The 56,449-nt window shown below is 64.2% G+C and carries 55 protein-coding genes (1 of these 55 cut by a window edge); 23 read left to right on the plus strand and 32 right to left on the minus strand.

All coding sequences use genetic code 11. The features are described from left to right. The 8 genes in view from AWB74_RS10110 to AWB74_RS10145 are tightly spaced (at most 2 nt apart) and all read right to left on the minus strand, a layout consistent with a single transcriptional unit that may run on beyond the window. Window positions 1-465: the 5' end (the start) of an HAL/PAL/TAL family ammonia-lyase gene (locus tag AWB74_RS10110; RefSeq protein WP_061146617.1), read on the minus strand. The gene continues 1,116 nt to the left of window position 1, outside the view; 465 of the gene's 1,581 nt are visible here — the first part of the coding sequence; it begins with the start codon at window positions 463-465; its stop codon lies beyond the left edge, outside the window. Beyond that, a complete protein-coding gene (locus tag AWB74_RS10115) occupies window positions 452-2,203 on the minus strand; it encodes a glycosyltransferase family 2 protein (protein WP_061146618.1) in 1,752 nt (583 codons plus the stop codon). The genes AWB74_RS10110 and AWB74_RS10115 overlap by 14 nt, the downstream gene beginning before the upstream one ends. Next, window positions 2,200-3,903, minus strand: coding sequence for an AMP-binding protein (locus tag AWB74_RS10120; protein WP_061146619.1), 1,704 nt, complete (start codon window positions 3,901-3,903; stop codon window positions 2,200-2,202). Before AWB74_RS10120 ends, AWB74_RS10115 begins: the two co-directional genes overlap by 4 nt. Further along, window positions 3,900-4,547 carry a COG4648 family protein gene (locus AWB74_RS10125; protein WP_407642426.1) on the minus strand — a complete coding sequence of 216 codons (648 nt, stop codon included), beginning with the start codon at window positions 4,545-4,547 and terminating at the stop codon, window positions 3,900-3,902. The genes AWB74_RS10120 and AWB74_RS10125 overlap by 4 nt, the downstream gene beginning before the upstream one ends. After that, the gene (locus AWB74_RS10130; RefSeq protein ID WP_200821956.1) at window positions 4,547-4,798 is read right to left on the minus strand and encodes an acyl carrier protein; all 252 of its coding nucleotides are present in this window, start codon (window positions 4,796-4,798) and stop codon (window positions 4,547-4,549) included. Before AWB74_RS10130 ends, AWB74_RS10125 begins: the two co-directional genes overlap by 1 nt. Window positions 4,799-4,800: 2 nt before the next feature. Beyond that, window positions 4,801-5,100 carry a phosphopantetheine-binding protein gene (locus tag AWB74_RS10135; RefSeq protein WP_061146622.1) on the minus strand — a complete coding sequence of 100 codons (300 nt, stop codon included), beginning with the start codon at window positions 5,098-5,100 and terminating at the stop codon, window positions 4,801-4,803. Continuing rightward, on the minus strand, window positions 5,081-5,872 hold the full coding sequence (locus AWB74_RS10140) for a lysophospholipid acyltransferase family protein (protein WP_061146623.1): 792 nt from the start codon (window positions 5,870-5,872) through the stop codon (window positions 5,081-5,083). The genes AWB74_RS10135 and AWB74_RS10140 overlap by 20 nt, the downstream gene beginning before the upstream one ends. Beyond that, window positions 5,859-6,545: a beta-ketoacyl synthase chain length factor gene (locus AWB74_RS10145; protein WP_061146624.1), complete on the minus strand. Its 687-nt coding sequence runs from the start codon at window positions 6,543-6,545 to the stop codon at window positions 5,859-5,861. The genes AWB74_RS10140 and AWB74_RS10145 overlap by 14 nt, the downstream gene beginning before the upstream one ends. A 178-nt stretch (window positions 6,546-6,723) precedes the next feature. Between AWB74_RS10145 and AWB74_RS10150 the strand changes: the two genes are divergently transcribed. Further along, a complete protein-coding gene (locus tag AWB74_RS10150; protein WP_235024531.1) occupies window positions 6,724-7,632 on the plus strand; it encodes a YajG family lipoprotein in 909 nt (302 codons plus the stop codon). 290 nt (window positions 7,633-7,922) lie between these two features. After that, on the plus strand, window positions 7,923-8,966 hold the full coding sequence (locus AWB74_RS10155; protein ID WP_061146626.1) for a sensor domain-containing diguanylate cyclase: 1,044 nt from the start codon (window positions 7,923-7,925) through the stop codon (window positions 8,964-8,966). A 13-nt stretch (window positions 8,967-8,979) separates the two neighbouring features. Here AWB74_RS10155 and AWB74_RS10160 read toward each other — a convergent pair whose 3' ends face one another. From AWB74_RS10160 to AWB74_RS10170, 3 genes are all read right to left on the minus strand, one after another. Then, window positions 8,980-9,690 carry an SDR family NAD(P)-dependent oxidoreductase gene (locus AWB74_RS10160; protein WP_061146627.1) on the minus strand — a complete coding sequence of 237 codons (711 nt, stop codon included), beginning with the start codon at window positions 9,688-9,690 and terminating at the stop codon, window positions 8,980-8,982. Between the two features lie 62 nt (window positions 9,691-9,752). Beyond that, window positions 9,753-10,142: a potassium channel family protein gene (locus AWB74_RS10165; protein ID WP_061146628.1), complete on the minus strand. Its 390-nt coding sequence runs from the start codon at window positions 10,140-10,142 to the stop codon at window positions 9,753-9,755. 55 nt (window positions 10,143-10,197) lie between these two features. Then, a complete protein-coding gene (locus AWB74_RS10170) occupies window positions 10,198-11,745 on the minus strand; it encodes an MFS transporter (RefSeq protein WP_061146692.1) in 1,548 nt (515 codons plus the stop codon). A 103-nt stretch (window positions 11,746-11,848) separates the two neighbouring features. On the opposite strand from AWB74_RS10170, the gene AWB74_RS10175 reads away from it, so the two are divergent. Beyond that, on the plus strand, window positions 11,849-12,724 hold the full coding sequence (locus tag AWB74_RS10175; protein WP_061146629.1) for a LysR family transcriptional regulator: 876 nt from the start codon (window positions 11,849-11,851) through the stop codon (window positions 12,722-12,724). Here the strand turns inward: AWB74_RS10175 and AWB74_RS10180 are convergent. Next, window positions 12,713-13,822 (minus strand): polysaccharide pyruvyl transferase family protein, encoded by a 1,110-nt coding sequence (locus AWB74_RS10180; protein WP_407642427.1) that lies wholly within the window; start codon window positions 13,820-13,822, stop codon window positions 12,713-12,715. The genes AWB74_RS10175 and AWB74_RS10180 overlap by 12 nt on opposite strands. 230 nt (window positions 13,823-14,052) lie before the next feature. Here AWB74_RS10180 and vapB point away from each other — a divergent pair, with 230 nt between their 5' ends. From vapB to AWB74_RS10195, 4 genes are all read left to right on the plus strand, one after another. Further along, entirely contained in the window at window positions 14,053-14,289 is a 237-nt protein-coding gene (gene vapB, locus AWB74_RS10185; RefSeq protein WP_061146630.1) for a type II toxin-antitoxin system VapB family antitoxin, read from the plus strand. Continuing rightward, on the plus strand, window positions 14,289-14,696 hold the full coding sequence (locus AWB74_RS10190) for a type II toxin-antitoxin system VapC family toxin (RefSeq protein ID WP_061146631.1): 408 nt from the start codon (window positions 14,289-14,291) through the stop codon (window positions 14,694-14,696). Before vapB ends, AWB74_RS10190 begins: the two co-directional genes overlap by 1 nt. A 104-nt stretch (window positions 14,697-14,800) precedes the next feature. After that, the gene (locus tag AWB74_RS46895; RefSeq protein WP_200821954.1) at window positions 14,801-14,968 is read left to right on the plus strand and encodes a hypothetical protein; all 168 of its coding nucleotides are present in this window, start codon (window positions 14,801-14,803) and stop codon (window positions 14,966-14,968) included. Between the two features lie 23 nt (window positions 14,969-14,991). Continuing rightward, window positions 14,992-15,393: a hypothetical protein gene (locus AWB74_RS10195; protein ID WP_061146632.1), complete on the plus strand. Its 402-nt coding sequence runs from the start codon at window positions 14,992-14,994 to the stop codon at window positions 15,391-15,393. A gap of 65 nt (window positions 15,394-15,458) precedes the next feature. Here AWB74_RS10195 and AWB74_RS10200 read toward each other — a convergent pair whose 3' ends face one another. Then, entirely contained in the window at window positions 15,459-15,935 is a 477-nt protein-coding gene (locus AWB74_RS10200) for an outer membrane lipoprotein (RefSeq protein ID WP_061146633.1), read from the minus strand. A gap of 180 nt (window positions 15,936-16,115) precedes the next feature. Here AWB74_RS10200 and AWB74_RS10205 point away from each other — a divergent pair, with 180 nt between their 5' ends. The 3 genes from AWB74_RS10205 (at window position 16,116) to AWB74_RS10215 (ending at window position 18,650) form a co-directional block, all read left to right on the plus strand. Then, the gene (locus AWB74_RS10205; RefSeq protein WP_061146634.1) at window positions 16,116-16,880 is read left to right on the plus strand and encodes a hypothetical protein; all 765 of its coding nucleotides are present in this window, start codon (window positions 16,116-16,118) and stop codon (window positions 16,878-16,880) included. Between the two features lie 178 nt (window positions 16,881-17,058). Beyond that, window positions 17,059-18,336 carry a PQQ-dependent sugar dehydrogenase gene (locus tag AWB74_RS10210; protein WP_061146635.1) on the plus strand — a complete coding sequence of 426 codons (1,278 nt, stop codon included), beginning with the start codon at window positions 17,059-17,061 and terminating at the stop codon, window positions 18,334-18,336. Continuing rightward, window positions 18,333-18,650, plus strand: a complete 318-nt coding sequence (locus tag AWB74_RS10215) for a c-type cytochrome (protein ID WP_061146636.1) — start codon at window positions 18,333-18,335, stop codon at window positions 18,648-18,650. The genes AWB74_RS10210 and AWB74_RS10215 overlap by 4 nt, the downstream gene beginning before the upstream one ends. 199 nt (window positions 18,651-18,849) lie before the next feature. Here AWB74_RS10215 and AWB74_RS10220 read toward each other — a convergent pair whose 3' ends face one another. From AWB74_RS10220 to AWB74_RS10235, 4 genes are all read right to left on the minus strand, one after another. Beyond that, window positions 18,850-19,995 (minus strand): PDDEXK nuclease domain-containing protein, encoded by a 1,146-nt coding sequence (locus AWB74_RS10220; protein WP_061146637.1) that lies wholly within the window; start codon window positions 19,993-19,995, stop codon window positions 18,850-18,852. A gap of 306 nt (window positions 19,996-20,301) precedes the next feature. After that, window positions 20,302-20,484, minus strand: a complete 183-nt coding sequence (locus AWB74_RS10225; protein ID WP_061124264.1) for a hypothetical protein — start codon at window positions 20,482-20,484, stop codon at window positions 20,302-20,304. Window positions 20,485-20,608: 124 nt separating this feature from the next. Next, complete coding sequence (locus tag AWB74_RS10230; protein ID WP_061146694.1) at window positions 20,609-21,286, minus strand: glutathione S-transferase family protein; 678 nt, start codon at window positions 21,284-21,286, stop codon at window positions 20,609-20,611. Between the two features lie 17 nt (window positions 21,287-21,303). Then, a complete protein-coding gene (locus AWB74_RS10235; protein WP_061146638.1) occupies window positions 21,304-22,101 on the minus strand; it encodes an enoyl-CoA hydratase/isomerase family protein in 798 nt (265 codons plus the stop codon). 327 nt (window positions 22,102-22,428) lie between these two features. Between AWB74_RS10235 and modA the strand changes: the two genes are divergently transcribed. Genes modA through modC form a run of 3 tightly spaced genes read left to right on the plus strand, consistent with a single transcriptional unit; the run spans window position 22,429 to window position 25,032 of the window. Further along, window positions 22,429-23,208 carry a molybdate ABC transporter substrate-binding protein gene (gene modA, locus AWB74_RS10240; protein ID WP_096032012.1) on the plus strand — a complete coding sequence of 260 codons (780 nt, stop codon included), beginning with the start codon at window positions 22,429-22,431 and terminating at the stop codon, window positions 23,206-23,208. 8 nt (window positions 23,209-23,216) lie between these two features. Then, window positions 23,217-23,897 (plus strand): molybdate ABC transporter permease subunit, encoded by a 681-nt coding sequence (gene modB / locus AWB74_RS10245; RefSeq protein WP_061146639.1) that lies wholly within the window; start codon window positions 23,217-23,219, stop codon window positions 23,895-23,897. Continuing rightward, window positions 23,890-25,032, plus strand: coding sequence for a molybdenum ABC transporter ATP-binding protein (modC, locus tag AWB74_RS10250; RefSeq protein ID WP_061146640.1), 1,143 nt, complete (start codon window positions 23,890-23,892; stop codon window positions 25,030-25,032). The genes modB and modC overlap by 8 nt, the downstream gene beginning before the upstream one ends. Here the strand turns inward: modC and AWB74_RS10255 are convergent. After that, window positions 25,024-25,608: an NUDIX domain-containing protein gene (locus AWB74_RS10255; RefSeq protein WP_061146641.1), complete on the minus strand. Its 585-nt coding sequence runs from the start codon at window positions 25,606-25,608 to the stop codon at window positions 25,024-25,026. The two genes, modC and AWB74_RS10255, sit on opposite strands and share 9 nt — an antisense overlap. Window positions 25,609-25,640: 32 nt before the next feature. On the opposite strand from AWB74_RS10255, the gene AWB74_RS10260 reads away from it, so the two are divergent. The 3 genes from AWB74_RS10260 (at window position 25,641) to AWB74_RS10270 (ending at window position 27,547) form a co-directional block, all read left to right on the plus strand. Then, complete coding sequence (locus tag AWB74_RS10260) at window positions 25,641-26,444, plus strand: DeoR/GlpR family DNA-binding transcription regulator (protein WP_061146642.1); 804 nt, start codon at window positions 25,641-25,643, stop codon at window positions 26,442-26,444. A gap of 172 nt (window positions 26,445-26,616) precedes the next feature. Continuing rightward, a complete protein-coding gene (locus AWB74_RS10265; protein WP_061146696.1) occupies window positions 26,617-26,967 on the plus strand; it encodes a hypothetical protein in 351 nt (116 codons plus the stop codon). A 49-nt stretch (window positions 26,968-27,016) separates the two neighbouring features. Then, complete coding sequence (locus tag AWB74_RS10270) at window positions 27,017-27,547, plus strand: YMGG-like glycine zipper-containing protein (protein ID WP_061146643.1); 531 nt, start codon at window positions 27,017-27,019, stop codon at window positions 27,545-27,547. A gap of 2 nt (window positions 27,548-27,549) precedes the next feature. Here AWB74_RS10270 and AWB74_RS10275 read toward each other — a convergent pair whose 3' ends face one another. From AWB74_RS10275 to AWB74_RS10305, 7 genes are all read right to left on the minus strand, one after another. Next, a complete protein-coding gene (locus tag AWB74_RS10275; RefSeq protein WP_235024532.1) occupies window positions 27,550-28,356 on the minus strand; it encodes a hypothetical protein in 807 nt (268 codons plus the stop codon). Between the two features lie 18 nt (window positions 28,357-28,374). Continuing rightward, window positions 28,375-29,118: a lipoyl protein ligase domain-containing protein gene (locus tag AWB74_RS10280; RefSeq protein ID WP_061146697.1), complete on the minus strand. Its 744-nt coding sequence runs from the start codon at window positions 29,116-29,118 to the stop codon at window positions 28,375-28,377. 107 nt (window positions 29,119-29,225) lie between these two features. Further along, complete coding sequence (locus AWB74_RS10285) at window positions 29,226-30,350, minus strand: acetoin dehydrogenase dihydrolipoyllysine-residue acetyltransferase subunit (protein ID WP_061146645.1); 1,125 nt, start codon at window positions 30,348-30,350, stop codon at window positions 29,226-29,228. Next, complete coding sequence (locus AWB74_RS10290) at window positions 30,350-31,366, minus strand: alpha-ketoacid dehydrogenase subunit beta (protein WP_061146646.1); 1,017 nt, start codon at window positions 31,364-31,366, stop codon at window positions 30,350-30,352. Before AWB74_RS10290 ends, AWB74_RS10285 begins: the two co-directional genes overlap by 1 nt. Before the next feature lie 18 nt (window positions 31,367-31,384). Beyond that, window positions 31,385-32,380: a thiamine pyrophosphate-dependent dehydrogenase E1 component subunit alpha gene (locus tag AWB74_RS10295; RefSeq protein ID WP_061146647.1), complete on the minus strand. Its 996-nt coding sequence runs from the start codon at window positions 32,378-32,380 to the stop codon at window positions 31,385-31,387. Between the two features lie 24 nt (window positions 32,381-32,404). Further along, on the minus strand, window positions 32,405-33,451 hold the full coding sequence (locus AWB74_RS10300) for an ATP-NAD kinase family protein (protein ID WP_061146648.1): 1,047 nt from the start codon (window positions 33,449-33,451) through the stop codon (window positions 32,405-32,407). A 169-nt stretch (window positions 33,452-33,620) separates the two neighbouring features. Continuing rightward, the gene (locus AWB74_RS10305) at window positions 33,621-35,603 is read right to left on the minus strand and encodes a sigma-54-dependent Fis family transcriptional regulator (RefSeq protein WP_061146649.1); all 1,983 of its coding nucleotides are present in this window, start codon (window positions 35,601-35,603) and stop codon (window positions 33,621-33,623) included. 154 nt (window positions 35,604-35,757) lie between these two features. Between AWB74_RS10305 and AWB74_RS10310 the strand changes: the two genes are divergently transcribed. Beyond that, window positions 35,758-35,988: a hypothetical protein gene (locus tag AWB74_RS10310; RefSeq protein ID WP_061146698.1), complete on the plus strand. Its 231-nt coding sequence runs from the start codon at window positions 35,758-35,760 to the stop codon at window positions 35,986-35,988. Between the two features lie 6 nt (window positions 35,989-35,994). Here the strand turns inward: AWB74_RS10310 and AWB74_RS10315 are convergent, their stop codons facing one another. Continuing rightward, complete coding sequence (locus AWB74_RS10315; protein ID WP_061146699.1) at window positions 35,995-36,762, minus strand: SDR family oxidoreductase; 768 nt, start codon at window positions 36,760-36,762, stop codon at window positions 35,995-35,997. Between the two features lie 71 nt (window positions 36,763-36,833). Next, window positions 36,834-37,337 (minus strand): hypothetical protein, encoded by a 504-nt coding sequence (locus tag AWB74_RS10320; protein WP_061146650.1) that lies wholly within the window; start codon window positions 37,335-37,337, stop codon window positions 36,834-36,836. Window positions 37,338-37,716: 379 nt separating this feature from the next. On the opposite strand from AWB74_RS10320, the gene AWB74_RS10325 reads away from it, so the two are divergent. Further along, window positions 37,717-38,421 carry a glutathione S-transferase N-terminal domain-containing protein gene (locus AWB74_RS10325; protein ID WP_061146651.1) on the plus strand — a complete coding sequence of 235 codons (705 nt, stop codon included), beginning with the start codon at window positions 37,717-37,719 and terminating at the stop codon, window positions 38,419-38,421. Between the two features lie 281 nt (window positions 38,422-38,702). After that, window positions 38,703-39,065 carry a hypothetical protein gene (locus AWB74_RS10330; RefSeq protein ID WP_061146652.1) on the plus strand — a complete coding sequence of 121 codons (363 nt, stop codon included), beginning with the start codon at window positions 38,703-38,705 and terminating at the stop codon, window positions 39,063-39,065. A gap of 94 nt (window positions 39,066-39,159) precedes the next feature. Here AWB74_RS10330 and rpoD read toward each other — a convergent pair whose 3' ends face one another. The 5 genes from rpoD to AWB74_RS10355 form a co-directional block, all read right to left on the minus strand. Then, window positions 39,160-41,166 carry an RNA polymerase sigma factor RpoD gene (gene rpoD / locus AWB74_RS10335; RefSeq protein WP_061146653.1) on the minus strand — a complete coding sequence of 669 codons (2,007 nt, stop codon included), beginning with the start codon at window positions 41,164-41,166 and terminating at the stop codon, window positions 39,160-39,162. Between the two features lie 297 nt (window positions 41,167-41,463). Beyond that, window positions 41,464-42,801, minus strand: a complete 1,338-nt coding sequence (locus AWB74_RS10340) for a replication protein O (RefSeq protein WP_235024533.1) — start codon at window positions 42,799-42,801, stop codon at window positions 41,464-41,466. A 318-nt stretch (window positions 42,802-43,119) separates the two neighbouring features. Then, the gene (locus AWB74_RS10345; protein WP_061146656.1) at window positions 43,120-44,091 is read right to left on the minus strand and encodes a ParB/RepB/Spo0J family partition protein; all 972 of its coding nucleotides are present in this window, start codon (window positions 44,089-44,091) and stop codon (window positions 43,120-43,122) included. Next, on the minus strand, window positions 44,092-45,270 hold the full coding sequence (locus AWB74_RS10350; protein WP_061146657.1) for a ParA family protein: 1,179 nt from the start codon (window positions 45,268-45,270) through the stop codon (window positions 44,092-44,094). It abuts the gene before it with no gap. 173 nt (window positions 45,271-45,443) lie between these two features. Next, window positions 45,444-47,405: a phage integrase family protein gene (locus AWB74_RS10355; RefSeq protein WP_061146658.1), complete on the minus strand. Its 1,962-nt coding sequence runs from the start codon at window positions 47,403-47,405 to the stop codon at window positions 45,444-45,446. A gap of 201 nt (window positions 47,406-47,606) precedes the next feature. Here AWB74_RS10355 and AWB74_RS10360 point away from each other — a divergent pair, with 201 nt between their 5' ends. From AWB74_RS10360 to AWB74_RS10375, 4 genes are all read left to right on the plus strand, one after another. After that, entirely contained in the window at window positions 47,607-48,950 is a 1,344-nt protein-coding gene (locus AWB74_RS10360) for an Nramp family divalent metal transporter (RefSeq protein ID WP_061146659.1), read from the plus strand. Between the two features lie 57 nt (window positions 48,951-49,007). After that, window positions 49,008-50,171: a dienelactone hydrolase family protein gene (locus tag AWB74_RS10365; RefSeq protein ID WP_061146660.1), complete on the plus strand. Its 1,164-nt coding sequence runs from the start codon at window positions 49,008-49,010 to the stop codon at window positions 50,169-50,171. Window positions 50,172-50,310: 139 nt separating this feature from the next. Continuing rightward, complete coding sequence (locus AWB74_RS10370) at window positions 50,311-53,925, plus strand: autotransporter family protein (RefSeq protein WP_160110240.1); 3,615 nt, start codon at window positions 50,311-50,313, stop codon at window positions 53,923-53,925. Window positions 53,926-53,972: 47 nt separating this feature from the next. After that, window positions 53,973-56,279, plus strand: coding sequence for a cytochrome P450/oxidoreductase (locus tag AWB74_RS10375; protein ID WP_061146662.1), 2,307 nt, complete (start codon window positions 53,973-53,975; stop codon window positions 56,277-56,279). Window positions 56,280-56,449 lie beyond the last annotated feature (170 nt).

A 56,449-nucleotide genomic window follows, 5' to 3' on the forward strand; every position in this document is an offset into this window, starting at 1 on the left:
GCCGACCGAGCCTTCCGACGGAATGCGCGGCAGCACGCGATGGTTGATCAGGTCCGCGAGCCGTTCGAGCAGCACGAGACGCACGCCGGAAAATCCGTACGCCAGCGAGTTCAGACGCGCGGCGATGACGGCGAGCGTCTGCGCGTCGTCGAGATACGCGCCCATGCCGCAGCCGTGATAGCGCGTGAGTTGCAGCGGCAGCGCTTCGACGAGCGCCATCGGCACGTCGACGACGCACGCGTCGCCGTATCCGGTGTTCACGCCGTACACGGTCTTGCCCGCCGCGAGATGACGGCGCAGGAAATCCGCGCCGCGTCCGATGCGGGCGCGCCAGTCGGCGTCGCGATTCAGCGCGACCGGCGCGCGATTCGTCGCGATCGACACCACTTCTTCGATCGTCACGCGCCGGCCGCCGAATGTCACGGTTCGTGCGCGCGTTGAGTCGATCAGATCATGCTCGGACATCGTTTCCTCCGGACGCCGCGGCTTCCGTCATCGTTTTGCCGGGACGCGCCCAGAAATCGAAAAAATTGAACCATTGATAGGGAGCCTTGCGGCAATAGTGTTCGAGACGCGACGCGTAGCGCTGCGCCCACCCCGCGATGTGCTGCGCGCGTTCGCGGCGCGGCAAGGCGATGCGCTCCGCGAACGGCTCGAAATACAGCCGATGGCGGCCATCGCGTTCCTTGAGGCAGAAGAACAGAAACACGGGACAGCCGAGCGCATGCGCGAGCACATACGGCCCCTGCGCGAACGGCGCGGTCGCGCCGAGGAAGCGCGCGTGCGTCGTGCGGCCCGATTCGCGCGCGGGCACGCGGTCGCCGACGATCACGAGCAGCTCGCCCGCGTCGATGCGCGCCTTCATCATCATCGACGTCTCGGGGCCGAAGTCGCTCACCGGAACGAGGTGCTTCGCGAAGTCGCCATGCGCCGACGACAGCACGCTGTTGAAGCGCTTCGCGTGCTCCGTGTAGACGATGGCCGTCACTTTCGCGTGACCGTTGCGCACCGCAAGCGCGCGCGTCATTTCGAGGTTGCCGAGATGTGCGCCGATGACGAGCGCGCCGCGTCCGCTCGCGACGAGCGCTTCGAACGCGGCGGGATCGTCGAACACGACATCGTTTGCAGCGATGCGGCCCGACCACGCAGCCAGCTTGTCGAGCCCCGACTGCGCGAACGCGAGCATCTGCCGGTACGCGGAACGCCAGCCCGGGCGCGGCGTGCGTTCACCCGCCGCCGCATCCTCCAGATGCGAGAAATATCGATGCGACGCGGCGCGCGCGGCACGACCCGTCAGCAGGAAATAGCCGACGATCGGATGCAGCCACAGTCCCGTGAATCGCATGCCGAACAGACGGCAACTGAGCGCGAGCAGCGCCATGCCGAGCCGGCTGCCGCGCTCCGCGACGCGCCACCAGCCTGCATCTTCGCGCGCGGCGGGAGAGGTTTTTCGCGGCATCGCCTTGTGCGCGAGCAGCATCGGCAGACGCAGCAGCATGCCGCATACGAGGCGCGTGTGGCTCGCGCTGATGCGCACGTTGTCCCACAGCACGTCGAAGTGCGATACGCCGTCCGTCGCGTAGGTAACGCGCGTCGGCACGGTGCGAAACGCGAGCCGCCGCCAGTGCAGACGCACGAGAATTTCGATGTCGAAGTCCATGCGCGTGCCGATTCGCACGCTGTCGATGAGCGCGCAGACCGCATCGAGCGGATACAGGCGAAAGCCGCACATCGAATCGCGGATCGTGAACGACAGCGTTTCGATCCACACCCACACATGCGTCACGTAACGGCCGTAGAGACGCGACTTCGGCACGCTTTCATCGTAGACGGGGCGACCGAGAATCACCGCGCCCGGCTCGGCGCGCGCCGCCGCGAGAAAGCGCGGCACGTCGTTCGCGTCGTGCTGGCCGTCGGCATCGATCTGCAACGCGTGCGTGTAATCCGCGCCGCGCGCCGCGCGCAGTCCCGCCATCACGGCTGCGCCCTTGCCGCCGTTGACGGGCAAGCGCAGCAGCGTCATCTGCTCGCGATACTGCGCGGCGAGCGCCGCGAGGACGGCTTGCGTGGCTTCGTCGCTGCCGTCATCGACGACGAACATCGGCAAGCCGTGCACGGCGAGGCGCGCGAGCGTGCCGCCGATCGCGTCCTTGTGGTTGTAGATCGGAATGACGATGCACGTCCGCAGGTTCGCGCCGCTCATGCGTGCTCCCGATAGACGACCACGCCCGACGCGCACTCGCGCCCGTTCAGGCGATACGCGAACTGCACGCGGCGGCGCGCGGCGTCGTGTGCGAGCCGCAGATCGAGCACGGCGCCGGGCGGCACGGGCGCCATGAACTTGAGACGATCGACCGATGCCATGTCGCGCGTGCCCGCAACATGCTCCGACGCGAGACGGATCGCCCAGTCGACCTGCACGACGCCGGGCAGAATCGGCAGATTCGGGAAATGCCCGTTGAAGTGCGCAAGCGTGGGCGGCACGCGCAACTCGTAACGCAGGCTGTCGCCGTCACGTGCTTCCGAGAGCATTTCGAAACCTTCTGCGCGCGCGCCGAACGCCGCCGCGACTGCAGCGACGGGCAGTTTGCCGCGCGCATCGAACGGCAGCGCAATGCGAAAGCGCCAGCGGCGCGGCAGCAGCACGACATCGAAATACGCGGCGAGATGACGGCGCAGCGCTTTCGCCAGCGCGACGCGGCCTTCGTCGCGCAGCGCCGCGCTGCCGGCATCGCTCAGTGCGACAACGGCGCCCACGCGCTCGCGCGACGCACCCGCGAGCGGCACCACGCACGCCTGCGTCACATACGGATGCAGCGCGAGGCGCGCTTCCATTTCGGGCAGCGACAGGCGCTTGCCGTCGAGCTTGATCACGCGGTCGAGGCGGCCTTGCAGGCGAAAGCGGCCGTCGTCGTCGAAAGCGATGGCGTCGTCGGTGCGATGCCAGTCGTCGTGGCCCAGATGCGGCGAGCGCACTTCGAGCGCGCCGTCATCCGCGCGGCGCACGCCGACGCCAGTCAGCGGCCGCCATGCCGTCGTCGCGCTTTGCCTGCGCCACGCGATGCCGCCGGTTTCCGTGCTGCCGTAGATTTCGACCGGCGCATCGCCGAACACGTTCGCGTAGTCGCGCGCCGCGTCCGCCGCGAGCGGTCCGCCCGATGAAAAGAACACGCGCGGCGCAGGCGTCAAATCGGTGAAACCGGCGAGCGCGGGCCAGCGCGCGAGTTGCGCCGGCGACGACACCATCGCGGTCGCGCCAGACTGCGCGATGCGCGATTGCACCTGCTGCGGATCGGCGCACAGCGCGCGATCGAACGCGCGGCCCGCGGCGAGCGGCCACAGCACGCGGAACAGCAGCCCGTAGATATGGCGATGCGGGACGCTCGCGAGCATCGTCGCGTCGCCGACGAGCGCGCCCCATTCGCGTTCGAGCGTGCGCACTTCGGCGTCGAACTGCGCGAGCGTCTTGTGGATCGGCTTCGGACTGCCGCTGCTGCCCGACGTGTAGAGCGTGAGCGGCGCGTGCGGGTCGATCGGCAGTGGCGGCGCGGTGGCGCGGGCCGTCTCCGTCGCGGACAGCGCGCCGACGTCGTCGTCCGTGAGCATGACGTCGCATGCGTTGGCGAGACCGGCGAGATAGCCGGGCGCGGAACTCGCGGGAATCACCGGCTCCTTGCCGCATGCGAACAGCGCGAAGAGCGCGCAGGCGAAGTCGAACGGATCGTCGATGCACAACGCATAGCGGCGGTCGCTCTGCTCGCGCAGCCACCACACGAGCGCCGCCGTGCGCGCGCGGAACGCCGCGTGCGTGATGACGGCGTGCGCGCTCCCGGCGCTGTCGTCGCGGCAGACGGGCGTCAGCGCGTCGCGCGGCGCGCACAGCAAATCGTGCAGCGCGATCATGCGGCCTCCGCACGCCGCGCACGCGGCAGGATCACGAGATAGCGCCAGACGATCTCGCCCGCGATCAACACGCCGATGAGCCCGTATGAAATCGCGCCGTTATAGAGCGACCAGGCCTCGCGCGACCAGTACAGCGCGGTGTACAGCGAGAACAGGCCGTTCGCGGCAAAGAACGCGCACCAGATCTGCGTGACGCGGCGCGTGTGGCGCACGGCGGGCTCGCTCAGATCGGGTGTGCCGATGCGCGCGAATTTTTCGATCATCGACGGGCCGCGCACGAGTGTCGCGCCGAACGCGATCAGCAAGCCGAAGTTCACGAGCGACGGATAGATGTGCAGCAGGCGTTCGCTGTCGGTCCACACGATCGCGGCGGACGCGGCGCTCAGCATGAACGCCACGGCCCAGTCGACGCGCGAGAGCCTGCGCAGCGACACGCTCACCACGCCCGTGCCGATGCAGCGTTGCAGCCAGATCAGCGCGAACAGCACGCAGCCGGCGTAACGCGGAGCGTTCCAGAACCACGCCCCGAGAATGACCGCGGGATAGGCGAGCTTGAGCGCGGCGTTCAGCGCGAAGCCGGTCCGGCCGCGCGCGTTGGCGGCGGCGGCCCGTGTGTCGGGCGCCTGCGCAATCGGCGCTCGCATCATTCCTGTTCGACGAGCAGCGATCCGACGGCGGCAACCACGTCCGCGACCGTGCGTACCGACTTGAACTCTTCCGGCTTGATACGGCGGCCCGTCATCTCCTGCAGCTTGATGGCGAGATCGACGGCGTCGATGCTGTCCAGATCCAGTTCTTCGTACAGGTGCGCTTCGGGCGTCACACGCTCCGGCTCGATCGCGAAGTTTTCGTGGAAGATGGCGCGGATGCGCTCAAGGATTTCGTTCTCGGTCACGCTCATTCCCCTTCTTTCGTAGTGCCGTCCGCAACGTGTGCAAGCTCGCGCTGGCTCGCGACCAGCGCGACGAGCGTGTTGATCGAACGGAAATGCTGTCGCGTGTGCTCGTCGTTGGACGCGATGTTCAGTTGATAGTGTTCGCGCAGCACGATGCCGATTTCGAGCGCGTCGATCGAATCCAGACCGACGCCGTCGGTGTCGAAGAGCGGCGCGTCGTCGTCGATATCGTCGGGCTGCATGTCTTCGAGATCGAGGGCCTCGATCAGAAGCCGTTTGATTTCAAGCTTTAAGGAATCCATAGTCGATCAGATGCTGGGTAATGTGGGCCTCGATCGCGCTCGTCACGGAGCGGGCGGCGAGCGCGGGCGGCTCGTCGCGGGCGACGAGTTCGTCGGCGCGCAGAGGTTCGAGCACGTTCACTTGCATGTGGAAGGCGCGTTCGGGCACGTCGTGCCAGCGCATGTCCTTGGTGAACGCGGGCGGATCGCAGTCCATCAGCACAGGCAGAATCGGCGCGCCGGATTGCAGCGCCATGTGCGCAAAACCGCGTGAAAACGCATGCAGCCGGTTGCCTGCCGGGCTGCGCGTGCCCTCGGGGAAAATGATCATCGTGTAGCCGCGCGCGAGCTGCCGCGCGCCCGCTTCGACGAGTTCGACGGGGTCCGCGTTGCTGACGTATTCCGCCGCGCGCATCACGCCCCAGAAGAACGGATTGCTCCAGTGCGCGCTCTTCACGACGCAGCATGCGCGCGGCGTGAGCGACAGCAGCACCATCACGTCGAGCCAGGTCGGGTGATTCGCCACGACGATGGCCGCGCGCTGCGTATCGCGATTCAACGCGCGGGCGCCGTGCACGTCGAGCTTCATCACGCCGACGCGCACGAGCACGGCGACGAGCGCGCGAAAGAACGCGTGAATGATGGCAACGATGATGCGCTGCTTCGAATTGCGGTGCGGCCAGACCGAAGCGAGCGGAAACAGGATCAGCGAGAAGCCGAGCCCGCAGACGCCGAACGCGGCGAATGCGAATGCAGTTGCGGCGAGGCGCCAGTAGTGATCAAGCGCCTTCATGCCAGCACCAGCGCCACATGGAAGGTCCGCTCCGCCATTCGCTTGCCGCATGCGTGTCGAGACAATGCTGCACGGCCTGACATTGCGATGCGAACGCCGGGCGCGCCGCAGCGGAATCGGTGACGCGCGCGCATTCCAGCTTCCCGGTTTGCGTGGCAGCGTCGAGCAGGATCGCGAGCGCGCCGCCTTCGACTTCGTCTTCGACCGCGCCGTATGCGGGATCCGCCGATTCGTCGGCATAGACGAGCAGCACCGGCGTCGATGCGTCCGTCGCGTATTGCGCGTGCGCTTCGAGCAGCGCGTAGCCGAGGGTTTCGTTGCCCGCCGAGAGCGCAGTGGCGGCGGTGCGGTCGCCGCGCACGATGCCGAAGACGCCGGTCATCGTGTTGAGGACGGAAAGACTGAAGGAGGTGGGCGAAACGGTTTTGCCTGCATCGATGGTGTGCAGGATATCGGTCGTGCGATTCAGTTCGCCGTGACGCGAAGCGAACACGAGACGCACGGCGGGCACGGAGGCGGCGCAGTCGTGCGCGACCTTCAGCGCGGCTCGCGACAGCGTGCTGAGCCGGCGCCGCGTCATCGGCTCGATGAAGCCGATATCGGGTGCGGCGGACGCGGCCGCGGGCCAGAAAGACCAGCGAGCGACCGGAATGGTCCAGTGCGGATCGGGCATGTCGGTGTTCGCGTTCGAAACTCGTGGTACCCGGGCAGTGACGACCGACGGCCGCACGATGAGATGCGCCGTCCGGTCGGCAGAGCCACCCGGGGCTTATGTGATGCCTGATTCGTTTGCGAGCAAGTTAACGGCGCGACGCGGAAAGAATTTAACGATTCAACGCGTGGAATGCGGGATGCCCGCCGGCCCCTTTTTTATTCGGCCGGATTCTACCGAGCCTTGCGAATGGAAAACATCAAAAATGATGTTTGCTTTCAGTTCGTCTCATCGCCGCGACACCGCGGCTGCATGCGAGTCGTGGCTTCATATAATCCCGCGCGGTCAATTCGGCATCGTGCAACGGGTAACGAGGTGCTCGATCAGATTGGCTGAGCGGCTGTATTGCCAGGCGCTTTGGCTTCAGTCTGGCGATCGGGATAATCAACCAGGAGAAACATTCATGATGTCGGGTCGAATTGCTTTTTATATGTGCGCCGTCGCTGCAGTTACCGGATGCGCGTTAGGCCGCGGAACGGTCGATGTCTCCGCGCCTCAAGGCACGAACCCTACGACGGGCAAGTATGTGCGCTTCGATTCCGTCCAGGATAAGCGCACCTTCACCGTCGCGCCCCGTAGCGCGGACATGGCGTCACTGGACCCCGATGAAGATTCCAGCGATGCGTCGAAGGCTCGCGCGATCGGCCGGAAGAGAAACGGTTACGGCAAGGCCCTCGGCGATGTGGTGCTTCCCGAAGGCAAGACGGTCTCCGGCCTCGTCGAGAGCGCGCTCGCGACTGGCTTTCAGCAAGCCGGTTACGTTGTCGTGACGCAAGGCGACCCCAACTTTGCCGCCGCCACGCCGGTGACCGCGCAGGTGATCGATTTCTGGGCATGGTTTCAGCCCGGATTCTGGTCGGTCACCGCCAACCATAAATCGGAATTGCAATTGTCCGGCAATGTCGGCGCGCTTCAAGGCTCTCAGACCGTCAAGACGCGCGTCAACGAATCGAAACATGCCGTGGATTCCGACGACTGGCGCGAGATCGTCGAAAAAGGCCTGGCGGCCATTACTTTGCAGACGAAGGATCTGGTAAGCGGGAAATAGCGCCGTCGATAGTCATTGCGCGACGCTCGGTTCGAAATGAGCATTCCGAAATAACCGGGCGCGTTTGAAAAAAAAGCCCCGAGCAAGTCGGGGCAAAGGTACGAGACCACCTTGTGTAGCGTTGAAGCTACCCGGCGAGAATAGGCAGATGCGGGGCCGCTTCCCACCAGTAAAGTCCGAAACGCTGCACCGCGCATCGATCATCCTTGACGAATGCCGCCCTTCAGAATGTCCCGTTTGCTGCCGATAACACACGTAACCCGTTATTTAGGCTGACGCCACCCGATACGATGAACCGCGACCCTTCCGAAAGCCCGCTCCAGGCCGCCTTCCTGCGACACGAAGACACGCTCGCGCCGCCGGAGCGCGCGTTCGGCGAGGACGATCACGCCGTCTATCGCACGCTGCTCGAATCGACCAAGGCGATTCCCTGGAAGATCGACTGGGCGACGATGGAATTCGCGTACATCGGACCGCAGATCGAAGCGCTGCTGGGCTGGGCGCCGTCCTCGTGGAAGACGGTGAACGACTGGGCCGAGCGCATGCATCCGGACGATCGCGAAGCGGTGGTCAGCTTCTGCGTCGCGCAATCGAAGGCAGGCACGGATCACGAAGCCGATTACCGCGCGCTCACCCGCGACGGCGGCTATGTGTGGCTGCGCGACGTCGTGCACGTCGAGCGCAACGATCAGGGCGAGGTCGAGGCGCTGATCGGCTTCATGTTCGACATCAGCGAGCGCAAGCGCACCGAGGAAAAGCTCGCGCAGTTGCAGCAGGAACTGGAGCGTCTGTCATTCAGCGACAGCCTCACGGGCGTCGGCAACCGCCGCCGCTTCGACGACGTGATGGCGCGCGAGTGGGACGCCGCGAAGGCGTCGGGCAAACCGCTGTCGCTCGTCATGATCGATATCGACTTCTTCAAGGCCTACAACGATTACTACGGCCACGTTCAGGGCGACGCATGCCTGAAGCGCATCGCGCGCGTGCTTGGCGAGGCGGCTGGCGAGCGGCATTTCCTCGGACGCTTCGGGGGCGAGGAATTCGTGCTGATTCTCGCCGATACCGATGCCGAAGCCGCGATGCGCATCGCGGAGCGTTGCCGCGCGCTGATCGCGCAGGAAGCGATCGCGCACGTGCGCTCGCCGCACGATCAGCAAGTGACCGCGAGCTTCGGCGTAGGGACCGTCGTGCCCGGCGAGCGCATGGACGTGACGGCGTTCATCAATCTCACCGACGCGCAGCTTTATCAGGCGAAGGACAACGGCCGCAATCGCATCGCGGCCGTGGATCGCGCGGGGAGGCACGGAGAGGCATTCAAAGCCCAGACCCGCTGATCGCGCCAAGAACTCAGACGCGGCCCGTCACCGGAATCGCCGCGCCCGTGATGCATTGCGCATCTGGCGAAAGCAGAAACGCGACCACCGCGCCGAGTTCCTCCGCTTTCACCCAGCGGGAGAAATCGGCGTCGGGCATGTCGCGGCGATTGGGCGCCGTATCGATGATCGACGGCAATACCGCGTTGACCGTCACGCCCTTGTCCTTCAGTTCTTCTGCGAGCGCTTCGGTGAAGCGCAACAGCGCGGCCTTCGATGCCGCGTAGGCGCCCATGCCCATGCCCGCTTTCATCGCGGCCAGCGCGCCGATATTGACGATGCGCCCGCCTTCGTGCGCGCTCAGCGCCGCGAGCGCCGCCTTCGACGCGTTGAGCGCGGTTTTCACGTTCACATCGAAGAGGGATTGCCAGGTGTCGGCGCTGCCGTCCGCGATCGTCTGCCAGCTGAACGCGCCCGCGACGTTCACGAGCGCGTGCAGGCCGCCCAACTCTCCGACGATATTGTCGATCGCCGTTTGCGCCGATTTCGCGTCCGTCAGATCGATGCCGGTCACGACGCACGCATCGGCGAGCGGCGCGGGCAACGCGTCCGACTTTCCGCCGTGGCCGCCGTGGCCAATGAGCGCGATGCGCGCGCCGCGCCCGGCGAGCACGCGCGCCGTCGCGAGTCCCAGACTGCCAAAGCCGCCCGTGATGGCGACGATCCTTCCTTCCAGAGTGTTCATCGCGTTCTCCGCCAGATCGAAGGTCGAGAGGACGGCGGCCTGTCGGCGCGACGCCCGGAACGCTATTGTCCGCCCGAATCGTTGTATCCGGACGCCCGTTGTACGGCCAGCACCGCCGCCGACGTGATCAGCCCCGTCAGCAGGACGCCGAGGAACGCGACGGAAACCGCGGCCGCGCGGCCGATCGGCGTGGTCGGCACGATGTCGCCATAACCGATGGTCAGCCCGGTCACGCCGCACATGTACAGCGTCTCGCCGAACGTGACCGGCGCGTGCGTAACGGTGTCGACGGGACCGCCGAAGTAGTACATCGTCACCGCGATCGCCATGAACATCGCAATGTTGATGAGAAAGAGCGGCGACAGATGCCACACCACTCTGATCATTTCGATGATGGTCCGGCCCGGGCTGACTTTCGGACGCGTGCGACGCTTGCTGGCAGTGCTTTGCATGGTTGGCGATCTTTCGACGGCGAAAAATTCATCAGCCCGCCATCGTAGCCTCGCACTATCGGACGATGTCGCCCGACCTGCCGGATACACCTATTTTTACGTTCTCGCTCGCCGACGCCATCCGGGCTAGCAGCCACACCGCTGCGGCGACGGTCAGCGCGCACACGCCCGCGACGGCGAGCGACGCCGCGAAACCGCTCGCGAAACTTTCCCGCGCGATACGCAGGATCGCTTCGCTGCCCGCGCCCGCATGCGCGAGATCGCCGGCGAGCAGGCGCGAGAGGAATGTCGCGTCGAGAATGGCGTTCGGATCGGCGAGGCTGCTTGCGTGCAGGTCGAGCGCGGCGTGCGTGCGGCTCGCGAGCACCGCGCCCAGCACGCCGACCGATGTGACGATCGCGGTGAAGCGCGTCGTCGTGCTGATGCCGGACGCCATGCCGGTGCGGTTGGCCGGCACGCACGCCATGATCGCCTTCTGGGTGTCGCCGTTGAGCACGCCCGCACCGAGGCCCGTGACGATCATGCCGACGGCGACCAGCGCATAGTTCGACATCCCCGCGAAGAACGCCGTCAGCAGATTGCCCGCGCCGATGATCGCAAGGCCGAGCGTCAGCAGCGCCATCGGCGGCACGCGCCTGCCGAGCGACGCGCCGATGTGCGGACCCACGACCATCGCGATCGCGAACGGCAGCATGCCGATGCCCGCGCGGACCGCCGGCAATCCAAATGCGTTTTGCAGATACAGCGGCAGGAAGGTCATCATCACTTGCGCGCAGGCGGCGTAGCCGAACATCGCGAGCACGGCGGCGACGAAGCGCGGCTGGCGGAACAGCGCGAGATCGATCATCGCGTGCGCGCGCTTTTTCTGGAGGCGCACGAACAGCGCGAAGAGCACGGCACACGCAGCGAGACGCGCTTCGGTGCGCCAGTCCGCCCAGCCGTCCGCCTGGGCATCGATGAGCGCCCAGATGCCGAGCGCGAGCGCGGCGGCGAACAGCGCGCTGCCGGCGAGATCGAGCGCGCCCGCGTGAGGATTGCGCGATTCGCGCATGCCGCGCCACGCGCATAGCGCGAGCAGCGCGCAGATCGGCAGATTCATCAGGAAGATCCAGCGCCAGCCGGCCCATTGCGTGATGACGCCGCCGACGAGCGGCGCCACCGTCGTCGAGACGCCCATGCACGTGCCCCACACGGCCCACGCGCGGGCGCGCGCCGCGCCTTCGTGAAAGGTATTCGCGATGATCGCGAGCGCCGATGTCAGCAGCATCGCCGCGCCGACGCCCTTGGCCGCGCGCGCGACGTTCAGCGCCAGCGCCGACGGCGCGAGCCCGCAGCCGAGCGACGCGAGACAGAACGCGGCGAGCCCGGCGATCAGCATCTTCTTGCGGCCGATGCGGTCGGCGAGCGCGCCCGCGGGCAACAGACACGCGGCGAATGCGACCATGTACGCGCTCACGACCCATTCGACATCGGCGAAACCGGCGTGGAATTCCCGCGCGATCGACGGCAGCGCCACCGCGACGACGTTCGTGTCGAGCGTGATCAGCGCGCAGGTCGCGGAGGCGGTGAGAAGCACGAAGCGGTCGGAAGCGGTCGATGACATGACGATTTCGAGATAAGCGAGCGATCGGTCGATGCTAGTGGCAGCGCTCTTTCCTGTCATTGACATAGAATCGTCAATTAATTATCGAAATCGTGAATACAAAATGCCCGTCGAATTGCGTCATGTGCGCTGCTTTTTGAGCGTCGCGCGGCATCTGCATTTCGCGCGCGCCGCGGAAGAGCTCGGCATCGCACCGCCCGCGCTCACGAAACAGATCCAGGAAGCCGAGCGGCTGCTCGGCGTGCGGCTCTTTCATCGCACGAAGCGATCGGTTGCGTTGACGGCCGCGGGCGAAGCCTATCTGGGCGAAGCCGTCAGCGCGCTCGATCATCTCGCGCGCGGCGCCGAACGCGCGGCGCTGGCGGAGCGCGGGGAACTGGGGCGCATCGTCATCGGGTATGTCGGGTCGGCGGTGTATTCGGGCGTGTTGCAGGCGACCGTGCGCGGCTTTCGGGCGCGCTATCCGCAGGTCGAAATCGGCATCGAGGAAATCGTGATGCGCGACGCCGGCGCGTTGCTCATCGAAGGGCGCATCGATATCGCTTACGTGCGGCCGCCGGTGCCTCAACCGGAAGGCGTCGAGACGCGCACCGTGCATCGCGATGCGTTTATCGTCGCGTTGCCCGCCGATTCGCCCCTGGCGGCGTCGGAGGCAATCGCGCCGGCGCAGTTGCGCGATCAGTCGTTCGTCGTGCCCGAGCAGGAATCCGGCACGCTCGAAGTGGCGCGGCGCGGGCGCTTTACGGCGAACATCGTCGCGCGGCCGGGCACGCTCGCGGCCGTGCTCGCGCATGTGTCGCTCGGCGGCGATGTCGCCATCGTGCCGCGTTCGCTTGCGCGCTGCGTGACGGTGCCGGACGTGGAATATCGCGAGATCGCGGGCAAGGCGGTGCCTTCGGAAGTGGCGATGGCGTATCGACGTTTCGAGCGCGCGCCGGCGGTGCGGGCCTATCTCGACTTCGCGGCTTCACAGGCCTAGCGCGTCGAATCCTGCCCGGTGCGCGTTCGCGAGCATCGAGGCGTGATGACGGAGCGCTTCGCGATCGAGCGTCATCGCGTCGAGCATGGCCGCGTGCAATTCGTCGACGGGCACGACGCCCGGCGCATTCTCGATTTCCCACGTCGATGCATACGCGCGCTGCTTGCGCGCATCGCCGTGCTCGAGATTCACTCGCGGCAAACCATACGCCATCGCGACGATCCGGCCGTGCAGGCTGCTGCCCGCAAAACCCTCGCTGCCGGCAATGAGCGCGCAGATATCCCAGACGTTGAGCGAATCGAAAATGTTCACGGCGGGATGGCGCATGCGCGCCGCCATGCGCTCGTACACCGCGATGTCGTCGTGCCACGGCGCCGCGCCCGCGCGAAAGAGCGCAACGCCGAGGCCGGTCGATTCGCCGAGCAGATCCAGTTGATGCGCGATGCGTGCGAGCGTGGCGTCGTCGCCGAAATCCGCGCTGAACTGGACGGCCAGATAGCCGCGAGGGACTGCGGGGCGCGCGGCCTGGATGCGGTCATCGAAGAGTTCCGAGACCAGTGCCGCGGGGTCGGGGACCAGCCGTGCGTCGATGCCCGCGCTTCGCAACGTGGCTTGCGTCACGGTGTCCCGAACGCCGATATGGTCGGCGGTTCGGAGCTTCGTCAGCACTTCGCCGCGCAGCGCGGCGTCGCGGGCATCGAGCGTCGCGCCGCCGATCGCATCGAAGCAGATCGACGCCGCTCGTGGAAACGTCTCGCGGCCGATCACGTAGGGCGCGTGCGCGTCGGTTCCGAGTTGCGCATGCGCCCACGCGCGACGGTCGTTCGCGCTCGATCCGTATCGGGCGATGCAGGACTGCGCGTCGTCGGGCCTCGTCAGCATCACGGCGGCTTCCCATGCGTCGCACGTCAGCAACTCGCCGCCCGCGTGAATCAGCGTGACGGGTTCGTCGCGCCAACGCTGCGCGAGTCGCGGGAGCGCGGCGACATCGTGGCCGCCGAACGCGCGCAAATCGCGCTGCGCGCATCCGGCAAACACCGCTTCGATGTCCGCAGAGTGCTGCACAAGCAAACGCGCGACGACATGCGCGAGGAGCATATCGCCGAAATTGTGTCGATCGAATGCGCCGATGATGATGACCGGGCGCTTCGACACCGCTTGCGGATTAGCCAAACGGCCACCTGTTCAAAAGAGCGCTCGACGGGCAGCATGGACCCATCGACCGTAAGGAACCCTGAGGTTCCGAAATCCTGGAGGAAAATATGTTCATGCACGCTGCCGGCGGAGTTCTGTTAAAGTACACACGTGAGTACACACAGGAAATCGTCATGCCTATCACTCGAATTTTTCGGAACGGCAACTCGCAAGCCATCCGCATTCCTGCCGAACTCGCCTATCCGGAAAACGAAACGGAGGTCGAGATCGAGCGCATCGGCGATGAACTGCGTATTCATCCCGTGCGTCGTTCGCTGGCGGGCGCGCTCGACCGCTTCAAGCGCTTCGATTCCGATTTCATGGCGTCGGGACGCAACGAGCCGGAACAAGACGATCGGGAGTTCTTCTGATGCCGCGTTATCTGCTCGACACCAACATGTGCATCTATCTGATGAAGCACCAGCCCGAGCAAGTCGCCCGGCGCTTTGAACAATGCTACGTCGGCGACGTGGTCATGTCCGCGATCACGTACGCCGAATTGCAGTTCGGCGTCGCGATGAGCGCACGGCCCGAGCGCGAGCGCGCCAATCTGGCGTCGCTCGTCGAGCTGATCGAAGTCGCGCCGTTCGGCGCAGAAGCGGCGGCGACCTACGGGCCGATCCGCCATGCCTCGCGCGAGCGCAACAAGGGCGCGCTCGACAAGCTGATCGCGGCTCATGCGGTCGCGCTCGGCGTGCCGGTCGTAACGAATAACGTCAGGGACTTCGAAAATTACCCCGGCGTCACCGTCGAGAACTGGCTCGACGACGGCGCGTGACGAAGTGGTCCGGCGTGCGGCAGCGCTCGCGGGAGCGGTTCCTCACGATCGCCTAACTCTCGCCGATCACACTTCCCTCACACGCTGCAACGCGGGAGGGAAAGATGAAGATCGAACCGACGCAGATCGCCGCGGCATCGCTGATTGCCGAAGACACGAAGCGCGACGCATCGCCCGTTGAGGCGGCCGTCGGCGCATCGTCTTCTTTCGAGCCGATGCCCTACGAGGACCTTCTGCCCTACCTGCTTCTGCCGATGGCCGGCGCGTACTGAAGCACGATCCGCTGGAGCAGCCGATGTTCATACGAGACGGCGTCACCTACGAGTTTCATCACATGGGCATCCCGACGCACGAGCCGCGCGCGGGCGAGCGATATAGCGCGCACTTCCGCATGCACACAAGCGATGCCGATTGCGAACTCATGCGTGTGCAATATCACCGCTTCGAGGAGGGTAGCTCGTTGCCCGAATTGATGCGCACGGTGCCGCATGCCGCGTTCAAGGTGAGCGATCTGGCGAAGGCCGTGCAAGGGCGAATGGTTCTGCTCGGCCCGTATGAACCGATCGATGGGTTTCGCGTCGCGGTGATTCAGGACGGCGAAGCGCCCGTTGAGCTGATCGAAACGACGCTCACCGACGAGGAAATCTGGGGGCGGGCGAAGAGCGGCATGCAGTCGTCAATTTATCGTGGGGAGTAGTGCGTCGCCGCCTCTGGCGCTCGCATGAACGCAGCGCGCCGCAGGGCGTCGCCGCCCCGCGACGCTCACGTCGTCACGCGCGTGATTCCGCCGCTCGACAAGAGACGCACACGCTCTCCGGCGTAGAACATCTGGCCTTCGGCGGCCTGGGTGATCGCGCGCAGATCGCCATTGTCCAGACGCACGGTAATCTCCAGGCCCTTCTGCATTTCCATCCGGTCCTGCACCTGATCGCCCGCGACCGCGCCCGCGATGCCGCCGATCACGCCGGAGAGCAACGAGCCATGCCCGCGGCCGATCGCGCTGCCTGCAACCGCGCCGAGCAGGCCGCCGCCGATCGCCCCGAGCGGGCTCGGCCGGCCATCGTCGCCATCGATGGTGACCGGTCGCACGCTCTCGACGGTCGCCATCCGGACCGTTTGTTCGCGCTGGGTCTGCATGCTGTCGTACACGTCGGCGGAACTGCCCATCGATGCGCAGCCGCTCATGCCCACCGTGCAGGCAACGGCCAACGCACATACCGCGATAGTCGACTTGTTCATTTTCTTCTCCTCTGATCGGACGATGTCTTGTTGGAATCGGCGCATGTCGCACGTATCGCTGCGCCATGAAAAGCATCGTAAAGAGGCTGAATGAGCGCCGAATGAGGCGTTGCGGCGCGCTTGACCTGCCTGATTGAAGCGCTTATACAGAACGCTCACCGCTCACGACCGGAGTGCTGAATGACAAGAAACGCGATTCCTTTCATGGTTTGCGCCGTCGCGCTTGCGGCGTGTTCGACGGACAGCACCAACACCGCCATTGCGCCGCCTCCCGGTTCGATCACCGCGGCGCTTCCCTCCGGCGGCGTCTACAAGGGCGCGCTCAAAGGCAGCACCGCCGACGCCACGCTCCTCATGCTCTTCAACGGCGCCGCGTATCTGTTCTACGGTGGCGCTGGCGGCGCGGGTCTCGCGGGCGTCGCGATCGCGGCCAACGGCGCGCAGGCGAGCGACGGGCGTTTCACCAGCGATTCGGCGCTCGACTATCGCGTGGGGAAAGCGAGCGCGTCGCCGGCCGTGTTCAGCGTCGACTTCTCGCACGCGCCCGCCGTCGATGCGACCGTCGCAATCAGGGACGGCAGCGCGGGCCTCGCGTTTTCCGGCAGCGCCGCGCCGATGCTCGATATCGCGCCGAGCAAAGCCAACGCGGGCGGACTCTACAGCGGACGCGGCATGTCGCTCGCCGGGACGACGCAGACGCGCATCACCGTCGCCGCCGACGGCTATCTGGCCGGCACGACGACATCCGGCTGCATCTTCAGGGGAACGGTGGCGCCGCATGAAGGGGCGAACGCCTACGACGTCTCGGTCACGTTCGGCCCCGCGCCTTGCCCCGTGCCGGATGCGACCGTGACCGGTAACGCAGTGCTCGACGGCGCGCGTCTTCTGGTCGCATTGCCGAGCCCGGATCGCGCAAACGTCTTTCTCTTCGACGGCCGGAAATAGGCGCCGCCGCAAAATTAACCACCCGCTGCTTAATTAAGCGATTTCTATCCTAAGATAGTTTCACTGCAGGCAGCGTCGTGGCGTTCGCGTCCGGTTGCTTCTCGGGCTGTCCGCTCCGGCGAGAGTAGTCGTGTGTTTGGTCAGTGCAACTGTCGATAACAACAGGAGACAAACCCAGATGAACGCAACGCTCAAGCTTTTGCCATTGGCCGCGGGCGCCCTGTTCGCCTGCCTGCCGTTCGCGAACATCGCGAACGCCGCGCAGGACAATGTCAACGCGCTTTCGAATTTCCGTCAGACCGGCAACGCCGCGCCGCCGGAAAAGATCCCGCAAACCGGATCGACCGCCGACGCGCTGCGCAAAAACCTCGAGCAGATCAAGCTGCCGCCGGGCTTCAAGATCGACCTGTACGCCGTGGTGCCCGAGGCGCGGCACATGGCAATCGAGCCGTCGACGGGCGTCGTGTTCGTCGGCACGCGTAAGAATCGCGTGTGGCAGGTGACGGATCGCACGAAGCAGCGCGTTGCGAGCGATGTCGTGCAGTTCGCGTCCTCCGTGACGTTCAAGGTGCCCAACGGCGTGTGCTTCTCGCCGGACGGCGTCCTTTACGTCGTCGAGCAGAACCGGGTGCTCGGCTTTCCCGCCGCGCAGTTTTTCGGTGAAGGCGGCCCGGACGTGGCCGCTGCGGTCGTCGTGCCGCAGGGCAAGCTGATTCCCGCGCAATTCGAAAGCTTCAACCACGGCGCGCGCGCATGCCGCATCGGACCGGACAAGAAGCTGTATATCGCGCTCGGCCAGCCGTGGAACGTGCCGCCTAAAGACAAGCTCGCCGAGCTCGACAAGCACGGGCTCGCGGGCATCATCCGCATGGATCAGGACGGCAAGAATCGCGAAGTCTATGCGCACGGTGTGCGCAATTCGGTCGGCCTCGATTTCAATCCGAAGGACAAGACGCTGTGGTTTACGGATAACCAGGTCGACGGCATGGGCGACGACACCCCGCCCGGCGAGCTGGATCATGCGACCAAGGCGGGCGAGAACTTCGGCTTCCCGTGGTACGGCGGCGGCAAGGTGCGCACCGTCGAGTACAAGGACCAGAATCCGCCGGCGGGCGTCGTGTTTCCGCAGGTCGAGTTCGCCGCACACGCCGCGGACCTCGGCATGTCGTTCTACAACGGCAAGATGTTCCCGCAGAAGTATCAGGGCGGCATCTTCGATGCGGAGCACGGTTCATGGAACCGGACCAAGCCCATCGGCGCGCGCATCATGTTCGTCCCGATCAAGGACGACGGCACCGCGGGCGAGCCGGAAGTCTTCGCGCAAGGCTGGCTCACGGACAGCGGCGAGTACATGGGCCGTCCGGTCGACGTGCAGGTGCTGCAGGACGGCTCGCTCCTCGTCTCCGACGACTACGCGGGCGCGATCTATCGCATCTCGTATACGGGCGCCAAATGAAATACGCGATGACGGCGGCGCTCATGGCGGGCGCGCTGGCGATGACCGCGCAAACGTCGTTCGCCGCCGGCGACCTCAAGGCCGGTCGCGTGAAGGCGGCGCAATGCGCGGCGTGCCACGGCATCGACGGCATGTCGAAACTGCCGGAAGCGCCCAATCTCGCCGGCCAGACGGAGGAATATCTCGTGAAGGCGCTCAACGATTTCCGCACCGGCGCGCGCAAGAACGAAATGATGACGATGATGGCGAAAACCTTGTCGGACGCGGATGTCGCCAATCTGGCGGCGTATTACCACAGCCTCGGCAAGCAGTGACATCGCCGGAAGTGTTGCAAATTTGCTGCGGACGAAACCCGATTGCGATTTTTTTTGATTCAGGTATTGACGTGGAGGCTTAAGGGTTTATACTTACACCTGTCTCCTCCATGTCTCAACCGATGTGGATTCAAGCCCGCTTCATCGAAGCGGGCTTTTTTTTCGCCCGCGTTTTCCCGTTCGCGGCGCCCCTCGGGCACTAGACGGCGTTACCGCGCCGCGCGTCGAGTGCCTTTCGCGAGCGCTCCAGCTCTTCGGCGATCAGCCGTTCATCGGGCAGGACCGTCTGATATTCGGCCGCCAGGATCTTGTTCGGCAGGTTGTCGAGCGCGTAGCGCGCCTCGGCGCTGCCCTTTCCCGCACAGAGAATCAGTCCGACCGGCGGGTTTTCGCCCGGCTTCATCCAGTGCTCGCGCGCGTAATTCAGATAGAGATGCATCTGACCGGCGTCCGCGTAGCTGAATCGCCCGACCTTCAGATCGACGACGACGAGGCACTTCAGACGCCGATGGAAGAACAGCAGATCGACGCGAAACCACGTGTCGTCGATGCGCAGCCGTCGCTGTCGTCCGATGAACGCGAAATCGTCGCCGAGTTCGAGCAGGAAATCCGCGAGCCGCTGGATCAGCGCGTTCTCCAGATCCGACTCGGAATATTCGTCCTTGATGTCGAGAAATTCGAGGACGAAGGGGTCTTTGATCGCTTCCTCGGGCGTGATCGCGTCGCCGGGAGCGTGCTCGGCGGCTTTTTGCAGTAGCGCCGCCTTGTTGCGCGACAACGCGAGCCGCTCGTAGAGCTGGCTGTTCACCTGCCGGTCGAGCTGGCGCACCGACCAGCCTTCGCGCAGCGTTTCGCTTTCGTAGAAAGCGCGCGCCGCGTCATTCTTGACGGAAAGCAGGCGCACATAGGCCGACCACGGCAGCGTGAAACGCGTGGCGAGCGCCGCGAGGCGCGCGTCGGCGGGAACGGAAAGCGAGGATTCTCCAGACGCCGTCTGGAGCATTTGCGAAACCGCCGACGATTCTCCAGACACTGTCTGGAAAATCCGCTCCGGCGGCCATTGCTGGTAGAACGCGCGCATGTTGGCGAGATTCGCACGGCCGAATCCTCTGCCGAAACGCTGCGTCAGATCGGCGGCCAGTCGCGCGATAAGCGCCTCGCCATATGCCGCCCGATCCGCCCCGCCCTGCTCCGAATCGACGATCCGCCGCCCGATTTCCCAGTACGACGCCGTCATGATCGCGTTGACGCTGCGTGCCGCAGCGCTTCGCGCACGCTCGAGCACCTCGACGATGCCCGAGCGGAATTCGTCATAGTCGTGGGTGGCTATCGCGTGCTTCGTCATCCGTCGATCGTCTCCGTGCGGTGCGGGCCGCAGGCCGCGTCAGCGCTCGAATATAGCGGAATTCGCTTCCCGTCGAGGCGTGGCATCCGCACGGAATGTCGATCTTGTGATTTGTGTTGGTCTCCCGACGCGCCCCTCGCGACTGGCTAGGGGTTTCGTTCCCAGGCTCTCCGGCCTCGATGTTCGATGTTTTCCACAGAAAACGTGCACAAGCCTGTGGATATCGTCCCGGCTATTGCCGCAACGTATTGATTCGACACTGCTTACATCCGACGCCCAGCGATGCGCCCCGTGCGCGCCGCCGATTCAGTCGCCTTTCGGCAGGCAGGACGCGAGCATCGCGTCGACGCGATTCATTTCGATGCTGAAAAGCGACTGCGGCGCGGTGGCGTTCAGCTCGTCGGCGGCGGAGCTCGGCAACGCCATCGCGATGGTGGCCGTCGCGAACAGCGCGACGATCATCGACAGGAACCAGGAAAAGACGACCATCGCCAACCTCGTCAAGTAGATCTCTCGGAATCGGCGCGCATGAACGTCAGCGCGTGATGTGAAGAGTAGAACTGTGCGGCGCCGCGCACAGCCCTACTGACGGGGGGACTTGAAGGAGGGAGTATTACGGACGCAGCTTCGGTGCGGGCACGGTCGACACATCCTGGGCGAGCGCCGCCGCTTCCTGCGCGCGCATCGCACGGATAAAGCCGTCGCGCTCGCGCAAGCGGCTCCAGTAATCCGCGATCGATGGCGCAAAGCGCTCGCTCAGCCCGATGAGCTCCGCGAGCATCAACGCATAGCCGACGGAAATATCCGCCGCCGTGAAGCGCCCCGCGCATAGATACGGCTGCGCGTCCAGCAGCGGCGCGAGCGTGCGCAGGCGCGCGTGGAACCATCGCGCGTAATCCTCGACGATCTGCGGCTGCCGGCGCTCCGGCGGCTCTAGATGCGTGTAGCGCAGCACGAGTGTTTGCGGGAACGTGAGCGTCGCTTCGCCGAAATGCAGGAAGTTGAGATAGCTGCCGAAATCGGGCTCTTGCGGGGCGACGTCGAGCACGCCTGGCGAATAGCGCGCCGCCAGATACTGGCAGATCGCCGCCGATTCGGTAATGAAGAGTGCGCCGTTCGCATCGTCGGTCAGGGCCGGAATCGTGCCGAGCGGATTCACTTCCCTGAACGCGTGAGCGAGCACGCGCGGCGGAAACGGCAGCATCTTGAGTTCATACGGCACGCCGATCTCTTCCAGCGCCCACAGCGGCCGAAACGAACGCGCGCTCACACAGTGATGCAGCGTAATCACGTCGACTCCTGCGCGCGTCAAACGAGCCAGGACGGCTTGCGCTTCTCGAGGAAACTGCGCACGCCATCGCGCCCTTCGTCGGATGCGCGGATGCGCGCAATGCGCTCGGCCGTCTCCGCGATTAATGCTTCGTCGATGTCCTTGCCTGCGAAATCCGCGACGAGTTGCTTGCACTCGCGCACGCCGTTCGGACTGTTCGCGACGACGCTGGCGGCAATCGCGTCGACGCGCGCATCGAGCTGATCGGCAGCGACGGCTTCATGCACGAAGTTCAGACGCAGCGCTTCGGCGGCGTCGAAACGCTCGGCCGTGACGAAATAGCGATGCGCCGCGCGCGCGCCCATCGCGCGGATCACGTAGGGCGCGATCGTCGCGGGCATGAGACCGAGTTTGGCTTCGGACAGGCAGAAGTGCGCGGTGTCCGCCGCGACCGCGATGTCGCACACGGCGACCAGGCCCATGCCGCCCGCGTAGGCATCGCCTTGCACGCGCGCGATCACGGGCTTTTTGCACGCGTAGATGGTGTTGAGCATCGTGGCGAGGCCGAGCGCATCGGCGCGGTTCTCCGCTTCCGAATAACCCGCCATGCGCTTCATCCAGTTAAGATCCGCGCCCGCGCAGAACGCCGAACCATTCGCGGCAAGGACGATGACGCGCACGTTGGTGTCGTCATCGAGCGCGCGGAAGGCGGCGGTGAGCTCGACGATGGTCGCATCGTCGAAGGCGTTGCGCACGTCGGGCCGATCGAGCGTCACGCGCGCGACGTGTCCTTCGATGCCGAGCTTCAGGCGTTGCAGATTCGCTGCGTCGGTCATGTTTCCGTCTCCCTGATATCCGCGAATTGAGCGTTGCTCAACTTATATCGACTGGCAATTTGCACCTGTCGATCAGTTTCTTCGAAAAAGCCGCAAGCGGTCAACTCGTTTTTTGAGTGTGACTCACAAACATGCCGCGAGACAATCGTCCGACGAGACCCGCACCAACATGCCCTGAGACGCGCATGCGCAACCGCAATATAGTCGTATATATTACGGTGCTCGCCGAACTGCGCGACCACCGCGCGACCACACGCTCGCGGCCTCCAACGTGCCGCCCGAAGTCGATCCATAACCAGAATGTCAACTCGATTCAAGGAGCTTTACGTGAAGACTCGTATTTTGCGCGCTTTGCTTTCCGTGTTCGTTCCGCTTGCCGCAGGCATCACTGCAAGCCTCGCCGCTTCGTCGGCGCTTGCGGGTGAAGTGCAGGTCGCGGTTGCGGCCAACTTCACGGCGCCCGTGCAGGCAATCGCTGCCGATTTCGAGAAGGACACGGGCAACAAGGTCGTCGCATCCTTCGGCGCCACGGGTCAGTTCTACGCGCAGATCAAGAACGGCGCACCGTTCGAAATCTTCCTCGCCGCCGACGACAGCACGCCCGCCAAGCTCGAAACCGAAGGTGCGACCGTGCCCGGCAGCCGCTTCACCTACGCGACGGGCGCGCTCGCGCTGTGGTCGGCAAAAGACGGCTACGTCGACGATAAAGGCGAGGTGCTGAAGAAGAACGCGTTCAATCACATCGCGATCGCGAATCCGAAGGCCGCGCCCTACGGACTCGCGGGATATCAGACGCTCGACAAACTCGGCCTGACCGCCGAACTCAAGCCGAAGGTCGTCGAAGGCCAGAACATTTCGCAGACGCAGCAGTTCGTCGCGACGGGCAACGCGGAACTCGGCTTCGTCGCGCTGTCGCAGATTTACAAGAATGGCAAGATCACGAGCGGATCGGCGTGGATCGTGCCCGCCGACCTGCACGAGCCGATCAAGCAGGACGCCGTCATCCTGAGCAAGGGCAAGGACAATCCGGTGGCGAAGCAGTTCATCGAATACCTGAAAGGCCCGAAAGCTGCTGCAGTCATCAAGTCCTACGGTTATCAGCTTTAATCACTACGATGCCGCTCGATAGCGCCGATCTCCAGGCCATCACGCTGACGCTCGAACTCGCGTCGCTGACGACGGCGCTCTTGCTCGTCGTCGGCACGCCGATCGCGTGGTGGCTCACGCATACGCGCTCTAAGGCGAAGGGCATCGTCGGCGCCGTGGTGGCGCTGCCGCTCGTGCTGCCGCCGACGGTCATCGGCTTCTATCTGCTCGTGCTGATGGGGCCGAACGGCTCTGTCGGCAAGATCACGCAGGCGCTCGGCATCGGTCTGCTGCCGTTCACGTTCGCGGGGCTCGTCGTCGGCTCGGTGATTTATTCGCTGCCGTTCGTCGTCCAGCCGTTGCAGAACGCGTTCGAAGCGATCGGCCGGCGCCCGCTCGAGGCCGCCGCGACACTGCGCGCGGGACCGTGGGACACGTTCTTCACGATCGCGCTGCCGCTCGCGCGGCCGGGCATCGTCACCGCGACCATTCTCGGCTTCGCGCATACCGTCGGCGAATTCGGCGTCGTGCTGATGATCGGCGGCAATATTCCGGGACGCACGCGCGTCGTGTCCGTGCAGATTTTCGATCACGTCGAAGCGCTCGAATACGCTCAGGCGCACTGGCTCGCGGGCGGCATGGTGGTATTCTCGTTCATCGTTCTTCTGCTGCTCTATTCCAGCCGGCGCTCCGTTGCGGCTCATGTCTGAACTCACTTCATCCCTGACGCTCGACCGCGCGCGTAGCACTTCCACCGAGGCCATCGAAGCGCGCTTTCTCGTCGAGCACGGCGGTTTCACGCTCGATCTCGATCTCACGCTACCGGGGCGCGGCGTCACTGCGATCTTCGGCCATTCCGGCTCCGGCAAGACCACGCTGCTGCGCTGTCTCGCAGGACTCGCGCGGCCGCGCGTCGGACGCCTCGTCGTCAACGGCGAAATCTGGCTCGATACCGAACGCAACATTTTCCTGCCGACGCACAAGCGCCCGCTCGGCTATGTCTTTCAGGAAGCGAGCCTCTTTCCGCACCTGAGCGTGAAGAAGAATTTGCGCTTCGGGCTCGAACGCGTGCGGGCGGCGGAGCGGCGCGTGGATCTGGCGCAGGCGGCGGAACTACTTGGCATTGGGCATTTGCTGGAGCGCGCGCCCGCCGGTTTGTCGGGCGGCGAGCGGCAGCGTGTGGGCATCGCGCGGGCGCTGTTGACGAGCCCGCGTCTGCTGTTGCTCGACGAGCCGCTCGCATCGCTCGATCAGAAGCGCAAGCTCGAAATCCTGCCGTATCTCGAACGCCTGCACGACGAGCTCGATATCCCGGTGCTCTACGTGAGCCACGCGCCGGAAGAAGTCGCGCGCCTCGCGGATCATCTCGTGCTGCTCGAAGGCGGCCGCGCACTCGCGAGCGGCCCGATCGCCGATACGCTCGCGCGCCTCGACTTGCCGCTCGCGCTCGCCGACGACGCATCGGTCGTGCTGGAAGGCATCGTCGATGGATACGACAGCCGTTACGGCCTGCTCACGCTCGCGTTGCCGGGCTCGAGCGCGAAGCTGACGGTCGTGCATGCGTCGTCCCCCGCGGGCCGTGCGATGCGCGTGACGGTAAAGGCGCGCGACGTGAGTCTCATCACTGGCGCGCACGAGCAGGACCGCAGCAGCGTGCTGAACGTGCTGCCCGCGACGGTCATCGGCATTGCCGACGACGCCAATCCGTCGCAGGCCGTGGTGCGGCTCGATGTCGACGGCTCGCCGCTGCTCGCCCGCGTGACGCGCTATTCGCTCGACCGGCTCGGGATCGTCGAAGGCATGCGCGTGTGGGCGCAGGTGAAGGCGGTGTCGCTACTAGCTTGAACGCGCCTTGAGCGCGGCGTATTGCAACAGCATGATCGTCTTGCCGTCCATGATCTCGCCGCGCTCGATCATCTCCAGCGCCGTTTGCAGCGGCACTTCGATCGTCTCGATTTCCTCGCCCTCTTCCAGCACGCCGCCGCCGTCCGACACGCGCATGGAGCTGTCGTAGTCGCCAAGATAGAAGTAGAGCTTCTCCGTCACCGATCCGGGGCTCATGAATGCCTCGAAGATCTTTTCGACGTGATGCACGCGATAACCTGTTTCCTCTTCCACTTCGGCGCGGATGCGTTCTTCCGGCGATGCGTCGTCGAGCAGGCCGCCGGGCGTCTCGACGAGCATGCCGTGATGCCCGTTGACGAACGCGGGCATGCGGAACTGGCGCGTCAGCAGGACGTTGCCGGTCTTGCGGTCGTGCAGCAGGATGGTCGCACCGTTGCCGCGGTCGTACGTCTCGCGGCTCTGACGCTGCCAGGTTCCGTCGCGGCGCAGGAAATCGAAGGTGACTTTTCTGAGGACGTACCAGTCGTCCGACAGCACTTCGGTTTTGAGGATGCGCACGCGCTCTTTCGTTTCCATCGGATTCCCCTGTTCGACAATCGATCGCACTCATGGTAGCGTGCAGTTTCGTGCAACATCAAGCATATTCGTGCAAAACAATGTTGACCAGCCAACGCAAGAAAGCCATCCTCGACACGCTCAAGCGGGACGGGCAAGTGCTCGCCAGCGATCTTTCCGCGCAATTCGGCGTCTCCGAAGACACCGTAAGGCGCGATCTGCGCGAACTCGCCGCCGATGGGCTCCTGCAGCGCGTACATGGCGGCGCGCTGCCGGCATCGCCCGCGGTCGCGCCGTTCGCGCGGCGCGAGGAAATGGAGTCGGATGCGAAGCGGCGCATCGCGCGGAAAGCGGCGCAGATGATCGCGCCGGGGCAGGTCGTCATCGTCGATGGCGGCACGACGTCCGCGCTGCTCGTGCGGCATCTGCCGGAGACGCTTTCCGCGACCATCGTCACGCATAGTCCGAGCGTCGCGGTGGCGCTGGCGCAGCATGCGTCGGTGGAAGTCGTGCTGATCGGCGGCAAGCTCTACAAGCACTCGATCGTCACCGTGGGCGCGGCGGCCGTCGAAGCCATGTCGCATATTCACGCCGATATCTATTTCATGGGCGTCACCGGCGTGCATCCGGGCGCCGGGCTCACCACCGGCGATTTCGAGGAAGCGCATGTCAAGCGGGCGCTCGCGGCGCGCGCGGCGGAAACGGTCGTGCTCGCGTCGGCGACGAAGCTCAATGCGGCGTCAGCGTTCCGGATCGGCGGGATCGAACTGGCGCAGACGATCATCGTCGAAGAAGCGACTGACGCGAAGCTCATCGAGCCGATCGAACGCGCCGGTATCACCGTGCTGCGCGCGTGAAATTGCGGCAATTTATTACCGGGTAACGCGCCGAAAAATACGCGCGAGCCCGCGTAATTGAATTTCTCCGGCAAGTGGCATAGCGTTCAAAGATGTGCCGCGAGCGGTCAACTGCGAAGTCCGCATTTCCGTTATTGACCTCGACTCAGCGAACATTTTTCTGGAGAACGTCGTGAATCGCCTGAAGGCTTTTATCGCGCTGTCGCTCGTGGCGAGCGCGGGCTTCGCCGCCAATGCGCATGCGTGGGCGCGCGTCGGTGTATGGGTCGGCGGACCCGTGTATTACCCGTATCCGGTCGCACCCGCGCCGTACTACTACTATCCGCCGCCGCCCGTCGTGGTCGCGCCCCAGGCGCCGGTGCAATACGTCGAGCAAGGTCAGCCCGCCGCCGATCCGGGCGCGCCCATGCAGCAGCCCGGCATGTGGTACTACTGCGACTCCGCCAAGGCCTACTACCCCTATGTGAAGGCATGCGCCGGCGCGTGGCGTCCGGTTCCGGCGACACCGCCGCCATCGAACTGATGCTTTCCGGCATTCCGAACATCGACCACGAAGCTATTCGCAAGATTCCATGAACACCTCAAGGCTTGCCCTGCTGCTTGCGGCAATCGGCGCAACCGGCCTTTCGGCCTGCACCGTGATGCCCACTGGCCCCAGCGTGATGGCGCTGCCCGGCAGCACCAAAACGTTCGACCAGTTCCGCGCCGACGACAATTCCTGCCGTCAGTTCGCCCTCCAGCAAGTCGGCGGCGTCGACGCGAATCAGGCGGCGACCAACAGCGCCGTCGGCAGTGCGGTCGTCGGAACGGCGATCGGGGCTGCCGCGGGCGCGGCGTTCGGCGGCGGGCCGGGCGCGGCCGTCGGTGCGGGCGCGGGCTTGCTGACCGGAAGCGCGATCGGCGTCGGAACATCGCAGGCATCGGGTTACAACGTGCAGCAGCGCTACGACTACGCGTATCTGCAATGCATGTACGCCGCGGGCGACAAAGTGCCGGTGCGCAGCAGCGTCCGGAGCGTCCAGCCCACCGGCTCGTCCTACACCACGCCGCCGCCTCCACCGCCGCCTCCGGGCTGGCAGCCGCCGCCTCCGCCCAATAGTTGACCCTAGCGCCGCACGAGCGGCGCGTCGCGCACGAACGACGGTGCGACGAGCAAGCCCGTCACCCAGCCGATATAAAACCGCAAGTCGCTCCAGAATTCCGAGCGCTCGTAGACGCGAAACGACTGCACGTGCGCGAGCCACAGCACGAGTTGCAGCGCGCCCGTCAGCACGAGCCACGCGAGCGCGATCACGCCGGTCGCGCGTGCGCAGCGGCGGAATGTCGACGCATCCCACTGTTCCCGCACGATCACGCATCCCGCGATCAGCACGCAGATCGACGGGATCGCGCTCGTCACGAGCACGTGCACCGGCCAGCCAAAGACGACGCCCGCCAGCAAGCCGGCGATCACGGCGAGCGCCGCGACGGGCCACGCGATCCAGGCCGGCCCGCGCGCGGCGATCCACGCAATCGTGATGAAAAATGGCGTGATCGCCCATTGCAGCGCCGTCGCGACGGCTTTCACCAGATTTTCGCTCGCCTGCTCGTTGGAATGGCTCGCCGCGACATACACGGTGATCGCCTCGTGCACACAGACCGCGACGACCGCGAAGCTCAACGCCTCGCACGCTGCGAAGGCGGGCGATTTCTGGGCGTGCTCGGGCGCGTCGCCGAGACCGCGCAGGCGTTCCAGAACCGGTTCGACGAAAAACGCCAGAATCGCGCCGATAAAAAGCGCGGCGGCGGCGTCCGTCAGCGAAAAATGGCCGAAAAGTGAAAACAGGCCTTGCCACAAGAACTCGGGCGCGGCCGCGCAGACGGCGACCCACATCGCGAAGAAGAACCCGTTCGAAGCACTTCTGAGCGGCATGGCCACCTCGATGCGTTTTTATTGCTCAGGCAGCGACGCTTCCTTCACGCGTTCGATCAGCGCCGCGCGCACGCGATCGCGCACGTCGGCGGGCATCGAAAAACATTCGTAGGCGAGCGCCTGTGCGACGGTCACGACGCGCATTTCCTCATAGCGCCGGCCGCTCTCGATCATCGCTTCGAACGCGTTGGCGCGCTCGTTGATTTCGATGGGATCGGCGTCGACGAGCAGCACGGCGTGCGCGAGCACCGCGTAGAGCGGCGCGTCGCGGTCGCCGTGAGGCACCCGCCGCCAGTATTGCGCCGTGCCCGCGATCTTGCGCGCATCGTCGCCGGGGCCCCACGCGAGATTGAAACGGCCATCACAGAACGAACCTTCGACAGCCTGCCAGTGCGTCAGCACGCCGAGCGAGTTGAGGGCGTCCGCGAGAATCCTGCACAGATGCACGTAGATGGATTCCGACAGCGTGCCCATCGGCGCGCGCACCGGATACGCGAGGCTCAGATTCAGAATGCCCGGCCCTTGCGGCACGAGGCCGCCGCCCGACAGACGCAGCCACACCGGACAGCCGCGCCGCGCGAAAGCCTCGCGTGCATCGGCGAGCGCCGCGTAACGCTGATAGCTGCGCGGCACGACCAGCGACAAGGGCGCTTCCCAGATATGCGCGACGGCGTCGCCAGCGGCGGCGCGTGCGAGCAGCGTTTCCTCCGCCTGCATCGGATCGGCGGGAAGGGCAGCGGGATCGATCAGGTCGAAAGGCATGGAATCGAAAGGAAAGACGCGCCGACGCCGGCGCGATCCCGACATGTTAGTCAAGAAAGCGCCGGCGCGCCGCGTCGGTGTCCCGCACCGGCGGGCACGTCAGGTGGTCAGGCGCTCTTTCCCACGTGCTCCTTCAACAGCGCGTTCACCTCGTTCGCCTTCTCCATCTGGCTCATGTGTCCGGCATCGTCGAACACGCGCACGGTCGCGCCTTCCGGCGCATGCTTCGCGTGCGCGGCGGGAATGATCTGGTCCTTCCCGCCCCAGATCACAAGCACCGGCTTGCCCGTCGCGGCGAGTCTGCCGCCTGGATGCGCGCTTTGCTTTCCGCCCGCGAACAATCCGCCGTTGAGCGAGGTCAGCGCGTCGCTCACGCCGTCGAGCCGCTTGTACTTCAGCAGATCGTCGAGCATCTGGCGGCTCACGAGTTCGGGATTCGCGAACAGCAGTTCGACCACCGGCTTCAGCTCGCGGCGCGACTCCGCCGTGACGAAGCCTTCGGTGTACGCGTTGTTCACTTCATCGCCGAAACCGGCGGGCGATATGAGCGCCAGCGACTGCACGCGCTCCGGCTGATCGACGGCCATCTGCGCCGCGATGCCGCCGCCCATCGAATGGCCGACGAGATGCGCTTTTTGCAGGCCGACCGCATCCATGAATTTCGCGACGAACGAAGCCAACGCTTCAAGCGAAGTCCCAGGCACTTTCGGCGTCGATTGCCCGTGGCCCGGCAGATCGAGCGCGAACACGCGATGCTTTTCGGCAAGTGGATCGAGATTGAAGAGCCAGTTGTCGAGATCGCCGCCGAAGCCGTGAAGGAACAGCACCGCGGGGCGGCTGGCATCGTCGCCGCCGCGCGATGCGTAGCGCACGCGCAAGCCATCGACATCGACGAAGTGATACGCCGCCGCTTCCTCGCCTTCGTCTTCATCTTCCGCGGGCGTCACGTACGACGACACATACGCGTCGATATCCGCGTCGCTCACGTCGGCAGGCGCGAGCACGCCGAGCAGCGCTTTCACCGGCAGCACATCGCCTGCCGCCGCCACACGGCGCCGCAACAATCCCGCGTCGGGCGCTTCGACCGCGTTGGCGATCTTGTCGGTTTCGACATCGAGAATCGGCATGCCGACGGTAATCTCCGTTCCCTCCTTCACGAGCCATTCGTTGACCGTGCCTTCCTTCATCGACAAGCCCCACTTGGGCATCACGATCGGTGTGATTGCGGCCATCAGTGCTTTCCTCCCTTCATGGTTTTTCGTGCGGCGTCGGCGATGTGCGCGGCGCTCGGAATGTACAAGTCTTCGAGCGTCGGCGAGAACGGCACCGGCGTATGCGGCGCGCACACCATCTCGATGCCCGCCTTCAACGCGCCGAACGCGTGCATCGCGACCTGCGCGGAAATATCGGTGGCGATGTTGCAGCGCGGATTCGCTTCATCGACGACGACGAGCCGTCCCGTGTTCTCGACCGTCTCAAGCACCGTATCGAGATCGAGCGGCGACAGCGTACGCAGATCGACCACTTCCGCTTCGATGCCTTCTTTCGCGAGCATCGATGCCGCTTCGAGCGCGCGATGCACCATCAGGCCATACGTGACGATGGACACGTCCTTGCCGTCGCGCACGATGTTCGCCTCGCCGAACGGAATCGCGTACGAGTTTTCGGGCACTTCGCCTTCGAAGCCGTAGAGGTTTTTGTGCTCGCAGAAGATGACGGGGTCGTTGTCGCGGATCGCCTGAATCAGCAATCCCTTCGTGTCGTAAGGCGTACTCGGGCACACGACTTTCAGACCAGGAATGTGCGTGAAGAGCGATGTCAGCATCTGGCTGTGCTGAGCCGCCGCGCGAAAGCCCGCGCCGACCATCGCGCGAATCACGACGGGCGTTTCCGCCTTGCCGCCGAACATGTAGCGGAATTTCGCCGCCTGATTGAAGATCTGGTCGAAGCACACGCCCATGAAGTCGATGAACATCAGCTCCGCGACGGGCCGCATGCCGCACGCCGCAGCGCCGATCGCAGCGCCTACATACGCGCTTTCCGACAATGGCGTGTCCAAAAGACGATCGCCGTGCTTCGCATACAGACCTTTCGTCACGCCGAGCACGCCGCCCCACGCGTCTTTCTCGCCGTCCGCGCCTGCGCCGCCGACGATATCCTCACCCAGCACGATCACGCTCGGATCGCGCTGCATTTCCTGATCGAGCGCTTCGTTGATCGCCATCTTCATGCTTAGTTTGCGGGCCATGATTGTCGTCTCCAGAATTTAGTATTTGACGTAGACATCGGTGAGCAGATCGGCGGCGCTCGGCAACGGGGCGTCCTTCGCTTCCTGCACCGCGCGGTCGATCAGCGCGGCGACCTCCTTGTCGATGGCGTCGAGTTCCGCGGGCGCGATCACGTCGGCCTGCGTCACGGCGTTCGCGAACTTCTTGAGGCAATCCTTGTTCGAGCGGATATCGTCGAGCTCGCCCGGCGCGCGATAGGTCTGCGCGTCGCCTTCGAAATGGCCGTAGAAGCGGATCATCTTGCATTCGAGCAGCGCCGGGCCGCCGCCTTCGCGCGCGCGCCGGATGACTTCGCCCGCCGCTTCGTACACCGCGAAGAAATCGGTGCCGTCGACGGTCACGCCCGGAATGCCGAAGCCCGCCGCGCGATCCACGTAGCTGTCGACGGCGGTGCCGTAATCGCGTCCCGTCGATTCCGCGTAGCCGTTGTTCTCGATCACGAAGATCACCGGCAGATTCCACACGGCGGCGAGATTCAGGCTTTCGAGAAACGTGCCCTGATTCGACGCGCCATCGCCCGCGAACGTGATGCCGACTTCGCCCTTGCCGCGGAACTTCGCCGCGAGCGCAGCGCCGCAGATCAACGGCGCGCCCGCGCCGAGAATGCCGTTCGCGCCCATCATGCCTTTCGAAAGATCGGCGATATGCATCGAGCCGCCCTTGCCGTTGCACGAGCCGCCTTTCTTGCCGTAGATCTCCTTCATCATCTCGACCGGATCGACGCCCTTCGCTATGCAGTGCCCATGTCCGCGATGCGTGCTCGCGATGCGGTCGCCGTCGTTCAGATGGCTCATGATGCCGACGCCCGCCGCTTCCTCGCCCGCGTAGAGATGCACGAAGCCGGGAATGTCGCCGCGTCCGAAATCGACGTGCAGGCGTTCCTCGAAATCGCGGATCGTCCGCATCTTGCGATAGACGGTCAGCAGTTCGTCCTTGGAGAGCGGCAAGCCGCCCGCATGTTGCGTAGCTGTCATCTCTGTCTCCTTCGTTGAGGTGGTCTAGCGGGGATTGCTCTTGAGCTGACGCATCAGCCCGGACGACGCCGCGTAGCGCATGCAGGCGGCGACATCGATGCTGCGAAAGGCGTTTTCATGCAACGTGACGGTCACTTCGTCGTCGGGGCCGAAGGCGAGCTCGCGTTCGCCGTCGAGCGCGACGATGCCCGTGCGCTGCTTCACGCGATGCGGCACGCCATCGGCGAGACGTGTCCAGTTCGCGATCGGCACCGGTTCGACAAGACCCGGCGCGATCGGCGCGTGCAGATCGAATTCGCCCTTGCCGGGCGCGGCCAGTTCAATCGCAAGGCCGCCGGCATCGTGACGTCCGAGCGGTTCGAGCAGACCGGCGATCGCAGACATGCCGATCGCCTGCGGATCGGCGTAAGAAACGTAGACGGCAGCGAGCGTATCGATCTTCCACAGCGCCCGCGCGCCGATGAAATGCTCGTGCGAGATGACGGCATCGACGAGCGCGATATCGCGGCGCACGACGCCCTTGCGATCTCGTATCTCGATGTCGAGCCGCTTGTTCGACGCAAGCGCTTCCCGCGACGGCACGCGGCCGGTCGCATAGAGTCCCGTCGCGAGTCCCGCGATCGTCGGCTCGCGCATTTCCGGATACGCGTTGTTCGTGCCGGTGGAGATGCCGGCGATCGGCAGTTGCCCGCATTCGCGCACGACCGCGCGATGCGTGCCGTCGCCGCCAAGCACGATGAGCGCATCGGCGCCGGCGTCGAGCATCATGCGCGCAGCGCGGAACGTGTCATCGACGCGCGCCGTAACGGGCATATCGAGAAACTCGACGGCGGCGAGCGCGGCGTCCGGGCCTTGCTTGCGCGCGAGATGGCGCTGAAGCATGACTTTGAGGCCTTCGCGATCCGGCATCATCAAAACGCGATCGACGCCGCACGACGCCAGCGACGAAAGCAGCCGCAACACGATATTCACGCGGTCCGCGAGCTGCAGGCTGTTCGCGTTCGCGATGACGCGCCGGATGTCGCGCGCCGAAACAGGATTGGCGATGATGCCGACCAGCGGCTGTGGCATTCCTTGTCTCCGTCGTTCTTTTGTGCGGCGGATAAAGGCAAGGCCCATGCCAATCGAAAAAGCGCGGGATTTCCCGTAGAAAACGGGGGTTTCGATGCGATGTAACGTGCGCCGCCGTGACAGGTGTCACAGCGGCAGGTGTATCGACGAGTACAGGCGTATCGCGTGTTCAGTGACCGTTCGTGTCGCGCTGATTCGGGGACTTGATGCCGTAGCGCGCCATGCGCCGATACAGCGTCATGCGGCTCACGCCGATCTGCCGCGCGACCGCGCTCAGGTTCCAGCTCGCGGCACGCAGGTATTGCATGAGCAGCATGCCTTCGGGCGGCAGGCGATGCGGATCGAAGTCTTCGATGATTCGCGGCGGCGGCAGCGTTTCCGCGACGCCGAATCCTTCAGGCAGATCATCGACGTCGATCAGGCCGTTCGCGCACACCGCGCGCGCATAACGCAGCGCGTTCGAAAGCTCGCGCAGATTGCCCGGCCAGTCATGCCGATGCAGCCGCTCGCGCGCCGCGGGCGACAGCGTGACTCTGTCGTCGCCGAGAAACCTGGCGATCAGCCAGTCGAGATCGGTCCGTTCGCGCAGCGGCGGCAGCGTGAAGCGCGCGCCGTTCAGACGGTAGTAGAGGTCTTCGCGGAAACGTCCGTCCCGCATGAGCGTGTCGAGCGAATGATGGGTCGCGGAAATCACGCGCACATCGACTGAAACAGGCCGCGATGCGCCGATCGCGAGCACTTCGCCTTCCGCGAGCACGCGCAGCAGACGCGATTGCAGCTCGCGCGGCATGTCGCCGATTTCATCGAGAAAGAGCGTGCCGCCGTCCGCTTCCTGAATCAGCCCGCGCTTGGCCCGCGCGCCCGCGCCCGAAAAGCTGTTCGGCAGATGCCCGAACAACTCGCTTTCGATGAGCGTCTCCGGAATCGCCGCGCAATTCACCGCGACGAATGGCCCCGCGCGCCGCGCGCTCGCGCGATGCAGCGCCTTCGCGAAAAACTCCTTGCCGCTGCCGGTTTCGCCGTTGACGAGCAGATTGATCGGCGAATCGACGAGCTTCGCCGCGCGCTCCAGCTGACGCGTGAGCGCAGCATCGCCGCCGGAAAGCGCGGCAAGCGGCGCGGGAATCTCGATGTCACGCTGCTTCGCCGTCGCCGAAGAAGGCGTGAAGCACGGCGCGGGCGGCATCACGCTCAGATACAGCAGCGCGCCGGACTTCGCGAGCGGCACCGCGCGCAACTCGCTCGGCCGCGAATACACGAAGCGGCCCAGTTCTTCGACGCGCGCATCGAACAGCGTGTCGAAGCGTGCGCCGATCAGCGACGCCGCCGCATCGGCCGACACCGCGCCCGGCGCGATCGGCCGGCCGATTTCCGCCGCGAGCATCGCGTGCGCGCGCCGATTGTGGCCGACGATGCGCCCGCTCGCATCGAGCGCGATCAGAAATTCGGGATTGACATCGACGAATTCCGGCGATGCGTTCAGCTTCAGAATCCAGTCCTGCCGATGTGTACGCAGGAAGTTCGCGTTCTCGATATGCCCGGCGTAGATACGCACGAGCTGCAGCGCGAGATTCTGGCTGTCGCGCGCTTGCGGCGACGTGAGCGCGGAGATATCGAGAATGGCGGACAGCGCGCCGCGCGAATCGTAGAGCGGCGCGGCGGTGCAGGTGAGCGGAATGTGGGTCGCGTCGAAATGGTCGATCTGATGCACCGTCAGCGCCTGGCCCGTCGTCAGTGCCGTGCCGACCGCGCAGGTGCCCGCGCCCGCTTCGCTCCATTGCGCGCCGAGATAGAGCCCGGCGCGGCGCAACGCGGAATCCGTATTTGCGTCGCCGATGTAATCGACGGTCACGCCGAGCGCGTCCGTCAGCAGGACGACGTAACCCATGCCCGCGACTTGCTCGTACAGCGTTTCGAGCCCGTGACGCGCGATGCGCGCGAAATCGTCGATGCGTTGCTGATGCTCGCGCAGCCGCGTCTGCGGCAGGATGCGCGCTTCCTGCATGCGCGACGGATCGAGCCCGTACTGATGCACGCAACGCCGCCACGAAGACTCGATGATGCCATCGTGCGTGCGCGGCGAACCGAGCGCGTCCGCCCGCGTGGTCGCCGCGACGACTGCCTCGATGTGCTCGCGTTGCCGCATGTCCATGCGTGCTCTCCTTGTCTTTCGCGACGCGCCCTTCTTTCACGCGCGCTGTCTTAGGCCATATGATGCGCGAATCGGACGAACGCGTCATGCGGTGGCATCGCTGCGCCGCAGCAAGAACGCGTCGCCGAATTCAATCAAGAAATGGAGACGACCGATGACGAAAATCGCTTACGAAGATTTCGAGCGACAGATCGTGCAGCATCACATCATCAAGGGCAACGTGTACGAGAACGGCGCGGCGCTCGTCGAGCGCGCGAACAGGTGGATTGCGGAGAATGGGGTCGATGTGCTGAACGTCGAAAGCCTCTCGACGTTCGGCGCCGGCGACGATACCAGCGTCAGCCATTGGTATTCGGGCATTCGCGTCTGGTATCGGACCGAATAAAAGCGCTTAGCCGCGGCCGACGAACGGCATCTTCGTCGCCATCACGGTGTGGAACAGCACGTTTGCGTCGAGCGGCAGATTCGCCATGTACAGCACTGACTGACCGACGATTTTCACGTCCATCATCGGTTCGATGGCGATCTCGCCGTTCGCCTGCGGCACGCCCTTCGACATGCGCTCGGAAAGCTCGGTGAATGCATTGCCGATATCGATCTGACCGACCGCGATGTCGTACTTGCGGCCATCGAGCGATGCCGATTTCGTCAGCCCGCCGACCGCGTGCTTCGTCGACGTGTAAGCCGCCGAGTTCGGACGCGGCGCGCTCGCGGAGATCGAGCCGTTGTTGATGATGCGCCCGCCCATCGGCGTTTGCGCCTTCATCGTGCGGAACGCCTGTTGCAGGCAATAGAACATGCCGTTGAGATTGATGTCGACGACATTGCGCCATTGCTCCGGCGTCCAGTCCTCGAACGGCCCCGGCGGGTTCGACACGCCCGCGTTGTTGAACAGCAGATCGACGCGGCCGAAGCGCTCGACCGCTGCGTTGAAGAGCTTTTCGACCGATTGCGGATCGGAGACATCGGTCGGAACGGCGAGCGAGCGATTCTGCGCGTTCGATTCACCGATGACCGCTTCGAGCGGCGCGGGACGCCGACCCGCCAGCACGACCGACCAGCCGTCGCCGAGCAGGGCCAGCGCCGCCGCACGGCCGATTCCGCTGCCCGCTCCGGTGACGATGGCGATTCGTTGAGACTGGTTGGCTGCGTCGGACATATCGGTGTTCTCCTGTTGTGTGGAGCGCGACACTCGCGCGCTCATATCGGGAGAGCATTATCGACGACAATTCAGCGGCTGCGCGATGCTTCCGTCGTGACCGGTCCCGCGGTCGTCGTGTTGTGCGCGCCGCTGCCATCGCAGAAAACGGCGGTCATCACCATCGGTATGACCTGCTTCACGACCGCCGTGCTGCCGGACTCTCGCACCTTCGCCTCCACCGTCTCCGACGCACCGAGCACCACCACGCCATATGCCGAATCGTTGATCGGCTGGCCGCTGCCGCGCTTGAACATGTCGTCGCCCTGCTCGTAGCCCAGCACGGCGAAGACGCGAAAGCCGTACGCCGTAAGCTCGCTGCCGTGCGTGGGCTTGAAAGCGTTGACGGAGTTGGCCTCGACGCGCATCGGCTGCGCATTGATGGACTTATTGGCGACGAGCGGCGCAATGAATCGGTGCGCACTGGATTTGCAGTCGAGCTGACTTTCGAGCGGGGTCGCTCCGCACAGGCTGGGCAGCAGTCCCCCGACCACGGCAGCGAATGCGGTAAGCGTTGCGAGAGGAACGGTTTTCATGGCAGCGTTAAACCAACGGTTCGTAAGACCGACAGAGATGCTCGGGCATCATCGTCGATGCAATAAGCGAGCCAGCGAACCGGCCCGCACGTCGCGCAGGCGCTGCATTATTCCCGCAAGGGCTTGGTTTCTTTGGTGTTGGTTAGCTTCTTGACCTTTGGCGCTTCGCGCAATCCTCGTACGTTTCCGGCGATTACTACAAGCTCTTTGTAGTCGAGGCAATGACAGGTTCTGCGCTTCGACACGCGGCGTCTGTACGAGATCCCGCAATCTTTTCCTTTCGATGAGTCGTGCGGATGACACCGCGCGCCGTGGTGTCTTCAGGGCACGAATCCGGTGAAATCGTTATATTCGCCGATTCGACCCTCGAGGACCTTACATGCCTGTTCTCTCTGATTTCCCGATCACCAAAAAATGGCCCGCTCAGCATCCCGAGCGGATCCAGCTCTACTCGCTGCCGACGCCCAATGGCGTGAAAGTATCGATCACGCTCGAGGAAACCGGCTTGCCGTACGAGCCGCATCTCGTTCGCTTCGATGCGAACGATCAGATGTCGGACGAATTTCTGTCGCTCAATCCGAACAACAAGATTCCCGCAATCATCGATCCGAACGGACCCAATGGCGAGCCGCTGCCGCTGTTCGAATCCGGCGCGATTCTCGTCTACCTCGCGGCGAAGAGCGGCCAGCTCATGCCCGACGATGTCGCGAAGCGCTATGAAACGCTGCAATGGCTGATGTTCCAGATGGGCGGCATCGGCCCGATGTTCGGGCAAGTCGGCTTCTTCCACAAGTTTGCCGGAAAGGAGTACGAGGACAAGCGGCCTCGCGCGCGTTACGTCGCGGAATCGAAGCGGCTGCTTGCCGTGCTCGACAAGCGCCTCGACGGCCGCGACTGGATCATGGGCGACGAGTACAGCATCGCCGATATTTCGGTGTTTCCGTGGGTGCGCAATCTCGTCGGCTTTTATGAAGCGCGGGAGCTGGTGGATTTTCACGAGTTTCCAAATGTGGAGCGCGCGCTTGGAGCGTTTCTCGCGCGGCCGGCAGTGCAGCGCGGGCTGGATATTCCGAAGCGCGGGTGATTTTCGCGTTCAACCGTCGGCAGACGCTTGATGCGTCTGCCGACGAAGATTTTCGCCCACCCGACACGAATCGCAGAACCGGTTCAGAATGAAAGACGAAGCAGCGCGCGAATTTCGCACGCCGGGTGAAATGCGTTATGCATCAATGCGTTGACGCGATGATGCTCAGGATATCCACATGCTTGTCCAAGAAATCTGTGGACAAGCGCACGTCCATTTCAGCCGGTCCGAATTCGCCCGTCGCTCGCGTTCTTCGATGCGTGTTCGACCGTGGTGACGCCATGAATGCCCTTCCCCGCTTTTTTCCCGCCCGTGAACTGTCCTTTCACCTCGCCCGGCCGCGACGGTTCCCCGCCGTCGCCGCGATCGGGCTGGTCTGCGCGGCGGTGCATGCGCAAACCCAATGCCCCGGCTATGTCGAAACAGATGCCGGGAGTGCATTCGACATTGCGTCGATCATCAAAGATACGGGTTCGCCGCAATCGGCGCTGGACAAGGTCCGCAGCGCGGTAGCGCGCGTCAATGCGGGCGGCGGATGCTCGATTTTCCGCGATCGTCTCGCCTGCGAAGAAACGCTCACGCTCGCGAACAAGGCGATCGTCGCGCTGAAGGCATGCGCATCGTCGGGCGCGAGACACGGCTAACGCTTCTTGCGGACGTAAAAAAGCGCGTGCAGCCTGATTCGGCGGCACGCGCTTTTCGAATTCGCCCGAATGTGGATCCGGGCGACTGGCAGGATCAGCGATCCAGGAACGGACGCAGCTTGTCGGCGCGGCTCGGATGCATGAGCTTGCGCATCGCCTTGCTTTCGATCTGACGAATACGCTCACGCGTCACGTCGAACTGCTTGCCCAATTCTTCGAGCGTGTAATCCGAAGCCGTGTCGATACCAAAGCGCATGCGCAGCACCTTCGCCTCGCGCGGCGACAGCGCGTTCAACGCGTCGTCGATCGCGGCGCGCATGTTCGCATGCACCGCCGCGTCCGCGGGCGATGCGGCGCCCTGGTCTTCGATCATGTCGCCGAGCGTCGCATCGGCATCTTCACCGACCGGCGTTTCGAGCGACACGGGCTGCTTCGCGATCTTGAGAATGCCGCGGATCTTCTCCTCAGGCATTTCCATGCGCTCGGCGAGCACCGACGGATGCGCTTCCTGACCGGTCTGCTGCAGGATCTCGCGCGAAATACGGTTCAGCTTGTTGATCGTTTCGATCATGTGAACCGGCACGCGGATCGTGCGCGCCTGATCGGCGAGCGAACGCGTCACGGCCTGACGCACCCACCAGGTCGCGTACGTCGAAAACTTCCAGCCACGGCGATATTCGAACTTGTCCACCGCCTTCATCAGACCGATGTTGCCTTCCTGAATCAGATCCAGGAATTGCATGCCGCGATTGACGTACTTCTTCGCAATCGAGATCACGAGACGCAGGTTCGCTTCGATCATCTCGCGCTTGGCCTGACGCATCTTCAACTCGGCAGCCGTCATCTGACGGTTGATCTGCTTGAGTTGCTTGAGGGGCATCTGAACCACGCCTTCGATGTCGATGAGCTTTTGCTGCTCGGCCTGAATCGCCGGCAGGCTGCGCTCGAGCGACGCGCCGTATTGCTTCGCACTGGCGGCCGCGCGCGTCGTCCATTCGAGGTCGGTTTCGTGACCCACGAAGGATTCGACGAACTTCTCACGCGGCATGCCGCAACGATCCACTGCGATCTGCAAGACGCGACGCTCGAAATCGCGCACTTGCGCGACTTGCTGTTGCACGTCGACGCACAGGCGGTCGATGGTCTTCGCCGTGAAACGGATCGAACCGAGCTCGCGCTGGATTTCGGTGCGTGCCTTTTCGACGGCCTTCGTCGCGACCACGCCCGATCCCTTAGGATTGCTTGCGTGTTCCGCGAGTTCGCGCACACGCGCGAAGATTTCGAGGCAATCCGCCTTGAGCTGCTTCAGGCGCGCTTCGTTCGAAGCAGCCGAATCGGCGCCGTCGAGATCTTCGTCGCCATCATCGTCGCTGTCGGATTCATCGGTGTCCGTATCGACATCGGTCGAATCGTTTGTTTCGGGGGCCGAAATATCGGCGGCCTCTTCCGTGTCGTCTTCTTTCAGACCGTCGACCAGTTCGTCGATCTTGATCTCGCCCGATTCGACTTGCGCCGCGTCCGCGAGAATGGTCGCAACGGTCGACGGGCATGCCGCGATCGCCTGGATCATCTCGTGCAGACCATCTTCGATGCGCTTCGCAATCGCGATTTCGCCGGCACGCGTGAGCAGTTCGGTCGCGCCCATCTCGCGCATATACATGCGCACCGGATCGGTCGTGCGGCCGAATTCGGAATCGACGGTCGACAGCGCGTTTTCCGCTTCTTCGTCCGATTGCTCGTCGGTGACCACGCTCGGGGCGCTATCGCTCAGAAGCAGCGTTTCGGCATCCGGCGCCTGCTCGTAGACCGCGACGCCCATGTCGTTGAACGTGGCGACGACCGTTTCCATCGCCGCGGTTTCGGCGAAGTTGTCCGGCAGGTGGTCGTTGATCTCGGCGTGCGTCAGATACCCGCGTTCCTTGCCCAACTGGATGAGCGCGCGCATCTGGCGCTGACGCTCTTCATTCTGCTCTGCGGTCATTGCGACGTCGGGCTGCATCGTGCCGGCCTGGCCCTTCCCTTTGTTCGCCCGCCGTCCCGGTGACTTGCGCGCCGGCGCGACGATATCCAGCTCCGAATCTTCCCGATCAAAACTTGCCATACTTTCTCCTCGACAGGTTTGCTCGGCGACGACAGATCCCCGGAAGCGAGCGTGACGGCTCGCAATGATTTCGATGACAGCTTCGACCACGGACGGCTTGCTGAAAATCGCATCGAGCAAAGCACACAGACCGCGTTTAGAGGCGGTTTGCGTTTTCCAATCGCCCATTAAGGCGCAACCTTAGAGTATACCAGCGTTTGCTGCGACGCAGCAGGTTTTTCAAAAGTTTTCGTGACGTGGCTACTCGCGACCATTTATCCGACATACGCCTCACGTTTTGTCTGAGGATTCCAGAGTTCACGACATCACTTGCGAAGAACCGGACGTCGTATGTGACGCAGCCTTTATAAGCGAGCTCAAACGGAACGCACCTGACGGATCCAGACTTGATCGCATCTCGACATCCCTTGACTTCATAGTTGGGACGATTCCAGCCCGCTTCAAGCGAAGAATGTGCTTTAGATCGTTCAGGTGCGCTTCGACACTGTCCCTCGCGGCGGGGGCGCCTTCTGCAACAGCGGACGATTTCAGGGTACGCGTCTGTCTGCTTGGATTGTCAGGCATGAACGCATCGCTGGCACTTTCCGCATCGGCCGGCAGAATGCGCCCGGCATCGAGTGCTGCGGCAAAGTCCTGTGCCCACGTGCCGGCGTGAACACGGGGCTGGGGCTCGTCGCGGTGACGGATCGTGATGGACCGCAGGTCATCGGAGATGCGATATCGACGAAGTCCGTCGTGACTGACGAAGAGTTGGCCAGCGTGTTTGGCGATGGCGTTATCGGTACGTTGCGACCGGACTCGTTTCTCTTTCTCTTCGGCGCGCGCGTCACGTTGACTTTGAAGACGGTAGGCGAAATCAACGGGAGCGCGTAAAAGCGTGCGGAGATAGCTGATCGGATGCTTGGCGCGGCTTAAAGCATTCCAAGTGGCTTCGACCACGTCGGAAAGCAGTTTGCCGTGGAGCTTGGCTTCGCGCATCAGCTTGAAAATCAGAAATTCACGAAAGCCCAGCGGCAACAGGCGCTGGAGATCGGCGGGGAGGCGTCCTGGTTGTCTCTTTTGAGTAGTTGGGATTAGATCCTTATATATAGCGCCGTCTGCCACAGTGACAGACGGACACGGGTAAAAAATAGCGGCTTCGGTTTTCAGCGCGTCTTCCCGATGCGCTGGGGACGGCTTCTCGATCCCCTTCTCGGGCTCGACCAAGCCCAGCAGGATGGCTGCCTTGGGCGTGAGGTGGAGATAAGCGCGACCGAACAAGCCTGCTTGACCATATCTGGTCTGGGGCGGGCGAGTGATGAATCCAGCAACTTCGAGATCGTCCAGGCCGCGATAGAACGTTCGCATGGATTGCTGAGCACGTCCGGTAAGCAATTCTCGACGCGCGAAGATCGCGGCGTAGGGACGAGCTGCATCGACAGTGCGCGCCAAAGCAGCGAGCAGGGCTCGCGCCCGTGCAGGCAGGGCGGCTGTGTGGGTCGCGCGATGGGCTGCGCGGAAGATCACCCAAGGCAGGTTCGATCGGTCGCAGGCATATTCGTCGAGAGCCTGTTGATCTTCTACCGCCGGCGAAGATTTGGATGTTTGAGGGCGAGGAACAGCCTCGCCAGCAACGGAATGTTGCGCGATACGCATGTCAAGTACGTCCATTTCGAAAAATGGAAGACAAACGCTTGACTGCCGATCGCGTTCCGCTAAACTTCGAGGTGTGTACTCGTGACCCGATTGGCGTCGGGAAGCGGAACGGGCAATATGCAGTTAAGCCCGATATTCAAAAGCCTTCGGTTGGCGCCGAAGGCTTTTGTCTTTTTAAAGCTTGCTCGTTACATGGCAACCTCGTTCGTGCATTTACAGTAAGTCATTGATTTATAACGAAGTTCTACTAGGTTCGACGCTCTTTGACTGCTGTTGATTCGTTAAGCGGTTGATTTAGAACGAAAATCTACTAGAGTCTCAGTCTTGGTCCGACTCACTCAACGTCTTGTTGATGAAGTCGGCAATGCGTTGCCCCCACTGCTCTGCATCTGTCGCGTCTTTTTCGAAGAAGCGGACGCCTACTACGCCATTGCGGGTGGATATCTCGCAGACCTTCCTTCTTCCCGATCTTACGACTGTTGCGCTGGGCGCTGTCGACTTCGGCTTCTCAGCGGCCAATGCAACCGCCCTGTCTTGCGTAAAGTTCTCGTCGTCAATCAACTTGCGAACAGCTTCAATCACCTTGTCCGATTTGCCGGCCTCGGTAAGTGCAGCCAGCTTCTGCGCTGCGTTGCTTCCGAGCCGCTCGGGCTTTTCGGCCAGCGCAATTTTGGCCGCCTCCGGCAACGCATCGAACGAGAAGATTCGTGTGACGTGACTTTTGCTCAAGCCGGCACTCTCGGATATCTGGCTCCGAGATAGGCCGCTCAACTCCTGCAGCCGCTTGAAGTTCCAATACTTCTCGAAGTCGGTCAGCGATGGTGACAGCAGATTCGAAAAGAATGCCGCGAACTCGATTTCACCTTCTTCGATCGACGCGACGTTCGCGCGAATCGTGGTGCGTCCGAGTTCGCGATAGGCTGCCACGCGATTGTGCCCAGCGATGATCTCGTAGCGGGCCTCTGGCAGCACGCGCACCAGAATCGGCGTAGCGAGCGCATGCTGCGCGAGATTGCTTTTCAGCTCTTGAAACTGTTCTGCGGTCAGCTTCCGACGCCGTCCGCTCACTTCGACCAGCGCGTCGAGCGAGACTTCAAGTGCCGCTCGCTCCTCGAGTTGAGATTCGAGTTCCTTGATTCGAGCCTGAGCCGTGTTGATGCGATGTTGCGCATCCATCAGCCGCCCCGGCGACGTGCGCGGTTCGTTGTTCACCGGACGCGCTTGCGCTGGCTCGGTTGGCTTGCTGCCGATGTTCGCTGTCTTGGCGAGTAGTCTGTCCCCGATGCCCATTTACGCCTCCGTCTGATTCCACGCGCGAGCGAACTGCGCGTCGAGATGTTCGGCGAGCCGGTCGAGCGGCTCTTTGAATCGGTTGTATGCCGCCGTGCTACCGTCCGGTTTCGACAAGTCGTAGACCGTCGACAACTGTGCCGACGCGCCCTTCGGCACGGTGGACTCCGGAATCTCGAAAGGCAGCACACGGTCGCCGTAGGCTTTCTGGAGCCAACCGCGCACCACGCGCGAAACGTCGTCCGACTTGGCTTTCGTCATGATGACGTTCACGAAATCGAAGCGCTTTTGCTCGAGCACGCCCGGCAGCTTCTTCGCGATATCGGCGAAAAGATGCCAGAACTGCGTCGAGCTTGCGAAGTCGAGGGCTTCAGGCGGGCAGGGCAGCAAAATCGCATCCGACGCGAGTAGCGCGTTGATGGTCAGATAGCTGAGCGCCGGAGGCGTGTCGATGACGATTGCATCGTATTCGTCGGTGAGCGGCATCAGCCCCTTGCGAACGATCTCCCAGAATTCGAACGTGCTGTCGTTCAAAACCTTCGCGGGAATCTCGAATTCGGCGTCGAAAAGGGACGACGACGCGGGGATAAGATCGAGGTTGTGCCAGTACGTTTCCTGCACCGCGTAGTGCAGTGTGGTCTGGTCGCCATAGATCAACGGAAGAAGCGTCTGATCGTCTGAGATTTCCGCGTCCGGCGCCCACCCGCATAGCTGGGTGGTCGTGCCTTGCGGGTCGCAGTCGATGACCAGCACCTTGCGGCCGAGCAGCGTCAACGCCTGCGCGGCGGAGACGGCCGTGGTCGTCTTGGCTACGCCGCCCTTGAAGTTCGCGATGGTCACGATTCGCCCGCGCTTGCCCTCGGGCCGGCGAGGGCGCTCTTTCGTCGCCCGGATCCAGGTCAACGCTTCTTCGAGCGCAAACTCCTTGCTGCGGCCCGCGCCCTTCGACGTTCCCGCGGGCAAATCGCCCTTGGTCGTCAGGTACTGGAACCGCTGCTTGTCGATTCCGCAGAGCGACGCAACCTGCGCGCTCGTGAATGTCGGCGCGCTTTTGCGCGGATACGGCTCCAACATCGCATCGCGGATCTGATTGAGAATATCAGTGGCTTGCGCGGCCACTCCCAAGAGCGTTTCGATCGAAACGGATTGATCGACTTCGGGAAGCCGAGCGCTTAGCATGGAATTCGCAGTCACTGGCGGGCCTGGGTAAGCAATAAATTATTCGGTTTGTGGAAAACAAGCTGCAAACCGAAGAATAAACGGCGAACCGGTAAACCTCAAGTAAACTCTGAAGTACTTGAGCGCCCCCACCGGGCATTTTTACAACGCTTTCTGCTCGTGTAAACGCGAAATTAAGAGGATTCTGCGATTTTTGAGGCCGTCGAGGCGCTTCGGAGGAACCGTTCGACGCCGAGAAAACGCCCGGCATCTTCAGTTTTGAGATAAAGCGAGGTAGTCGAGACATCGGCATGACCGAGGCCTATGCTGACTTCGCGCAGTTCCGCGCCGTGGCCGAGAGCGTGCGTAGAGTGGGTGTGTCGAAGCCAGTGCGTGCTGGCGCGCTTCAAATGCTGCCCGGCTCCCGGTGCCTGCGAGTCCATCAACGCCGCGGCGTTCGAAAAAATACTCTTAAATATCTTCCCGATCCCATCAGGCGTTACTGGCTGGCCGCCGCGCGCCTGAGCCAGAATCGGAGTGCCTTCGGCACAGTCCAACGGACTCGGAAGGCCGCGTAACGCGAGATTCTCGCAAAGCGCCTCCACGACCGCGGGTGGCAACAGCACCGTGCGCGACGATCGCCGGCCCTGGTCCACGGCGAGACGCCAGACCGCGCCGTTCACGCCGGACAGCCGTCCGACGCTCAGCGCGCAAGTCGTCGCGGCGGCGAGTTCGGCGCGGCGCAGGCCCGTGGCGTAAGCCAACACGAGCGCCAATCTGTCGCGGTGCTCGGCAAACGAATACTCCGTTCGCTCCACCGACCGCAGCACGCATGTCCACTGGTCCAGGTCGAGCGTGCGGTTGACCGAATCGAAGACTGGCGGCGCTGCGACGCGCGCAAGCCCCGCGAACGGATTGACCGTCAGATAACGCTCGCCGACCAGCCATTCGCACATCGCGCTCAAGATCGAACGTGCGGTTTCACGGCTTCGATCTGAAAGCGGGCCCGCAAACGGCCGCCAGCTCGCGAAGCACCGCTCGCCGCGCTGAGTCGCGACCCAGCGCGCTCCCGGTGTCGGATTCGGAAGAAACGAGAGGATGTACTCGGCGCAATCGCCTGCATCGAGCGATGAGAGCGGCTTGCTCTTCTCCACCAATGACCAGAGCAACAGGCGCTCTGCCTCCCGCCGATACGCACGCCGCGTATGCGCACTGCTCGAACGTGCGTCGAGCCAGGCCGAAATCGCGCGGATGTCGGTGTCGAAGCGGGACACCGCGCTCATGCGATTCGACCCTTTAGAGCCGTCGAGTGCAGCGGAAATGTGCAACGCTTCGAGCGGCGCAATCGCGACCGTATTGCGCTCTTCGATCTCCGATGGCTGCGCTGCCGCGATGTCGGCGGTTCGCCACTGCCGTCTCGGCCTTAGTGCGAGCGGGGACAGCGGATGCCGAAGCGCCTGACCGTGCAGGTGCAGCCAGTCGACGATGCGTTGCGCGCCTTTCGGCCCGAGGCGGGGAACCGCCGTGTACCAGCGATGCCGCCGCCGTTCGATCAGTTCGATGACATCGGCCAGCGTCGTCAGTCCAGCCGATGTCAATCGTGCCGTGACGGCAGGCTCGAACCAGCCGTCGATAGGATGATCCGGACTCGGATCCTGAGCGAGCGACGCCTCCATGCGCGCGAGCGCTTCGGCCTGCCGGCGGCGCAGTCGCGCATTGCGCGTGGCGCGCCGATCGAGGGCGGGCGAGCTTTGTGGCGGATAGGCTTCCTCGTACAGCGCGAGCAATTCCGATTCGCCGTAAACACCGTCCGGATCGACGTTTTCACGAAAGTCGTCCAGCGTCGGCACTGCGGCGGCGGGCGGTGGCTCGAAAAGCGGAATGCTTCCGGGGCGCAGCCGCAGCAAATGCGCGGCCTCGATATCGCGCGCGCGCCGGGCCAGGACCGAGAGCGTATCGCGCAGGGCGTCGATCAGCCGTCGCGTGGTGCGTACGTCGGTACTGGCGTCGCCATACGATGCGTGCAGTTGCGCTTCCGACACGCCGTCGAGATAGCCCCGATACAACGCGAAATGCTGACGCGTGAGTCGACTTGGCGCGCGCAGAGGCGCGCTAGTCAGAGTCGAGTCTGTCGAACGACGTGCGGGCGCTTCCATTTATCCTTTCTTATCAACGATTTGCGGCAAGGTTATCAACCACCTTCGAATTTGACAACAAAAATCGCTGCATCTGATAAGTCGAATTATCAGCATGCAGATTCATTGTCGGCGCGCGATTGGCTCGTACGCTTGAATGTTCATCCGGCCCGGCGCATATTTCCAGCACCACAGACGGTACTCCGCAGGAGAAACGAGCCGATGCTTGATCCTGTACGCCCCGCTTCGAAACCGCCCGAGCAGGACGACGCGTTCCGCCCGAGTTTGCCGGAGGTGTACGCGTCGGTGCACGTGCCGTCCGGCGGCCGATGGATTCGGCGCTTCCTCGCGTTCGCCGGTCCCGGCTACATGATTTCCGTCGGCTACATGGACCCTGGCAACTGGGCGACCGATCTCGCCGGCGGCTCGCGCTTCGGCTATACGCTGCTCACGGTCATCCTGCTTTCCAACCTGATGGCGATTCTGCTGCAGGCGCTCGCGGTGCGGCTGGGCGTCGCGACCGGCCGCGATCTCGCGCAGGCATGCCGCGATCACTATTCGAAACCCGTGAACTTCGCGCTCTGGCTCGCGTGCGAGACGGCGATCGTCGCATGCGATCTGGCCGAGGTCATCGGCACCGCCATCGCGCTGAATCTGCTGTTCGGCATTCCGCTGATCGCCGGCGCGCTGCTGACCGCGCTCGACGCTTTTCTCTTGCTGCTGCTGATGAACAAAGGCTTTCGGTTGCTCGAAGCGTTCGTCATCGCGTTGCTCATCGTGATCGCGGGCTGCTTCACGTTGCAGATCGCTGCCGCCTCGCCGCCGTTCGCGGACGTGCTGCGCGGCTTCGTCCCCTCGCCGCGCATCGTCGCCGACCGCGAAATGCTCTATGTGGCGATCGGCATTCTCGGTGCGACGGTCATGCCGCACAACCTTTATCTGCATTCGTCGGTCGTGCAGACGCGCGCCTACGGAAAATCGGTCGCGGCCCGGCGCGACGCAATCCGCTGGGCGACCATCGACAGCACCATCGCGCTGACGCTCGCGCTGTTCATCAACGCGGCCATCCTGATCGTCGCTGCTGCCGTGTTTCACGCGAGCGGGCACGACGACGTCGCGGAAATCGGCGATGCTTTCCGATTGCTTTCACCGTTGCTGGGCCTGAGCATCGCATCGACGCTCCTCGCGGTTGCCTTGCTCGCGTCCGGTCTGAACTCGACCGTCACCGCGACGCTCGCCGGCCAGATCGTGATGGAAGGATTCCTGCGCCTGCGTATTCCGAACTGGGCGCGGCGGCTGATCACGCGCGCGATCGCGATCGTGCCGGTGATCATCGTGACGGCGATCTACGGCGAGAAGGGCACGGGCCAACTGCTCGTGCTGAGCCAGGTGATTCTGTCGATGCAACTGCCGTTCGCCGTCATTCCGCTGGTGCGCTTCGTATCGGACCGCCGCACGATGGGCGTCTTCGCGATCTCGCGCTGGACGACCGCGCTGGCGTGGCTGGTCGCGGGCGTGATCGTCGTGCTGAACGTGAAGCTGCTCGCCGACACGCTGCTGTCCTGAACGCACGGCGTGCGCCGCCGAAAAAATTCGCTCTATATATATGAGGAGACGCAGACAATGAGCGGCACGTTCATCGACATCACGCTTCGCGACCGCACGGCGATTCCCGCCTACGTGACGCAGCCCGCGAAAGGCTCGGGCCCGGGCATCGTTTTGCTGCACGATACGGCGGGCCTCGACGACTTCGTCCGGCGCACCGCCGATCTGTACGCCGAAGAAGGCTATGTCGTGCTCGCGCCGCAACTTCCGTCGCGCGATCCGAAGCCCGGCGGCGTCGCGGCGGAAAATTTCGCGGCGCTCGTCGATGGCCTGCGCGCGTTGCCGCAACAGGCGGGGAAAATCGGCGTGGTCGGTTTCGGGCGCGGCGGGCAGCTCGCGACGCGCATCGCCGCGCAGGCGGACGTCGATTGCGCCGCCTGCTATTGCCCCGACGACTTCGCCGCCTTGCTCGCCGACATTCCGACGATCCGCTGCCCGATGGTCTTCCACTTCGCCGAACACGGCTCGCACGATCCGCGCGACGTCGAGTCCGCGCTCGCGAACAAGCCGCACATCGAGCGCTACGTTTATCCGGGCACATCGAACGGCTTCATCGTTTCGGAAAGCGAACATTTCGACAAGCCAGCCGCGCTGATGGCTTATTCGCGCACGCTGTCGATGCTGCGCAAAGTGCTCGGGCCGCTCTTCGATCTCGATTCGTTGTGGGAACAGCACTGTTATTTCGAATTCGGCACGCGCGATGTCGACGCCGTCATGCCGACGATGGTCGATCAGCCCTACGTCAATCACGTGCCGACGATGACCGGCGGTGTCGGTCACGATCAGCTCAAGCGTTTCTATCGATATCACTTCATCCATTCGAATCCCGCCGACACGAAGCTGATCCCGGTATCGCGCACGATCGGCGCGGATCGCGTTGTCGACGAGTTCGTATTCTGTGCGACGCATGACCGCGAGATCGACTGGCTGCTGCCGGGACTCGCGCCGACCGGCCGATACTTCGAAGTGCCGATGCTCGCCGTGATTCGCTTTCGCGGCGACAAGCTCTATAACGAGCACATCTACTGGGACCAGGCTTCGGTGCTCGTGCAGATCGGCGCGCTGAATCCCGAAGGTCTGCCCGTGGCGGGAAGGCAGACTGCGCGCAAGCTGATCGACGAAACATTGCAGAGCAACGAGCTCATGCCCGGCTGGGCATCGAGCGAAGGCAAGCCGATCTGACGCACGAGCGGGCTTTCTTTGCAAAGCGCGATGCGTGCACTAATCTGAGCACAACATCGCGGACGAGCCGGGCACGTGAGCCGTAACGATATACGGGGCTGCTGATCAAATCGAAACCGTCCGCATGGCCGGAGAAGTCATGCGCCGCTCGTTCCTTCCAGTCCGATCGACGCCGCTCGCTCATGCTGTTTCGCTCGCGTTCGGCGTCTCCTGTCTCTTCCGCGCATCGCCCACGTTCGGCGGGTGCGACAACACCGCGCCGCAGTCCGGTGCGACGGTCACGTGCGACACACGCTTGCCCAATCCGTCGAGGGCGCCGATCGTCGCGGTGCAGGGCAGCGTCAATGTGACGATCAACATTTTGCCCGGCGCCGAGCTCGACATCGCCAATAACAATGGACTTGCCGTGCGCAACACGAGCACCGCCACGAATAGCGGAACGCTGCGCGTGACCGGCGACAACATCGACGGGATGACCTCGCAGGGCACCATCGCGGGACACAACACGCTGGTGAACCGCGGCGTCGTGTCCACAACGGGTGCCGGCTCCGAAGCGATGTTCAACAGCGCGGCCGCCGTCATCATGCACAACGAGGCAGGCGGTACGCTCACGACGAGCGGTGCGAACGCCACCGCGATGATCGACTTCGCCAGTCCGGGCGGCGGTACGCTCATCAATGACGGGACCATTGTCGCGAGTGGCTCAGGTTCTGGCGGAATGGCCGCGCGCGCCAAGGGCGACACGCTCATCAATAGCGGCTCTATTTCGACGGCCGGCGCATCGGCGAACGGCATGGTCGCCAATGGCGGCGCGAACGGTCCGGGCAACAACGTCATCACGAACAACGGCACGATCGATGTATCCGGCGGCACCGCGCACGGCATCGTTTCGCTCGATGCATCGCCGGGCGCGATCACCAACGCCGGCACGATCATCGTGCGCGGCACGGGCGGCCTCGGCATATCCATCGCGAATCACGCGGCGATCGTGAACGCGGCGGGCGCGAGCATCACGAGTCAGCAGGCAAGCGCGATCGTCGCGAATGGCGGCGGCACGCTCGATAACGCGGGCACGATTCAAGGCACCACGGGCGTCAAGATCGCCAATGGCGCCGAGACGATCAACAACACCGGCACGATTCGCGGCACGAGCGCGGAAGCGATTGTGGCGAGCGGGAAAATCAACGTCTCGGTCACGAACACCGGAACGATCGCGGGAGGCGCGGGCGTCGCGGTGCGCACCGATACCGGCAACGACACGTTCAACATGAACGGCGGCATCGTCACGGGACAGATTCGTCCGGGCGATGGCGTCGACGCCTTCACGATGACCGCCGGCCAGCTCGACTCGCTCGATCAGGGCGATGGGCGCGACACGTTCGCGATGTCGGGCGGGCGAATCGTCGGCGCCTTTGTGAACGGCGATGTCGTGCGGGTCACGGGCGGGCGCATCGGCAGCGTCGATCTGAACGTGGGCACCAACATCTACGACATGTCGGGCGGACAGGTCGACGGCAACGTCACCGCCGTGCAGAACGACGATACGTTCATCCTTTCTGGCGGCACGATCGGCGGGCGCGTCGATGTCGGCAGCGGCAACAATGCGTTGACGATTACGGGCGGCACGATCGGGCAGGGCGTTTTGACTTCCTCGGGCGCCGACACGCTGACATGGAGCGGCGGCAAGATCGCGGGACCGGTAACGCTCGGCGCGGGCAACGACACGGCCGCGTTCAGCAACCTAACCGATGCCGCACTCACCGCGACGACGCAGATCGACGGCGGTTCCGGCACGGATTCGCTCACGCTCGACAACGTGCAGGCAAGCGGTCTCTCGCGCTTTTCCAATTGGGAGACGGTGAACGCGTCGAACAATACGCAACTGACTTTCGATGCGAACGGACTGACGCTCGGCGACGCCGCGACCGGTACGGGCACGCTCAATCTCGATGCGACGAGCACGATTTTCGCGGGCGGCATCGGACGCACGGCGTTGCGGCCCGCGGTCGCTGGGCAGCTCGTCACGCTGAACAACGCGGGAACGATCGATCTGACGAACGGCGGTACGAGCACGAGCGACGAATTGGTCGTGAACGGCAATTACACGGGCACCGCGGGACGGCTTCTGGTGCAGAGCGTGCTCGCGGCTGACGGCGCGCCGAGCGACAAGCTCGTGATTGCGCAGGGCGCCGGCGGAGGCACGACGTCGATCGGCGTGACGAACGTCGGCGGAACGGGCGGATTGACGGTGAACGACGGCATCATGGTCGTTCAGGCGACGAATGGCGCGACGACATCGGCGGGCGCGTTCACGCTTGCGCGTCCGATGGAGGCCGGTGCTTATACGTATTACTTGTTCAAGGGCGGCGTCAGCGCGGGAACAGCGGACAACTGGTACCTGCGTTCGAGCGTGCCACCGGCGCCAGCGCCTTTACCTGTGCCAGCGCCTGTACCTGTACCTGTGCCTGTGCCTGCTCCAGCGCCAGTTCCGCCTGCTGCGCCAACACCGACACCAGCGCCGGCACCGGCACCAGCGCCGGCACCGGCACCGGCACCAGCGCCGACACCAACGCCGACGCCGACACCAACGCCGACGCCGACACCGACACCGACACCGACGCCGACGCCGACGCCGACACCGACACCGACACCGACACCGACACCGACACCGACACCGGCTCCGACGCCGGCTCCGGCTCCGGCGCCAACGCCAACGCCAACGCCAACGCCGCAGCCAACCGCGGCAGCGGGCACGCCACGGCTTCCACCGCCGCCTCCACCCGGAGCGCCGCCAACGCCGCTCTACCGGATGGAAGTGCCGGTCTACGCCGAATTGCCGCCGATCGCGCGCGAGCTGACTGTCCAGCAAATCGGCACGTTCCACGAACGTCAGGGCGAACAGTCGCTGCTGACGGAGAACGGCGCGCTACCCGCGGCGTGGGCGCGCGTCTGGGGCGGACACACGACGCAGCACAACAGCGGCGCGGCCGATCCCGAGTTCAGCGGCGGCATCGGTGGCGTGCAGGTCGGCCATGACCTTTACGCGGACACGACGCCGTCCGGTCATCGCAATCACTACGGCTTCTTTTTCGGCTTCGCGCGTGCGAGCGGCGATGTCAATGGTTTCGCGCTCGGCTTTCCGAACGCCGACGCCGGTCATCTGTCGATCAACGCATACAGCGCGGGGCTCTACTGGACGCATATCGGACCGAACGGGTGGTACACGGACGCGGTCCTGCTCGGCAGTTCGCTCACGGCCGACCCGCAATCGAACCGCGGCGTCGGCGCGACGACGCATGGCAGCGCGTTCGCCGCATCGATCGAGGGTGGCTTGCCCATCCCGCTTTCCGGCGGTCTCGCGATCGAACCGCAAGCGCAGCTCATCTGGCAGCACGCGAATCTGCACGATATCGACGACGGCATTTCGACCGTATCGTTTCATGAAGCGAGCGGTTTCATCGGCCGGCTCGGCGTGCGCTTCTATGGCCATTTCGACGCGTCCGGCACGACCTTCGAGCCGTATCTGCGCGCGAACCTGTGGCGCTACTTCGGCGCGACCGATAGCGCGACTTTCGCGGGCGTCGACGTCATTCCGACGAACGTCGCCGCAACGACCGCGCAACTCGGCGCGGGCATCGTCGCGAAGGTGAGCGTGCGCGGCAGCGTCTTCGCGAATCTCGCCTGGTCGACCAATCTCGGCGGTTCGCACCGCAGCGCGATAGGAGGCGGTCTGGGCGTGCGCTGGAAGTGGTGAGCCGTTGCATACTGTGGTCACGCTAATAAATAAAGCAGGAGACAGCAATGACCGCGGCGCCGCAATGCCCATTCCACGATCACGCCCCGAACGGTTGCCCGGTCAGCCCGCGCGCGGCCGGGTTCGATCCTTTCGGCGACGGCTATCAACAAGATCCGCCCGAATACGTGCGCTGGGCGCGCGAGCAGGAGCCCGTGTTCTGGAGCCCGAAGCTCGGCTACTGGATCGTCACGCGTTACGACGACATCAAGGCCATCTTCCGCGACAACATCACGTTCAGTCCGTCGATCGCGCTGGAGAAGATTACGCCGACCGGCCCCGAAGCCAACGCCGTGCTCGCGTCCTACGGCTTCGCGCTGAACCGCACGCTCGTCAATGAAGACGAGCCCGCGCACATGCCGCGCCGTCGCGCGCTGATGGACCCGTTCACGCCCGAGGCGCTCGCGCATCACGAACCGATGGTGCGCGCGCTCGCACGCGACTATGTCGATCGCTTCATCGACGATGGCCGCGCCGATCTCGTCGATCAAATGTTGTGGGAAGTGCCGCTCACCGTCGCGCTGCATTTTCTCGGCGTGCCCGAGGAAGACATGGACACGCTGCGCCGTTATTCGATCGCGCACACGGTCAACACGTGGGGACGGCCGAAGCCCGAAGAGCAGGTCGAAGTCGCGCACGCGGTCGGCAAGTTCTGGCAATTCGCGGGCAAGATGCTCGACAAGATGCGCGAAGATCCGTCCGGTCCCGGCTGGATGCAGTACGGCATTCGCAAGCAGAAGGAACTGCCCGACGTCGTGACCGACTCGTATCTGCATTCGATGATGATGGCCGGCATCGTCGCCGCGCACGAAACGACGGCGAACGCCACCGCGAATGCGCTCAAGCTGCTGCTCCAGCATCCCGACGCATGGCGCGATATCTGCGAGGACCCGAGCCTGATTCCGAACGCGGTCGAGGAATGTCTGCGTCACAACGGTTCGGTCGCGGCATGGCGGCGGCTCGCGACGAAGGACGTGACGATCGGCGGCATCGAGATCGCGGCGGGCTCGAAGCTCTTGATCGTCACGTCGTCGGCGAATCACGATCAGCATCAGTTCGCCGACGCCGATCTCTTCGATATCCGCCGCGAGAACGCCAGCGATCAGCTGACCTTCGGCTACGGCGCGCATCAGTGCATGGGCAAGAACCTCGCGCGCATGGAGATGCAGGTCTTTCTCGACGAGCTCACGCGCCGCCTGCCGCACATGCGGCTCGCCGAGCAAAGTTTCACCTACGTGCCGAACACGTCGTTTCGCGGGCCGGAGCATCTTCATGTCGAATGGGACCCGGCGATGAATCCCGAACGCGCCGATCTGTCCGTGCGCGAGCCGCGCGCAGTGGTGCGCATTGGCGAGCCGTCGTCGCATGCTGTGAGCCGCGCGGTGATCGTCGATTCGGTCGATGCCTGCGCGGATCGCATCGTGCGCGTCCGGCTCGTATCGGCGGACGGCCGCGATTTGCCGCGCTGGACGGCGGGCTCGCATATCGACGTTATTTGCGGCGACACGGGTCTTTCGCGCCAGTATTCGCTGTGCGGCGATCCCGACGACCACCGCGCGTTCGAAATCGCCGTACTGCGCGAGACCGAGAGCCGCGGCGGGTCCGCGTGGGTTCATGACAACGTGAAGCCGGGCGCGCACTGGCGCATTCGCGGCCCGCGCAATCATTTCCGTCTCGACGAGCGCGCGAAAAAACTGGTGCTGATCGCGGGCGGCATCGGCATCACGCCGATCAGCGCGATGGCGCGACGTGCGCGCTCGCTCGGCCTCGATTACGCGCTGCATTACAGCGGACGCTCGCGCGCGTCGATGACGCTGCTCGACGAACTACGCGCGCTGCACGGCGAGCGGCTCGTCGTGTATGTGTCGGAAGAGGGCGGGCGCAACGATTTCGCGGCGCTTGCGGTGGACGAAAACACGCAGGTCTACGCGTGCGGACCGGCGCGTATGCTCGATGCGCTCACGGACGCGAGCGCTTCCTGGCCCGAGGACGCGCTGAAGATCGAGCACTTCGAATCGAAGCTCGGCGCACTCGATCCGAAAAACGAACACACGTTCGAAGTCGAGCTGAAGGATTCGGGCCTCGTGCTCGACGTGCCGGCCGGTCAGACGCTCCTCGCGACACTGCGGCGCGCGAACGTCGATGTGCAGAGCGATTGCGAAGAGGGCTTGTGCGGTTCATGCGAAGTGCGCGTGCTCGAAGGCGAGATCGATCACCGCGATGTGGTGCTGACGAAAGGCGAACGTCAGTCGAACGACCGGATGATGGCGTGCTGCTCGCGCGCAAAAGGCAAGCGACTCGTTTTAGCGCTCTGAATAATCACTGGAAGTCGAGCGGTTTTTCTCTCCCGGCGAAGCCGCTTTTTTCGCAAAGGACATTTTGTCGCGGCAACGCGAAATCGATTTACAGCGCGCCGTTTTCATCACGTGGTCACGCAACGGCGCTAAGCAGTGAAATAATCAGCATTGTCTAAAGACGAATTGGT

Source organism: Caballeronia arvi, assembly GCF_001544695.2.
Classification (GTDB): Bacteria; Pseudomonadota; Gammaproteobacteria; order Burkholderiales; family Burkholderiaceae; genus Caballeronia; species Caballeronia arvi.

Coding starts and splice junctions, on each gene's coding strand:
- AWB74_RS10310 (WP_061146698.1), top strand. CDS start 35,758: ATGACGAAAATCGCTTACGAAGATTTCGAGCGACAGATCGTGCAGCAT.
- AWB74_RS10295 (WP_061146647.1), bottom strand. CDS start 32,380: ATGACAGCTACGCAACATGCGGGCGGCTTGCCGCTCTCCAAGGACGAA.
- AWB74_RS10325 (WP_061146651.1), top strand. CDS start 37,717: ATGCCTGTTCTCTCTGATTTCCCGATCACCAAAAAATGGCCCGCTCAG.
- AWB74_RS10280 (WP_061146697.1), bottom strand. CDS start 29,118: ATGCCTTTCGACCTGATCGATCCCGCTGCCCTTCCCGCCGATCCGATG.
- AWB74_RS10345 (WP_061146656.1), bottom strand. CDS start 44,091: ATGGGCATCGGGGACAGACTACTCGCCAAGACAGCGAACATCGGCAGC.
- rpoD (WP_061146653.1), bottom strand. CDS start 41,166: ATGGCAAGTTTTGATCGGGAAGATTCGGAGCTGGATATCGTCGCGCCG.
- AWB74_RS10320 (WP_061146650.1), bottom strand. CDS start 37,337: ATGAAAACCGTTCCTCTCGCAACGCTTACCGCATTCGCTGCCGTGGTC.
- AWB74_RS10160 (WP_061146627.1), bottom strand. CDS start 9,690: ATGAACACTCTGGAAGGAAGGATCGTCGCCATCACGGGCGGCTTTGGC.
- AWB74_RS10195 (WP_061146632.1), top strand. CDS start 14,992: ATGTTCATACGAGACGGCGTCACCTACGAGTTTCATCACATGGGCATC.
- AWB74_RS10350 (WP_061146657.1), bottom strand. CDS start 45,270: ATGCTAAGCGCTCGGCTTCCCGAAGTCGATCAATCCGTTTCGATCGAA.
- AWB74_RS10275 (WP_235024532.1), bottom strand. CDS start 28,356: ATGCCGCTCAGAAGTGCTTCGAACGGGTTCTTCTTCGCGATGTGGGTC.
- modC (WP_061146640.1), top strand. CDS start 23,890: ATGTCTGAACTCACTTCATCCCTGACGCTCGACCGCGCGCGTAGCACT.
- AWB74_RS10215 (WP_061146636.1), top strand. CDS start 18,333: ATGAAATACGCGATGACGGCGGCGCTCATGGCGGGCGCGCTGGCGATG.
- AWB74_RS10375 (WP_061146662.1), top strand. CDS start 53,973: ATGACCGCGGCGCCGCAATGCCCATTCCACGATCACGCCCCGAACGGT.
- AWB74_RS10140 (WP_061146623.1), bottom strand. CDS start 5,872: ATGAAGGCGCTTGATCACTACTGGCGCCTCGCCGCAACTGCATTCGCA.
- AWB74_RS10340 (WP_235024533.1), bottom strand. CDS start 42,801: ATGCGTATCGCGCAACATTCCGTTGCTGGCGAGGCTGTTCCTCGCCCT.
- modB (WP_061146639.1), top strand. CDS start 23,217: ATGCCGCTCGATAGCGCCGATCTCCAGGCCATCACGCTGACGCTCGAA.
- AWB74_RS10370 (WP_160110240.1), top strand. CDS start 50,311: ATGCGCCGCTCGTTCCTTCCAGTCCGATCGACGCCGCTCGCTCATGCT.
- AWB74_RS10170 (WP_061146692.1), bottom strand. CDS start 11,745: ATGTCATCGACCGCTTCCGACCGCTTCGTGCTTCTCACCGCCTCCGCG.
- AWB74_RS10315 (WP_061146699.1), bottom strand. CDS start 36,762: ATGTCCGACGCAGCCAACCAGTCTCAACGAATCGCCATCGTCACCGGA.
- AWB74_RS10165 (WP_061146628.1), bottom strand. CDS start 10,142: ATGCAAAGCACTGCCAGCAAGCGTCGCACGCGTCCGAAAGTCAGCCCG.
- AWB74_RS10150 (WP_235024531.1), top strand. CDS start 6,724: ATGCCCGCCGGCCCCTTTTTTATTCGGCCGGATTCTACCGAGCCTTGC.
- AWB74_RS10255 (WP_061146641.1), bottom strand. CDS start 25,608: ATGGAAACGAAAGAGCGCGTGCGCATCCTCAAAACCGAAGTGCTGTCG.
- AWB74_RS10135 (WP_061146622.1), bottom strand. CDS start 5,100: ATGGATTCCTTAAAGCTTGAAATCAAACGGCTTCTGATCGAGGCCCTC.
- AWB74_RS10225 (WP_061124264.1), bottom strand. CDS start 20,484: ATGGTCGTCTTTTCCTGGTTCCTGTCGATGATCGTCGCGCTGTTCGCG.
- AWB74_RS10145 (WP_061146624.1), bottom strand. CDS start 6,545: ATGCCCGATCCGCACTGGACCATTCCGGTCGCTCGCTGGTCTTTCTGG.
- AWB74_RS10115 (WP_061146618.1), bottom strand. CDS start 2,203: ATGAGCGGCGCGAACCTGCGGACGTGCATCGTCATTCCGATCTACAAC.
- AWB74_RS10365 (WP_061146660.1), top strand. CDS start 49,008: ATGAGCGGCACGTTCATCGACATCACGCTTCGCGACCGCACGGCGATT.
- AWB74_RS10220 (WP_061146637.1), bottom strand. CDS start 19,995: ATGACGAAGCACGCGATAGCCACCCACGACTATGACGAATTCCGCTCG.
- AWB74_RS10330 (WP_061146652.1), top strand. CDS start 38,703: ATGAATGCCCTTCCCCGCTTTTTTCCCGCCCGTGAACTGTCCTTTCAC.
- AWB74_RS10120 (WP_061146619.1), bottom strand. CDS start 3,903: ATGATCGCGCTGCACGATTTGCTGTGCGCGCCGCGCGACGCGCTGACG.
- AWB74_RS10360 (WP_061146659.1), top strand. CDS start 47,607: ATGCTTGATCCTGTACGCCCCGCTTCGAAACCGCCCGAGCAGGACGAC.
- AWB74_RS10300 (WP_061146648.1), bottom strand. CDS start 33,451: ATGCCACAGCCGCTGGTCGGCATCATCGCCAATCCTGTTTCGGCGCGC.
- AWB74_RS10155 (WP_061146626.1), top strand. CDS start 7,923: ATGAACCGCGACCCTTCCGAAAGCCCGCTCCAGGCCGCCTTCCTGCGA.
- AWB74_RS10210 (WP_061146635.1), top strand. CDS start 17,059: ATGAACGCAACGCTCAAGCTTTTGCCATTGGCCGCGGGCGCCCTGTTC.
- AWB74_RS10290 (WP_061146646.1), bottom strand. CDS start 31,366: ATGGCCCGCAAACTAAGCATGAAGATGGCGATCAACGAAGCGCTCGAT.
- AWB74_RS10125 (WP_407642426.1), bottom strand. CDS start 4,547: ATGCGAGCGCCGATTGCGCAGGCGCCCGACACACGGGCCGCCGCCGCC.
- AWB74_RS10305 (WP_061146649.1), bottom strand. CDS start 35,603: ATGGACATGCGGCAACGCGAGCACATCGAGGCAGTCGTCGCGGCGACC.
- AWB74_RS10205 (WP_061146634.1), top strand. CDS start 16,116: ATGACAAGAAACGCGATTCCTTTCATGGTTTGCGCCGTCGCGCTTGCG.
- AWB74_RS10180 (WP_407642427.1), bottom strand. CDS start 13,822: ATGCTCCTCGCGCATGTCGTCGCGCGTTTGCTTGTGCAGCACTCTGCG.
- AWB74_RS10260 (WP_061146642.1), top strand. CDS start 25,641: ATGGTAGCGTGCAGTTTCGTGCAACATCAAGCATATTCGTGCAAAACA.
- AWB74_RS10235 (WP_061146638.1), bottom strand. CDS start 22,101: ATGACCGACGCAGCGAATCTGCAACGCCTGAAGCTCGGCATCGAAGGA.
- AWB74_RS10200 (WP_061146633.1), bottom strand. CDS start 15,935: ATGAACAAGTCGACTATCGCGGTATGTGCGTTGGCCGTTGCCTGCACG.
- AWB74_RS10190 (WP_061146631.1), top strand. CDS start 14,289: ATGCCGCGTTATCTGCTCGACACCAACATGTGCATCTATCTGATGAAG.
- AWB74_RS10355 (WP_061146658.1), bottom strand. CDS start 47,405: ATGGAAGCGCCCGCACGTCGTTCGACAGACTCGACTCTGACTAGCGCG.
- AWB74_RS10175 (WP_061146629.1), top strand. CDS start 11,849: ATGCCCGTCGAATTGCGTCATGTGCGCTGCTTTTTGAGCGTCGCGCGG.
- vapB (WP_061146630.1), top strand. CDS start 14,053: ATGCCTATCACTCGAATTTTTCGGAACGGCAACTCGCAAGCCATCCGC.
- AWB74_RS10270 (WP_061146643.1), top strand. CDS start 27,017: ATGAACACCTCAAGGCTTGCCCTGCTGCTTGCGGCAATCGGCGCAACC.
- AWB74_RS46895 (WP_200821954.1), top strand. CDS start 14,801: ATGAAGATCGAACCGACGCAGATCGCCGCGGCATCGCTGATTGCCGAA.
- AWB74_RS10285 (WP_061146645.1), bottom strand. CDS start 30,350: ATGGCCGCAATCACACCGATCGTGATGCCCAAGTGGGGCTTGTCGATG.